The sequence below is a fragment of the Micromonospora sp. A3M-1-15 genome (assembly GCF_024213425.1).
Taxonomy (GTDB): domain Bacteria; phylum Actinomycetota; class Actinomycetes; order Mycobacteriales; family Micromonosporaceae; genus Micromonospora; species Micromonospora chersina.
In genome coordinates, this window is sequence record NZ_JANAVK010000006.1 from 1 (window position 1) to 54,027 (window position 54,027).

The window sequence follows — 54,027 nt, forward strand, 5'->3', positions numbered from 1 at the left end:
TTCGTGGCGGCGATGATCGCCTTGGCGTTGGCGGTCTGCTCGTCGTTCAGGTCGATCTTCGACTGCGCGCCCTGCACACCGTGCGGGATCAGCTTCGCGGTGTCCGGCTTGTCGGCCTGCACCACCGCCGCCTCGGACAGCCCCGTCACCGGCGCCGCCTCGTGGTGGTTCAGCGGACCGGCGGCCAGACCACCGGCGAAAGCCAGACCAGCAATACCCAGCACGCTCTTACGCAGCGTCGTGTTCATGGGAAGCTCCATTCGGGGGTTGGCGCACCACGCCGATGGGGGTCGGGCGTGCGCAAGCACCGTCAGGCGCTCAGGAAGTCTTCGGGGGATCATCGGCGCGGGGCCGGGGAGCCTCTTCGTCGCGCCGGGACCATGTACAACGACCGGCGGCCCACCAACATTCCGGGGCCGGCCACCCGCCTGGCGGGGGCGCCTTCCTCGGTCGTTCACGTGGATACAACGACCCCCACCCGCTGGCCATTCCGCCGCCAGAGTGCGGCCGGCCACCCCTCGAAACGGACATGCCGCCCAGCCGACCCCAGACCGGTGGTCGGATCGGCGGTCCGTGCGAGGTCAGGACGAGGGGAAAAGGTGGGACAGGGGTTACCCTGACACCATGTCGGCCACCAGCACCGCGTACCTCGCCCGGCCCGGGCGACCCGCCGTGGTGGCGCGCACCCTGGGCGAGCTGACCGGCCCCACCCGGGGCATCGTCGAGCTGCCGGTGCGCCTGATGTGGAGCAGCGAGCGCGCCTTCGACCTGGCCGACCCCGACGACCTGCTCTGGATGTACGAGAACGTGCTGCGCGAGACCAGCCGGGTCGAGGACCTCCGCGAGCTGATCGACGGGGGGACGCTGCGCCGGGTGTGGCCGCTGTTGAACCTGCCCCGGGGCGTACGCCTGGCGTGGGAGAGCCGGCACCGGGGCCTGCGCACCGCGTGACCCATCTGCACGACTTCTACCGGGAGGTGGCCCGGGTGGCCCTCACGGCCGCCGGCCCGCACCGGTTCGTGCTCGGCGGCGGGGTGGCCTGGGCGGTGCACGGCCTGGTCACCCGCCCGACCGAGGACGTGGACCTCTTCGCCGACGTGGAGGGCGCCGCCGCCGCGGCGGCGGCCGGGGTGCGGGCCGCCCTGGAACGCGCCGGCTACCGGGTGGTCGACGCCGATCCGGACAGCGAGCTGGGTGAGCTCTTCGACGGCTACGACCGGGACCTACGGGACTTCGTGGTGAGCCGGGACGGCCGGCAGATCCGGCTCAGCCTGGCCCGGCTCGACCGCTACCGCAGCCCGGTCGTGATGGACCTGGGCCCGGTGATGGACGTGCGGGACCTGATCGCCAACAAGACGGCCGCGCTGGTCAACCGCCGGGAGGTCCGCGACTACATCGACGTGTCGGCCGCGCTGGACCGGTACGCGGTGAGCGAGCTGCTGGAGCTGGCCCGGCAGGTGGACCCGGCGCTGGACGCCGACGACGTCCGGGCGGCGGGCCGCTACCTGGACCGGGTGCCGGACCGCCGGTTCGCCCGCTACGGCCTGGACCCCGGTCAGGTCGCCGAGGTCCGCCGCCGGATGGCCGCCTGGCCGCGCTGACCACGGGCGCGGCCTGGCGGGTGGAGTCCTGCTGGGTGCACTGGTCCTCGCTCACCGGGTCCCCCTCGTACCGTGGTCGCGCTCCCCTGCCGCCCTACCCCCGGACCGGGACCGGACACGGCGGTGTTACGCGCCGGTGGCCCGCGGCGCTGGTGGTGTGAGATACCTCGGGGCGATGTGGCGTCTGTGACAGTCGGTGGTTATGGTGCGCAGCGGCGCCCACGAGGCGCGTCCACCCCCATGGAAGGGCACCTCATGACCACCTCCTCCGGCGCCTCGCGCCGCCAGGTGCTGGCCGTCGCGGCCGCCGCCGCGACCGCCCCCCTGATCGCCGGCGCTCCCGCCGAGGCCGCGTCGAAGCCGTCGAAGACCTGGGACCTCACCGTCCTGGGCACCTCGGACACCCACGGCAACGTCTACAACTGGGACTACTACCGCGACGCCGAGTTCGACGACAGCAAGCACAACGACGTCGGCGTCGCGAAGCTGGCCACCCTGGTCAACCAGATCCGCGCGGAGCGCAAGGGCAAGGCGACCCTGGTGCTGGACGCCGGTGACACCATCCAGGGCACCCCGCTGGCCACGTACTACGCCAAGCAGGAGCCGATCACCGAGACCGGCGCGACGCACCCGATGGCCAACGCCATGAACGTGCTGAAGTACGACGCCGTCACGCTGGGCAACCACGAGTTCAACTACGGCCTGCCGCTGCTCGCCACCTGGATCGGCCAGCTCGGTTTCCCGGCCCTGGCCGCGAACGCGATCAACGAGAAGACCGGCAAGCCGGCCTTCCTGCCGTACGTGATCAAGGAGGTCGCGCTCGGCGGGTACGACTCCCCCACCCTGAAGGTCGGCATCCTCGGCCTGACCAACCCGGGCGTGGCCATCTGGGACAAGGGCAACGTCGAGGGCCGGCTGGTCTTCGCCGACATGGTGGCGACCGCCGCCAAGTGGGTGCCGGTGATGCGGGACCGCGGCGCCGACCTGGTCATCATCTCCGCCCACGGCGGCGACAGCGGCACCTCCAGCTACGGGCCGGAGCTGCCGAACGAGAACCCGGTGGCGCTGATCGCCGAGCAAGTACCGGGCATCGACGCCATCCTCTTCGGCCACGCCCACAACGAGGTGGCGCAGAAGTTCGTCACCAACAAGGCCACCGGCGCGCAGGTCCTCACCTCCGAGCCGTCCAAGTGGGGCCAGCGGCTGACCCGGATGGACTTCACCGTCACCAAGGTCAAGGGCCGGTGGCAGGTGGTCGCCAAGTCGGCCACCACGCTGAACACCAACACCGTGGTCGAGGACCCGGCGGTGCTCGCGGCCGTGCGCGGCCAGCACGACACGACCGTCGGGTACGTCAACCAGGTCGTGGCGCAGTCCACCGAGGAGCTGTCGACCGTCGAGTCGCGGTACAAGGACACCCCGATCCTGGACTTCATCAACCACGTCCAGGCCGAGGTGGTCACCCAGGCGCTGGCCGGCACCGCGTACGCGGGCCTGCCGGTGCTGTCGCAGGCGTCGCCGTTCAGCCGGACCGCCGTCTTCCCGGCCGGTGACGTGCGGATCCGCGACGTCGCCGGGCTGTACCTCTTCGACAACACCCTCGAGGCGGTCGTCATGACCGGCGCCGAGGTGAAGGCGTACCTGGAGTACTCGGCGAAGTACTTCAAGACCTGGGCGGCCGGGGACACCATCGACCTGGCGAACATCAACGACCCGAACGTGCCGGACTACAACTACGACGCCATCTCGGGGCTCGAGTACGACATCGACATCGCCAAGCCGGTCGGTCAGCGGATCACCCGCCTGGTCCTGCCGGGCACCGACACCCCGGTCCCCGCCGACGCCCAGTTCGTCATGGCGGTCAACAACTACCGGCGCAGCGGTGGCGGCAATTTCCCGGGCATCGTGAAGACCCAGGTCTACAACCAGCAGCAGGAGATCCGTCAGCTGTTGATCGACTGGGCGCAGGCCAAGGGCGAGATCCGGCCGGGCGACTTCTTCGTCGACAACTGGAAGCTGGTCCGCGACGGCGTGCCGGTCTTCTGATCCGTACCACCGACGGGCCCCGGGTGTTCGCACCCGGGGCCCGTCGGCGTCTCCGGGCCGGTCAGCCGCCGGCGCGCAGGTCCCACTCGTGCTGCCCGCCCGTGGGGTCGGGCCGGTCCCGCCGCGGCTCGGTCTCGCTCTCGGTCGACTCCACCCGCTCCTCGGGTCGCACCCCGGGCGGCAGTTCGCCGAAGCGGACGTGCCGAAGGAAGGCGTACTCCTCGTCGGTGAACGACTCGCGCGGTTCGCTCATGACCCGCATTGTGCGCCCGCCCGGCCACCCGCCGCATCAACCGACCCGGCGCGGGTAAGCCGCCGCGACGACCCGTCCGGCGACGAGGTGGAGGACGACCATGCGCGCGATCCGGATGACCGCCCCGGGGGTGCTGGAGCAGGTGGAGGTGCCCACCCCGACCGCCGGACCGGGCGAGGTGCTGCTGCGCGTCGGCGCGGTCGGCGCCTGCCACTCCGACCTGCACATCCTCGACGCCCCGGCCGGGGTCTTCCCGGTGCCGATGACCCTCGGGCACGAGATCGCCGGCACCGTCGACCAGCTCGGGCCCGGCGTCACCGGCTGGTCCGCCGGCGACCGGGCGGCGGTCTACGGGATCATCGGTTGCGGCCGCTGCCGGGCCTGCCTGCGGGGCGCCGAGAACGCCTGTCGGGTGGTGCCGGTCGGCGGGATCGGGCTCAGCCGCGACGGCGGGCTGGCCGAACACGTCGTGGTGCCGGCGTCCCGGCTGCTGCACGTCGGGGAGATGGACCTGACCCAGGCGGCGCCGCTCACCGACGCCGGGTTGACCCCGTACCACGCCGTCGAGCTGGCCCGGGACCGGCTGCGTCCGGGCACCTCGTGCGTGGTGATCGGGATCGGCGGGCTGGGCCACATGGCCGTGCAGATCCTCGTCGCCACCACCGCGGTACGGATCATCGCGGTGGACACCAGTGTCGCGGCCCTCGACCTGGCCAGCCGGTTGGGCGCGCACGACGTGGTGCAGGCCGGGCCGGACGGCGTGGACCGGATCCGGGCGCTGGTGGGCCCGCCGCCCGACGGCGCGGACGTGGTGCTCGACTTCGTCGGCGCCGACCCCACCGTCACCACGGCCCGGCAGGTGGTCGCCACCGGCGGTCAGGTGCTGCTGGTCGGCCTGGCCGGCGGGACCCTGCCCGTCCGGCCGGTCGCCGACGAGCCACCGACCGTGCCGCTGGAGACCGCCGTCCAGGTGCCGTTCTGGGGCACCCGGGCGGAACTCCAGGAGGTGATCGCCCTGGCCCGGTCCGGGCAGCTCCAGGCCGACGTGCAGACGTTCCCGCTGACCGAGGCGCCGGAGGCGTACGAGTTGCTGCGCCGCGGGGAGATCCACGGCCGCGCCGTCATCGTGCCCTGACTACCGCGGGTCCCCGCCGGACCGGGCGCTGGCGGTCGGCCGTCGCGCCGGCAGCCGGTCCAGCAGCGCCAGGCCGGCCCGCACCGGGCGGCGGGCGAGGGTCCGCTCGAAGCTGGCCAGCCCCTGGCAGAAGCGGACGAACATCCGCCAGCCGGGCGGGGTGGCCAGCAGCGCGTGGAACACCTCGGGCCGCCGCGCGAAGACCTCCAGCAGCCGGTGCCCCGCCCGCATCTCCGGCACCAGCCGCAGGCGGACCTCCCGGTCGTAGGCGTCCAGGTCGCCGCCGGCCACCGCCTCCCCGGCCAGCCGCCCCGACCGCAGGGCGAAGCTGATGCCCTCCCGGCTCCACGGCTCCAGCAGGCCCGCCGCGTCGCCGGCGACCAGCACCCGCCCGCGGCGCAGCGGCGAGTCCTCCGCCCGGCACCGGGTCAGGTGCCCCGAGTCGTGCTCCGGGGTGACCCCGGACAGGCCCAGCCGGGCCACGAAGTCGCGCAGGTAGGCGCGGGTCCGCTCGCCCTCGCCCCGGGCCGCGATGACCCCGACGGTGAGCCGGTCACCCTTCGGGAAGACCCAGGCGTACGAGCCGGGCACCGGGCCCCAGTCGAGGAGCACCCGCCCCCGCCAGCGGTCCTGCTCGGCGGGCGGGACCGGCAGCTCCAGCTCCAGCCCCAGGTCGACCTGCCGCCAGGTCACCCCGACGTGCCGGGCCGTCACACCGGAGGAGCCGTCGGCGCCGATCACCGCGCGGGCACGTACCGTGTCGCCGTCGGCCAGCCGCAGGCGTACCTCGTCGGGGTCCTGCTCGACGGCGCGGACGGCGACGCCCTCGCGGACCACGGCCCCGGCGGCGACCGCGGCGGCACGCAGCCGGTCGTCGAACTCCTCCCGGCGGACCATGGCCACCAGCGGTGCGGAGTGCCGGCGGGTGAAGCCGCGTCGCCCGTCCCGGGTGAACGTGATCCGGTCGACCCGGTCGTGCGCCGGCACCTCGATCCGATCGGCGATTTCGGCCAGCGAGGTGCCGATCAGCCCGCCGCCGCAGGTCTTGTACCGGGGATGGGTGGCCCGCTCGACCACCAGGGTGCGCGCACCGGCCCGGGCCGCCGCGTGCGCGGCGGAGAGGCCGGCCGGACCGCCACCGACGACGACGAGGTCCCAGATGATCACGGGTGCAGCCTAGGGCACCGTGCCCTCGGCCCGCCCGGCACGCGCCGCGGGCGACCCCCCGATCGGGTGGGCATCATCGGACGTCGCCCGGGTAACCGCCGGGCGCAGGCCGCCCGCCGGTCGGGCGGTCCACGCCGAGGAGGGAAGCGATGCGGCAGGTACAGCTGTCTGCGGTCGAGGAACGGGTGTACCAGGCGGTGACCGCGCTGGAGGTGCGGGGACACGTCCCCTACCCGGACCTGATCGCCCAGGAGACCGGCATGACCGAGGAGGAGCTCAGCGAGCCGCTGCACCTGCTCACCGAGCGGGGGCTGCTGCACCGGGAGGACTCCCCGATGTCCGGGCTCGACTTCGGACCACGGTGGTGCGCACGCCAGGTGGCGTGACATCGTCGTTTGCCCCATTGGGGGCCGGGTAGCGATCGGTGATGCGTGATCGACGGTCTTCGGGGGGCACGATGAGCACGGACCGGTCGTCGACGCCGGTGGACACCGCCGGGTCCGAGAACCGGCGCCGCTGGAAGGCGCTCAGCGTCGGCCTGGTCGCGGCGTTCATGACCCTGCTGGACGTCAGCATCGTCAACGTCGCCGTGCCGTCGATCGACCGCGCGATCCACGCCACGCCCAGCGACCTGCAATGGGTGCTGTCCGGGTACGCGCTCACCTTCGGTCTGGTGCTGGTGCCCGCCGGGCGGTTCGGCGACGCGCGCGGCAGGCGTACCGCCTTCGTGGTCGGGGTGGCACTGTTCACCGTGACCAGCGCGCTGGCCGGGCTGGCCCGCTCGCCGGAATGGCTGATCGCCGCCCGGCTCGTCCAGGGCGCCGCCGCCGGCATCGTCAACCCCCAGGTCAGCGGCATGATCCAGCAGTTGTTCCAGGGCGCCGACCGGGGCCGGGCGTTCGGCCTGCTCGGCGCCACCATCGGCATCTCCACCGCGGTCGGCCCGCTGCTCGGCGGGCTGCTCATCGAACTCGGCGGGGAGCAGCACGGCTGGCGGTGGGTCTTCTTCGTGAACATCCCGGTCGGCATCCTCGCCGTGGTGCTCGGCTGGCGGCTCATCCCGGCCCGCCCGGCCGGCCAACCAGACCGGCACCGGCTGGACCCCGTCGGGGTGCTGCTGCTCGGCCTCGGGGTGACCCTGGTGCTGCTGCCGCTGGTGCAGCGCGACCAGTGGCGCGGCGCCGGCAAGTGGGCGCTCATCCCCGTCGGCCTGCTCTTCCTGGCCGGCTTCGCGTTCTGGGAACGGTGGTACGCGCGGCACCGGCCGCCGCTGTTCGACCTGCGGCTGTTCCGGCTGCGCTCGTACACCCTGGGCTCGCTGATCGGCCTGGTCTACTTCGCCGGGTTCACCGCCATCTTCTTCATCTTCACGCTCTACATCCAGGTCGGGCTCGGCTACAGCGCGCTCGCCGCCGGCCTGGCCATCACCCCGTTCGCGCTCGGCTCGGCGGCCGCCTCGGCGCTGGGCGGCCGGGTCGTCACCCGGTACGGCCGGCCGCTGGTCGCCGCCGGCCTGCTGGTCGTGGTGCTCGGCCTGCTCGCCACCGTGTGGGTGCTGCGGGACTCGCCGCACCGCTCGGTGCCGCTGCTGACCGCCGTGCCGTTCCTGCTCGCCGGGCTGGGCAGCGGCCTGGTCATCGCGCCGAACCAGACGCTGACCCTGTCCGAGGTTCCGGTGCCGCAGGCTGGCAGCGGGGCCGGCATGCTGCAGACCGGGCAGCGGATCGGCTCGGCGGCCGGCATCGCCGGGGTCGGTGCGCTGTTCTTCTCCTCGCTGGCCGGCAGCGGGGGTGACTTCTCCGTCGCCTACCGGCACTCGCTCCTGCTGGCGGTGGGGATCATCGCGCTGGCCCTGGTGGCGGCGCTGGTCGACGTCGTGGCCGGACATCGTTCCTCCTGACACCCCGCCGTGGCCCTTCGCTGTGGGTAGAGACGCCGAAGGCCGGCACCCGTTCGGGGTGCCGGCCTTCGTGTCGTGATGTCAGCTGTTCCAGTTGTGGGCGACGATGTCGGCGGCCTGCTGCTCCCACTGCGCGTACGCGTCCGGGTAGGCCGAGACCTGCACGGTCTGGGCGGCCTCGGTCAGCGGCATGTCCTGCCAGCCGTCAACCTGCTTCAGACCCTTCAGGAACGCCAGGGTGGAGTACTCGGGGTCGGTGATCTGCTCCGGCGTGCCCCAACCCGAGGACGGGCGCTGCTGGAACAGACCCAGCGAGTCGTGGTCATTCTTGTCGCCGAGGTGGCCCAGGTTCTCCAGCTTCGACTCCTGCAGCGACGTGGCGATCGAGATCACCGCCGCCCGCTCCGGCAGACCGGCCTTCTTCGTCGCGGCGATGATCGCCTTGGCGTTCGCGGTCTGCTCGTCGTTCAGATCGATCTTCGACTGCGCGCCCTGCACACCGTGCGGGATCAGCTTGTCACCCTGCACGCTCACCGCGACCGGCTTCGTGCTGTGCACCGGCTCAGCAGCGTGGGCGGCGACCGGACCGGCGAAGATGCCACCGGTGAAGGCCAGACCAGCAATACCGAGCACGCTCTTACGCAGCATCGTGTTCATGGGGGAAAGCTCCATTCGGGGGTTGGCGCACCACGCCGATGGGGGTCGGCGGTGCGCAAGCACCGTCAGGCGCTCAACAAAGTCTTGGGGGGATCATCCGGCGTGCGGGGCAAAGCCTCTTCGCAGCGCCGGGACCATGTACAACGACCGGCGGCCCACCAACATTCCGGGCCGGGGACACCCGCGTCGGCGGGCCGTCCTCCTCGGTCGTTCACGGGGATACAACGACCCCCGCCCGCCGGCCATTCCGCCGTCAGAGTGCGGCCGGTCACCCCGGAAACGGACACGCCACGCAGCCGACGCGGGGGCCGGGAACCGGACATACGCCTCAGACTTTTCGGCGGAGTGGCGGGCGGGGTGCGGACGGAAAACGGCCGGCCCCTGGCGGGGCCGGCCGAGTTCGCGGGTGTGTCACCAGAGCTGCTGGACGATGTCCGCGGCCTGCTCCTCCCACTGCGCGTACGCGTACGGGAAGGCGGACACCTGGACCGTCTGCGCCGCGGCGGTCAGCGGCAGCTCGTGCCAGCCGCCGACGTTCTTCAGCGCGTTGAAGAACGCCTTGCTGGCGTAGTCCGGGTTCGTGACCTCCTCGGACGTACCCCAACCGGACGACGGGCGCTGCTGGAACAGGCCCTCCGAGTCGTGGTCGTTGTAGTCGCCGAGGTGGCCGAGGTTGTACAGCTTCGACTCCTGGAGCGAGGTGGCGACGCCGATCACGGCGCCCCGCTCACCCACGCCGGTCTCCTTGGCCGCCTTCACGATGGCCTTGGCGTTGTCGAGCTGGGCGTTGTCGAGCGGGATGCGCGACTGGGCGCCCTCGACACCGCGCGGGATGAGCTGCTCCCGCTTGGGCCGGTCGGCCTTGGTGGGGACCTTGTCACTGCCGGTGGTCTGGGCGGGCTTCACCGTCTCGGTGCCGGGCTTCTTGCCGGTGGCCAGGTCGATGGCGGCCAGAGCGCCGGCGTGCGGGCCACCCGTCAACGGAGCGGCGACGGCGGTGGGGCCGAACGCCAGCCCGCCCAGGCAGGCCACGCCCGCGAGAGTCAGCGCGGTGCGACGGTTCGGGCTGGTGGCGATGGCGGTCCTCGCGGTGGCGGCCTTCGCGACGGCGGTCTGCACGACGGCGGTCTTCGCGATGGCGGGGAGCCATCGAGTGAAGTGCTGCTTCACGATGGTTGCCCTTTCGATCGTTACGACGCGCTCCCGGGTGAGCGCCCCTCGGGGGAACTACTCGCCGGTACGGGTTTGCGTTCCGGCGGTACGGGGGACACAACCAGCTTCGGCCTGTCGGGCATTCCGGATATGCCTGGGTCCAGCAGGAGCTGCGGCCCAGGTCACGCGGTAATCGGGACGGCCGGGACGAGGCGTACGGGCAGGCGGTAAACCGGGCTAGCCGGCCGTCGGGACGCCGAACCGGACCAGGACGTGCCAGAGCTGCTTCAGGTGCTGGAGGGTCACCTCGGTCGGGCCCCGGTCGGCCCAGCGCTGCGGCTCGCGTACCACCGAGGCGGCGGCCCGGCCGATCAGCGCGGCGTGCACCGGCTCCCCCGGTCGCGCGAACTCGGCGTGGACCCGGGCGGCGAGCGGCGGGATGGCCGGCCCCCGGAACTCGCCGTCGACACCGTCGACCGGCAGTTCGAACCCGGTGTGCCAGGACAGCGCGAAACCGTGCCGCCGGGCGAGCCCGGCGAGGATCCGCCCCTCCGCGGTGTCCCGGAACGAGGGGTCGACCACCACCGCCTCCACGTCCCGGGCCAGGTTCACCTCACCGTGCACCTGCGCCTCGATGTAGTCGTCCAGCGCCCGCCCGGCCGCCTCGGACGCGCGCTCGCGCCGGCGCAGCAGCGTCCGCAGGAGGGTGCCGGTGTCCATGCCGGCCACGCCCAGGCTGACCCCGGTCTCGGCGGTGGCCGCCAGCAGCGCCGCGAGCACCGGCTCGAACACCGTCATCGTGCCGAGGTCCTTCGGCTCGGTGTGGCTGTCGCCGAAGCAGAAGGTGGCCCGCGCGAGCGCCGCGGGGCGCAGCCGCAGGTGGCAGGAGCCGAACCGGGGGCAGGCGCCGTCCGGGTGGTCGAGCAGGTTGAGGCCGCCGTACTTCGGGCGCTCCGTGTGCGGCACGCCCGGCCGCTGGTACGCCCCGCCGAACAGCGCCTCCTCCCAGCGGTCCCGGTCGCCGCCGGGGAACGCGGTCAGGCCGCCGCTGGAGATGCCCGTCTCGAACTGGCTGCGGTAGACGCCCTCCTGGTCGAGCGCCTCGGCCACCGTCCGGCCGTCGCGCAGCAGCCGGTCGGGGTGGAAGTTGAGGGTGAGCCGGCCGTGCGCGGCCACCGCGGCCACGATCTCCTCCGCCCGGTACGCGGCACCGGAGCCGGCGAGGTGTCCGTCGATGACGGCGAGCGCCGCCGGCCGGTCCCGGAGGGCGGCGTCGCGGACGTACCGGAGGGCGGCGGCCTGGGCGGGGGTCAACATCACGTCGGGCACGGGCCCGAGTATCGCCGGGGCCGCCGGGGGCGCGCCACGCGGATTTCAGGCGCCGGTGCCGAAGCCGTCCAGGGCCTCCCGCTCCTCCTGGCCGCGCAACTCCTGGAACACGGTGAGGTGCAGGCCCGCCGGGCCGTCGAGGCGGGCGTTGAGCGACTGCCACGGGGTGACCGTCGGCGGGGCGACCTCGGTGGCGCCCGCCGCGACGAGGCGCTCGGTAGCCGCCCGGCTGTCGTCCACCTCGAACGCCACCCGCAGCCGGGGCGCGACCTGGCGGCCGACCTCCACCTCGTCGATCATCCGCTTCTGCGCGGGGTTCGCCAGCTCCAGCGTGGCCCGCCCCGCCTCCAGGATCACCACCCGGGCGCCGTCGCCGCCCGAGTACGCCGCCTGCTCGGGCAGGCCCAGCGCGTCGCGGAAGAAGGCGACCGCGGCGTCGTAGTCCTCGGCCTCGACGACGAGGCGCAGCTGGCGTACGGTCGGCGGCCCGTCGGCCCGGGGATCGTCCATGGATCATGATCCTAGCCGCGTGCGGCGGCGCCGAGACGGGCGAGGAAGTGCGCGTTGCCGCCGGTGGTGGTGAGCTGGCGGAGCAGCTGGTCCAGGGCCGCCTGCCGGTCCAGCGTGGACAGCGCGGAACGCAGTGCCCGCAGGCGGTCCCGCTCGACGTCGGTGAGCAGCAGCTCCTCCCGGCGGGTGCCGGAGGCGCGCACGTCGACGGCGGGAAAGGTACGCCGGTCGGCCAGCGACCGGTCCAGTCTCAGCTCGGCGTTGCCGGTGCTCTTGAACTCCTCGAAGATGAGGCCGTCGGCGGCGGAACCGGTCTCCACCAGGGCCGAGGCGATGACGGTCAGCGAGCCGCCCTCCTCGATCGACCGGGCGGCGGCGAGCAGTTGCTTGGGCGGGGTGAGCGCGGCCACGTCGATGCCGCCGGAGAGGGTGCGGCCGGCCGAGCGGACGGTCAGGTTGTAGGCGCGGCCGAGCCGGGTCAGCGAGTCGAGCAGCACGACCACGTCGTGGCCCAGCTCGACCAGGCGCTTCGCCCGCTCGATCGCCAGCTCCGCCACCGTGGTGTGGTCCTGCGGCGGACGGTCGAACGTGGCCGCGATGACCTCGCCCTTCACCGACCGCTGCATGTCGGTGACCTCTTCCGGCCGCTCGTCCACCAGCACCACCATCAGGTGGCACTCCGGGTTGTTGCGGGTGATCGCGTTCGCGATCGCCTGCAGCACCATCGTCTTACCCGCCTTCGGCGGCGAGACGATCAGCGCCCGCTGGCCCTTGCCGATCGGCATCACCAGGTCGATGACCCGGGTGGTCAGGATGTGCGGCTCGGTCTCCAGCCGCAGCCGCTGGTACGGGTGGACCGGCGTCAGCCGGTGGAAGTCCGGGCGGTGGCGCGCCTGCTCGGGGGTGGTCCCGTTCACGGTGTCGACCCGGATGAGCGGGGCGTGCCGGCCCTTGCGGGGTGCCGTGGCGACCGCGCCGGTGACGAGGTCGCCGCGGCGCAGGCCGTACCGGCGGAGCTGGCCGGCGGTGAGGTGCGCGTCGGCGGTGGAGGGCAGGTAGCCGTCCACCCGCAGCAGCGCGTGGTCGTCGACCGTGTCGACGATGCCGCTCACCGGGAGGGGCGCGGAGGTGTCGTTCATCGGGTGCCTTTCGGTAGGTGCCGGTCCCGGATCGGGACGGACGAGGGAGGGTTGGTTCGGGACCCGAGCGGGTCGTCCCGTGGGATCCGCGACGGGCTGACGGCCCGGACGGTTCGCGCCTCGCAGAGGCAGAGGCGACGGCTCGGCGGCCGACCACCTTGCCGCCTCGCCAGGGCAACGGCGACGGAACACCGTCCGCAAGGGCTCACGGCGCCAGGCGGTCAAGGACCTGAGAGCGGGCGGCGCCGGGCAGCGGACGACCGGGCCACCGCTGCCGCGGTCCGTGCCGAGGCTCGGGCCAGGGCCGGTGGGACGGGTGCTGGCGGCCGGATCGGGGTGGTGCGCCGGGCGGGCTGCCGCTTTCGGGAGAGTGACTCCGGGTGGCGCGGTGCGCCGGCGTCCGGGTCGTTCGCCAGGCTAACCCCGCGACGCTGTCGCGGGCAAGCGGATCGCCGCCGGTTCGGTCGGCACCCGGGCCGGCGCTAGAGTGAGGGACGCGCCGACCGGGAAGGCCAGCACCGTGACTGCTACGACCGTGGTCGACCAGGTTCACCTTGGTGACCACGTCTGTTGGACGCACGGCGACGAAGGCGACGCCCTCGACGCCGTCGGCCGCTTCGCCGCCGCCGGCCTGCGCCTCGGTCACAAGGTCGTCTGCTTCACCGAGACCTCGCCGCCGCAGGCGGTGCGCGCCCGGGTCGACGCCGTGGGCGTGCCGACGGAGGCCGCGGTGGCGGCCGGCCAGCTGCGTATCGTGCCGGCCGTGGAGGTCTACCCGACCGGCGGCCGGCCCACCCCGGAGAGCATGGTCGCCACAGTCGTCGGCGAGGTGGACCGCGCGCGGCACGAGGGCTACCCGGGGATCCGGCTGAGCGGTGACATGACGTGGGTGCTGCGCAGCGGCACCACCCTGGACGACCTGCGCCGGTACGAGACCGCGCTCAACCCGCTCTTCCTGGACGCCCGCGTCGCCGGCCTGTGCCTGTACGACCGGCGGATCTTCCCGGCGGACGGGATGCGCGCCGTCGCGGCCGCCCATCCGGGCACGGCCGGGCCGGGCACCGCGCGGACCTGGGTGCCGCTGCTGCGGGCGTACCGGACGACGGACCCGCCGGGGTTGCGGCTGGTGGGGCAGGTGGACCGGAGCAACCGGGAGGCGTTCACCGCGGTGCTGCACCACGTGACGGCGGACCAGCGGGCGGCGGGACGACCGCCGGTGCTGGACGTCTCCGAGCTGAGCTTCGCGGACGTGGGCGCCGCCACCGCGCTGGTCCGGGCGGACCGGGCCAGCGGCGCGGGCATCCGGCTGGTCGGGTGCCGGCCGGCGCTGCACCGGCTTCTGCACCTGCTCGACGGGGTGCCCACGGAGGAGCCGGCATGAGCGCGCCCGCCGGCCCGACAGCGGCCGAGTTCCGTCACGAGCTGGCCTTCTACACCGACACCGCGAGCCTGCTCGCGGTCACCGTGCCGTTCGTCCGGGCGGGACTCGCCGCGGGCGACCCGGTGCTGGTGGCCACGCCCGGGCCGCAGCTGGCGCTGATCCGCGCGGCGCTCGGCGCAGCCGGCGACGCCGTCGGCTGGGCCGACATGACCGAGGCGGGGCGCAACCCCGGCCGGATCATCCCGTGCGTGCTCCAGGCGTTCGCCGACCGGCATCCCGACCGGCGGGTCCGGATCATCGGCGAGCCGATCTGGGCCGGCCGCACCGCCGAGGAGTACCGGGCCTGCGCCCAGCACGAGGCGGCGATCAACTGGGCCTTCGCCGGCCGGGCGGCGAGCATCCTGTGCCCGTACGACGCGGGGCGGCTCGAGCCCGGGGTGCTCGCCGAGGCCCGCTGCACGCACCCGCTGCTCGTCGACGGCGACGGGTGCCGGCGCATCGCCGGCTACTCCCCCGCGGCGGTCACCGAACGGCACAACAAGCCGCTGCCCAGCCCGGCCGAGCAGGTCGCCGTGCTGCGCTACGACCTGGACACGCTGCCGCGGGTGCGGCGGTTCGTCGCCGAGCAGGCGGGTGCCGCCGGGCTGGCCCCCGACCGGGTGGCCGACCTGCAGATCGCGGTCACCGAGTTGGCCACGAACAGCGTGGCGCACGCCGGCGGCGCCGGCACCGTCGAGGCGTGGTGCACCGACCGGCACCTGGTGTGCGAGGTCCACGACGACGGCTGGCTGGCCGACCCGCTCGCCGGCCGGCTCGCCCCGGCGCACGACGGCATCGGCGGGCGGGGTCTGGTCATCGTGCACGCCCTGTGCGACCTGGTGCTGGTGCACACCACCGCGGCCGGCACCACGGTCCGGCTGCACATGCTGCGGGAGGCCCCATGACGGGAACGGAACCGGCGCTGCGCGCGGTCGGCCGGGTCGAGTCGCCGCTGACCGATACGGCGGCGGCGCCGAAGCAGGGCGACGAGGGGGCGCCGGAGGCGTGGCTGGTCTTCGACGCGGCGTACGCCCCGGCGCTGGTCGGGCTGCGGCCCGGCGCGGACGTGCTGGTGCTGACCTGGTTGGACCGGGCCCGGCGGGACGTGCTCGCCGTGCACCCGCGCGGCGACGTGTCCCGCCCGGAGACCGGCGTGTTCGCCACCCGCTCGCCGCACCGGCCCAACCCCATCGGGTTGCACCGGGTGCGGGTGCTCGACGTGGACGGCGTACGGCTGCGGGTGGCCGACCTGGAGGCGGTCGACGGCACCCCCGTACTCGACGTCAAGCCGGTGCTCGACGGCGAGCGCTGAGCCCGGCGACGCCCGGCCGGGTGGTCGGCTCAGTGCCCGCGCGCGATCCACTCGTCGAGGTGGGGCGCCTCCGCGGCGATTGTGGTGTCGTCGCCGTGTCCGGTGTGGACCACGGTCTGCGGCGGCAGGGTGAGCAGCCGGGTCCGGATCGACTCGATGATCGTGCCGAAGTCGCTGAAGGAGCGGCCGGTGGCGCCGGGACCGCCGGCGAATAGGGTGTCCCCGGTGAAGACCGCGCCCAGGTCGGGGGCGTGCAGGCTGCACGCCCCCGGGCTGTGGCCGGGGGTGTGCAGCACCCGCAGGGTGGTGCCGCCGACCTCGACGGCCTGCCCGTCGGTGAGGTCGCCGTCGGGCGGGGTGTCCGGGTGGACCAAATCCCAGAGCACCCGGTCGGCCGGGTGCAGCAGCACCGGCGCGCCGGTGGCCCGGGCCAGCTCGGGCGCGACCCGGACGTGGTCGTCGTGGGCGTGGGTGGCCAGGATCGCGACCACCCGGCGGCCGCCGATCACGGCGCGGATGGCGTTGACGTCGTGCGGGGCGTCGACGACCACGCACTCGGCGTCGTCGCCGACCACCCAGACGTTGTTGTCGACGTCGAAGGTCTGCCCGTCGAGGGAGAACGTGCCGGACGTGACGGCGTGGTCGACGCGGGCGGTCACGGGAAGACCACCACCGACCGGAGCACGTCGCCGTGGTGCATCCGGGTGAACGCCTCCTCGACCTGGTCGAGCGCGATCTCCTCGGTGACGAAGGCGTCGAGGTCGAGGCGGCCCTGCCGGTACAGCTCGGTGAGCATCGGGAAGTCGCGGCTGGGCAGGCAGTCGCCGTACCAGCTGGACTTGAGGGCGCCGCCCCGGCCGAAGACGTCGAGCAACGGCAGCTCGATCCGCATCTCCGGGGTGGGTACGCCGACCAGCACGACGGTGCCGGCGAGGTCGCGGGCGTAGAAGGCCTGCTTCCAGGTCTCCGGGCGGCCCACCGCGTCGATGACCACGTCGGCGCCGAATCCTCCGGTGGCGGCGCGGATCGCCTCGACCGGGTCCTCGTCGGAGGCGTTGACGGTGTGCGTGGCGCCGAACTTCCGCGCCCAGTCGAGCTTCCGGGAGTCGGTGTCCACGGCGATGATGGTGGTCGCCCCGGCCAGGGCCGCGCCCGCCACCGCCGCGTCGCCGACGCCGCCGCAGCCGATCACGGCCACCGAGTCGCCCCGGGTCACGCCGCCGGTGTTCATGGCCGCGCCGAGGCCGGCCATCACCCCGCAGCCGAGCAGGCCGACGGCGGCGGGCCGGGCGGACGGGTCGACCTTGGTGCACTGGCCGGCGTGCACCAGGGTCTTCTCGGCGAACGCGCCGATGCCCAGGGCGGGGGCCAGCTCGGTGCCGTCGGTAAGCGTCATCCGCTGCGCGGCGTTGTGGGTGTTGAAGCAGTACCAGGGGCGGCCCCGCCGGCAGGCGCGGCACTGCCCGCAGACCGCCCGCCAGTTGAGCACCACGAAGTCGCCGGGGGCCACGTCGGTGACCCCGTCCCCCACCTGCTCCACGATGCCGGCGGCCTCGTGACCGAGCAGGAACGGGTAGTCGTCGTTGATACCGCCCTCGCGGTAGTGCAGGTCGGTGTGGCACACCCCGCAGGACTGGACGCGCACCACCACCTCGCCCGGGCCCGGGTCGGGCACCACGATGGTGGTGACCTCCACGGGCGCGCCCTTGCGCCGCGACACGACTCCCCGGACTTCCTGGCTCACGGTTCCTCCTTCGTTCGCTGTGCGTCGAACCTACCGCCGATCATCGTCGGCGGCCCACCGCCGAGGGGCGGTTATCCGGCGCGCCGTGGGGTACGCGGGGGCCCGGTTCTCCGGCACCGACGGGAGTGATCATGAGGTTGACCCATGCGCCACTACGGATCATCATCGGCGCGTTCTTCCTGAATTCCGGCCTGTCCAAGCGGTCCCTGGAGGGCGAGGCCGCCGCCGGCATGCACGGCATGGCGGTCGGCGCGATTCCCCAGCTGCGGCAGTTCCCGCCGGACCAGTTCGCGAAGCTGCTCTCCCGTTCCGAGATCGCGCTCGGCGCCGCGCTGCTCACGCCGTTCGTGCCGTCGCTGCTGGCCGGCGCCGGGCTGACCGCCTTCGGGGCCGGCCTGGTGCAGCTCTACCTCAAGACGCCCGGGATGCGGGAGGCGAACAGCCTCAAGCCGTCGCAGGCCGGCATCGGCCTGGCCAAGGACAGCTGGCTGGTCGCCGCCGGGTTGACGCTGGTCCTGGACTCGCTGGCCCACAAGCGCCGGTTCACATGACCGGACCGGCCACGGCGGCGGGCACCGGCACGGCCTCCGCGGCGTGGCGGCGGCGGGCGGCGTTGCGGTAGCGCAGCACCTGCACCGCGCCGAGCCCCCAGAGCAGGTACTGCACGGCGAACGCCCAGCGGAACGCGGACAGCGGAGGGGTGCTCCGGCCAGCCGGGGTGGCCAGGTCGAGCACCACGCCGACGGCCAGGATCAGCAGGATCGAGGCGACGAAGCCGCCCACGTTGACGATGCCGGTGGCGCTGCCGATGCGGTGCACCGGGTTGAAGGTGCGCGCGTAGTCGAAGCCGATCACCGAGCCGGGGTCGTTGACCGCGAGGACCACCACGAGGGCCACCAGCAGGCCGTGCGGGGCGCGACCCGGCCAGGCCAGCACCACCGCCCAGACGGCCGCGGTGGCGCCGGTGATGGCGAAGACCACCGCCGAGCGGTGGAAGGGGTGCCGGGCGCACAGGTGCGCGACGACCGGGCCGCAGAGCAGGGTCGCCACGGTCATCAGGGTGAGCAGGGCGGCCGCCGCGGTGGGCGGGAAGCCCTGCCCCTGCACCAGGAACGGGTAACCCCAGAGCAGCGCGAACACCGAGCCGGAGAACTGGGTGACGAAGTGCGTCCAGAGGCCGAGCCGGGTGCCGGGCTGGGCCCAGGCGTCGGCGAGCTGCCGGCGTACGGCGGCCAGGTCGGGGGCGAGCGCGCTGGTGTGCTCGGCGTGCGGGGTGTCCCGGACCGCGACGAGCACCAGCAGCAGCACGGTGGCGCCGAGCGCCGCCGCGATGAGGAACGCGGGCGTCCAGCCGGCGTGGTGCAGCAGCGCCACCAGGGGTACGGCGCCGAGCACCGCGCCGAGCTGCCCGATGGTGCCGGTGAGCTGCACGAGCAGCGGGTTGCGCCGGCCGGGGAACCAGAACGCGACGATCCGCAGCACGCTGATGAAGGTCATGGCGTCGCCGAGGCCGACGAGCACCCGGGCGGCGACGGCGAGCCGGACGTCGGTGGCGACGGCGAAGCAGACCTGCCCGGCCACCATGAGCGCGCCGCCGGCCAGCAGCAGCCGGCGCGAGCCGAACCGGTCGAGCAGCACCCCGACGGGGATCTGCATGGCCGCGTAGACGGCGAGCTGGGCGACGCTGAAGGTGGCCAGCGCGGCGGCGTTGATGTGGAAGCGGTCGGCCGCGTCGACCCCGGTGACGCCGAGCGAGCTGCGGTGGAAGACGGCGGCCACGTACGCGGTGACAGCCACCGCGAAGACCAGGGCGGCGGAGCGGCGCGGGGCGGCCGTGGGGACGGCGCCGCTCACCGAAGCGTCCGCAGCACGGTCGCCGCGTTGTCGATGTGCGCGCCGACCGCGTCGAGCCAGGCCCGCGGGTCGTTCCCGTCGAGGGCGGCGAGCTGGCCGGCGTGCTCGGTGAGGGCCACCTCGGCCCAGCCGGGCGACAGCCGGAAGCTCGCCTCGCCCATCCGCAGCTGCCGGTCGCGCAGCCGGTGGTACAGCTCGGCGAGGATCTCGTTTCCGGCCGCCTCCACCACGGTCGCGTGGAACGCCCGGTCGGCGGCCATCAGCGCGGTGACGTCGCCGGCGGCGTGCGCCCGGCGCATCTCGTCGAGCCAGCGGGCCAGGTCGCCGCGGATGGCGGCCCGGCGCGGCCAGACCTGCTCGGCGGCGTGCAGCTCGACCAGGCGGCGGGCCTCGACGACGTCGGCGATCTCCCGCGCCGAGACCGGCCGGATCAGGGCCCCGCGCTTGGGGTAGAGCTTGACCAGGCCCTCGGCCTCCAGGCGCAGCAGCGCCTCCCGGACCGGCGTCCGGGAGACCCCGGTCGCCTCGGCGATCTCCCCCTCGCTGACCAGCAGCCCGCCCGGGTACACCTGCTCCAGGACGGCCCGCTTGAGGTGCTGGTAGGCCCGCTCGGCGGCGGACGGCGCGGTCGACCGGGCGCCGGGCACGGGGGTGGGATGCGTCATGTATCTATGATGCGCGGAGCCGGCGGGGGTGCCGCCGCCGGCCGCCGCCGACGTGGTCCGGGCCACGTCAGCGGAGCGTGAGAGCGCCGTCGGGAGCGCGGGTGAAGCGGGTGCCGGAGGGCCGGCCGAAGGTGTCGAGGAGATCGGCGAGCCACCCGGCCTCGTCGGGCGTGGCGGGTTGGAGCCGCATCCGGCGCATCCGGACCGGGACCAGGCGCAGCCGCCGCAGCTCGCCGGTGGCCGCGTCGAGCGTGGGCAGGTGCAGCAGCCGCAGCTCCGGCCGGTACGCCTCCTGCCCGCCGATCCCCTCGTAGTCGTCGATCAGGTCCCCGCAGCCGTAGAGGATCAGCCGGTCCCGGTAGCGCTCGGCCGGGCGGGGATGGTGCGAGGAGTGCCCGTGCACGACGTGCACCCCGGCGTCGACAAGCGCGTGCGCGAACTCGACGTGCTCGTCCGGCACCTCGTGGCCCCAGTTGCTCCCCCAGTGCACCGAGACCACCACCAGGTCCGCCGGCCGCGCGGTCCCGGCGACCCGCTCGGCGAGCGCGGCGGCCGTGGCCGCGGACACCTCCGGCAGGTACGCCACCCCGGGCCGCCCGTCCCGCGCGGCCCACTGCGGGAACACCCCGCTGGACACCGCGCCCACGGACCAGACCAGGAGCCGGCCCCCGCCGGCCAGCGGCACGGTGGCCGGCCGCCACGCCTCCTCGGCGTCCCGGCCCGCGCCGGCCGTCCGGATGCCCACGGCGCGCAGCGCGTCCAGGGTGTCGGCCAGCCCGGTCGGGCCGAAGTCCAGCACGTGGTTGTTTCCCAGGGCGCAGACGTCGAGCCGGGCGGCGGTCAGGCAGGGCAGGTTGGCCGGGTGCATCCGGTAGTGGATGCCCTTGCCGGGGGCGTGCTCGCCGCGGGCGGTCACCGCCGTCTCCAGGTTGACGATCCGCACGTCCGGGCGTTCCGCGTCGAGCATCCGCAGGGCGTCGCCCCACGGCCACTCCGGCGGCGCCGGACGCGGCACCGGGCCGGCCACCGCCTCGGCCAGCGCGACGTACCGGCGGGCGTCGGTGACCAGTTCCTCCCGCAGCGCGGGCGATCCGGGGCGGGGCAGGATCTGGTCCACCCCGCGCCCGGTCATCACGTCACCGGCGAGGAAGAGCGTCACCTCGGCCATGCGGGGATGTTCCCGCCGTTCGCCGCGCCACGCGTGGGACCTGGCGGCCGGGGTACCAGGGCGGCCATGACGACCGACGTGACGATCGTGGTGGCCACCCGCAACCGGCGGGAGCAGCTCCTCGCCCTGCTGCCCCGGCACACCGCCCCGGTGATCGTGGTGGACAACGGCTCCGCGGACGGCACGCCGGCCGCCGTGGCCCGGGAGTTCCCCCGGGTGCGGGTGGTGGAGCTGGGTCGCAACGCGGGCGCCGGGGCGGCGCGCAACGTCGGAGTGGGGCTGGCCCGCACGCCGTACGTGGCGTTCGCCGACGACGACTCGTACTGGGCGCCGGACGCGCTCGGCCGGGCGGCCGCGCTGCTGCGCCGGCACCCGCGTACCGCTCTACTCACCGGGGAGGTGCGGGTCGGCGCGGCGGCCCGGCGGGACCCGGTCTCGGCGGCGATGGCCCGGGCGCCGCTGGGCACCGAGCCGGACGCGCCGGGGCCCACCGTGCTCGGGTTCCTGGCCTGCGCCGTGGTGCTGCGCCGCGACGCGTACCGGCAGGTGGGCGGCTTCGCCGAGCGGCTCGGCACGTACGGCGAGGAGGCGCTGCTCGCCATGGACCTGGCCGCGGCGGGCTGGAACCTCGCGTACGTGCCGGAGCTGGTGGCGCACCACCTGCCGGTGCCGGCCGGGCGCGACCCCCGGGCCCGCCGGCGGGTTGAGGCGCGCAACCGGGTGCTCACCGCGGCGCTGCGCCGGCCGGGGCGGGTGCTGCGGGGCGTGGTGGCCGACGCCTGGCGGGACCCGGCCGGGCGGGCCGGGCTGCGCGACGCGGCCCGGCAGGCCGGCTGGGTGCTGCGGCACCGGCGGCGGCTGCCGGGCGACGTGGAGGCCGCGCTGGTGACGCTCTCCCGCGCCACCGCTCCCCTTTCCGCCGGAGTTCCGGAGCCGGTCCCGTCCGCGGCGGCCTGAGCTGGTTATCGTGTGGTGCAGCTGACCGGCCGTCGGCGAGGAGCACCGGGTGAAGAGCAACGCGTCCTTCCGAGCCTGGTACCGCCCCATGCGGGCACGCCGGCGGGACGAGGCACACCGGGCTGCCACCCCGCTGGAGCTCTTCTTCGACCTGTGCTTCGTGGTCGCCGTGGCGCTGGCGTCGGAGGGCCTGCACCACGACGTCGCGGAGGGGCACGTCGGGCACGGCCTGGTCGGCTACCTGAGCGTGTTCTTCGCGATCTGGTGGGCCTGGGTGAACTTCACCTGGTTCGCCTCCGCCTACGACACCGACGACGACGTCTACCGGCTGACCGTGCTGGTGCAGATCGCCGGGGCGCTGATCCTCGCCTCGGGCGTGCCCCGCGCCTTCGGCGAGGCCGACTTCACCACGATCACCTACGGGTACGTCGTGATGCGGCTGGCCGCCACGGTGAACTGGCTGCGGGCGGCCGCCGGCGATCCGGCGCACCGGGCCACCGCGCTGACGTTCGCGATCGGCGTGAGTGTGGTGCAGGCCGGCTGGCTGCTCCGGCTTCTCCTGCCGGACGCCTGGCTGGGGCCCGCGTTCGTGCTGCTGGTCGCCGGCGACCTGCTGGTGCCGGTGCTGGGCGAGCGGCGCCGGCAGACCACCTGGCACCCGCACCACATCGCCGAGCGGTACCAGCTGTTCACCCTCATCGTGCTGGGCGAGGCGGTGCTCTCCACGTCGGTGGCGATCCAGCGCGGGGTGGACGCGGGCAACGGGCAGCTGTGGTCGCTGGCCGCCGCCGGCACGCTGATCGTCTTCGCGATCTGGTGGCTCTACTTCGACCGGCCCGACCCGCTGCCGCCGGCGTCGGTGCGCGGGGCGCTGACCTGGGGCTACGGCCACTACTTCGTCTTCAGCTCCATCGCGGCCGTCGGCGCCGGGCTGGCCGTGGCGGTCGACCACGACCTGCACACCGGCCACGCCTCCGGCCGGGTGGCCGGCTACGCGGTCGCCGTGCCGGTCGCGGTCTACCTGGTCGCCCTCTGGGCGCTGCACCTGCCCGCCAAGCGCGGTCCCGGGCTGGTGCTGTTCCCGGGCGCGGCGGCGCTGGTGCTGGTGACACCGTGGCTGTTCGCGCCGGTCGACCTGATCGCCGGGGTGCTCGTCGTCCTGGTGGCCGTCACGCTGGTCATGCGGCACCGGACCGCGACCAGAATTCCCTGACCAGGGCCTCGAACTCGGCGGCCCGCTCGATCTGCGGCATGTGGCCGGTGTCCCGGAACAGGTGGCCCTGCGCCGTCGGCAGCCGCGACCGCGCGAACGAGAAGTGGGCGGCGGGCAGGATCAGGTCCCGGTCGCCCCAGACGACCAGGGTGGGCAGGTCGAGCGCGGCCACCGCGTCGAGCAGTTCGGCCCGCCACTCGGGGCGCACGCCGCGCCAGGTGCCCAGGCTGCGCACCAGTTCCCGCATCACCCGGGCGGCGTGCGGCTGCCGGGCCGCGGCCAGGGCGGTGGCGATCCGCGCCTCGGTGACGTACGCCGGGTCGTGGAAGATGGCCCGCTCGGTGCGGCGGGCGATCGCCGGGTGGGGGCGCAGCAGCAGCCGGGCGAGGGGCCGCACCGCGAGCAGGCGCAGCGCGGCGGTCACCTCCTTGCCGAAGCCGGCGCTGTTGACCAGCACGAGGCTGGCGGCCCGCTCCGGCGCGTCGGCGGCGAGCCGCATGGCCACCGCCCCGCCCATCGAGTTGCCGACCAGGTGCGCCGGGCCGGTGACCCCGGCGCCGTCCAGGAACCCGGCGACGGCCGCGGCCAGGGCCGGCAGGGTGTGCGGGTCGTCCAGCGGCGCGGAGCCGCCGTGCCCGGGCAGGTCCACGGAGAGCACCCGGTGGTCGCGGGCCAGCCCCGGGTGCACGGCGGCGAAGTCCTCGAGGGTCCGGCCGATGCCGTGCAGCAGCACCACGGGCGTGCCGTGGCCGTCGATCCGGCAGCGCATCCGCCGCCCTGCGACGGTCAGCTCCTCGGCCGGCGGCAGGGCGAGGGTCACGCCGGGCGCCCGGGGTCCGACGGCACGGGCTCCGCGGCGGGTCGCGGGGCCGGCACCCGGGCCGGGCGCGGCCGCATCCCGAGGGCCAGCACCCTCCCGTACCCGGCGGGGGCGACCCGGGCCAGCAGGTCGGGCAGCTTCGCCGACCAGCCGATCAGCACCCGGCCGCGGCGGCGCTCGACCCCGCGCAGGATCACCTCGGCGGCCTTCGCCGGGTCGATGGAGAGCAGCTTCTCGAACTGCTTCCGGCCGGCCTCGTACTCCTCCACCGGGACTCCGCTGCCCACCCGGGCGCTGCTGGCGATCCGGGTGCGGATGCCGCCCGGGTGCACCGAGGTGACCCCGACGTGATCGTCGACCAGCTCGTGCCGCAGCGCCTCGGTGAAGCCGCGCACCGCGAACTTGCTGGCCGAGTAGGCGGCCTGCCCGGCGGGCGCGATCAGCCCGAAGAGGCTGGAGACGTTGACCAGGTGGGCGCCGGGCTCGGCCTTGAGCGCGGGCAGGAGCGCGTGGGTCAGCCTTACCACGGCCCGGAAGTTGATCTCGATGACCCAGAGGAACTCCTCCAGGGTGACCTGGTCGAACCGGCCGCCCAGCGCCACACCGGCGTTGTTGACCAGCAGCCGGATCCGCGGGTGCGCGGCGAGGATCTCGGCGGCCACGCGGTCGGTGGCGCCGGCGTCGGCGAGGTCGACCAGGTGGGTCTCGATGCGCCGGTCGGGATACGCGGCGCGGAGGGCGGCGACCACCGCGTCCAGCCGCTCGGCGTCGCGGTCGAGCAGGACCAGGTCGGCGCCGCGGCGGGCCAGCCCGTGGGCCAGGGCCTCACCGATGCCACTGGCGGCACCGGTCAGCACCGCGGTGCCGCCGGGGAAGACGAAGTCACGCATGGCGCTCCTCGGTGCTCAGGCGACGGGCGCGGGACGGTCGGGGACGGTGGCCGGCGTGCCCGCGCGGGAGAAGCGCACGCCGGAGTCGGTGAGCCGGCCGTGCCGCATCAGCAGCACGTCGCGGGGATAGTTCTGGTGCAGCCGCCAGGGCGCCGCCGGGCCCTGCTTGGGCAGCCGGTCGACGGCCCGCAGCACGTACCCGGACCGCAGGTCGATGATCGGCACCAGGTCGGTGGTGTCCGGGGCGAGCGGGGTGACGATCTGCTGTCCGGTGTCGTCGAGGTGGCGCAGCAGCCGGCAGACGTAGGTGGCGACGAGGTCGGCCTTGAGCGTCCAGGAGGCGTTGGTGTAACCGATGGTCATGGCGAAGTTGGGCACGCCGGAGAGCATCATGCCCTTGTAGGCGACGGTCGAGGCGAGGTCGACCTCGGCGCCGTCCACGGTGAGGGTCATCCCGCCGAGGGCCAGCAGGTTGAGGCCGGTGGCCGTGACCACGACGTCGGCGGGCAGTTCCTCGCCGGAGCTGAGCCGGATGCCCCGCTCGGTGAAGGTGTCGATGGTGTCGGTGACGATCGACGCCGTCCCGGCGCTGAGTGCGGCGAACAGGTCCCCGTCGGGCACCACGCAGAGCCGCTGGTCCCAGGGGTTGTAGCGGGGCGAGAAGTGTCGGTCGAGGTCGTACCCGACCGGGAGCCTGCCCTTGGCGGCCCGGCGGAGGAACCTCTTCACCACCCCCGGGGCGCGCCGGCTGAGCTGGAAGTTGGCCACCCCGAGCGCCACGTTCTTCCAGCGGGTCACGGCGTACGCGGCCTTCGCCGGGAGCCAGCGCCGCGCGGCGTCGGCGAGCGGGTCGCGCGAGGGCAGCGCGATGACGTACGTGGGTGAGCGCTGGAGCATGGTGACGTGGCCGGCCCGCTCGGCCATGGCCGGGACCAGGGTGACCGCCGTGGCGCCGCTGCCGATCACCACCACCCGCTTGCCGGCGTAGTCCAGGTCCTCGGGCCAGTGCTGCGGGTGCACCAGCCGGCCGGCGTACCGCTCGATGCCGGGGAACTCGGGCGTGTAGCCCTCGTCGTAGCGGTAGTAGCCGGAGTTGGTGAACAGGAACCGGCAGGTCAGGACCACGTCCTCGCCGGTGTCGTCGCGGTGGGCGTGCACCGTCCAGCGGGCGGTGGCGCTGTCCCACTCGGCGCGCAGCACCCGGTGGTGGAAGCGGATGTGCTCCTGCACCCCGTATTCACGGGCGGTCTCCCGGACGTAGGACCGGATGGCGTCGCCGTCGGCGATCGCCTTGGGGTTGGTCCACGGCTTGAACGAGTAGCCGAGGGTGAACATGTCGGAGTCGGAGCGGATGCCCGGGTAGCGGAAGAGGTCCCAGGTGCCGCCGACGGCGCCCCGGGCCTCCAGCACCGCGTACGTCTTCCCGGGGCACTGGAGTTGCAGGTGGACGGCGGCGCCGACGCCGGAGAGGCCGGCACCGACGATGAGGACGTCGACGTGGTCGGAGGCCATGGCATCTCCCGTTCGCGCGGCAGTGGACCGGACACTATCCACCGCCGTCGACGGCAGTCAACACCCTGTCGAGTGGAATCGACACGGTGTCGAGCGGGTGTAGCATCGGCCGACATGAGCCCCGCCCGTACGTCGACCGGCGCCGCGCCGACGCGCGGACGGCGCTCCGGCCGCTCCACCGGCGACGACCGGGAGCTGGCCATCCTCGCCACCGCGGAGCGGCTGCTGAGGCAGCGGCCCTTCGGCGACATCTCCATCGACGACCTGGCCCGGGGCGCCGGCATCTCCCGGCCCACCTTCTACTTCTACTTCCCGTCCAAGGACGCCGTGCTGCTCACCCTGCTCGACCGGGTGACCGACGAGGCGAACGCGGCCGCGGGCGACGTGCTGGTCCGGCTCGCCGACGACCCCCGGGCCCGCTGGCGGGAGCTGATCGCCCGGTTCCACGCCACCTTCGGCGGCCACCGGGACGTGGTGCTGGCCTGCGCTCAGGTGCGCGGCACCAACGCCGAGGTGCGCCGGCTCTGGGCCGAGGTCCTCGAACGCTGGGTACGCGCCGTCGAGGCGGCCATCGAGGGCGAACGCGCGCGGGGCGCGGCCCCGGACGGGCTGCCCGCCCGGGACCTCGCCATCGCGCTGAACTCCATGAACGAGCGGGTCTGGTACGCGACCTTCGCCGGGGACGGCCCGGCGGTGGCCGAGCGGGACGTCGTCGACGTGCTGCTCGACGTCTGGCTGACCGCGATCTACCGGACCACCACGCCGCCGGTCAGCCCGTCCGCGTGAAGTCCATGACCCAGTTGGTCTCCCAGGTGCGTTCGCCGTCGGTGGAGAACGCCTGCTCCCAGCGGCAGGAGGTGGGCGTGATGCGCGACCAGATGAACCGGCAGCGGATCGGCCGTCCCTCGTCGGTGTCGTCGGCGTAGAAGGTGCCCACGCCGTCGACGAACCGGCCGACCACCGGCGGCTGTTCGAGCACCCCGCGCCTGCTGTTCATCCAGTAGATCGACCAGAGGCCGCTCTCCGCGTCGCGGATGCGGACCGTCGAGCCGGAGAAGCCGCGGGTCGGGAAGCGGATCTCGTCGAAGCTGCCGGCGCCGTCGAAGAACGAGTGCGCCACCGAGGTGCCGGGGAACTCGTCCCACTCGTCGCTGCCCACGTGCCGCTTGGCCAGCCGCCGGTTGGTCACGTCCCAGGTGCCGACGAAGAAGTCGAAGTCGCCCATCAGAAGCCCACCGTTCCCTCGGCGCGGTTGTCGGCCAGGTAGCCGGCCAGGTCCGGCCGGTCCGGGGCCAGCACGTGCCGGACCCAGGCGGCCCGCTCGTGCTCCAGCACGCCCAGCTCCCAGACGCAGCCCACGCCGGGCCGGTCCAGCGGGACGAAGTGCGCCGGGTCGTCGTCCGGGCAGTCCAGCGCGGGCTGGCCGGCGATGGCGATCCGGCACTCCACCACGTTGTCGAAGAACCAGCTGTACGCCAGCAGGTACGCGCCCGTGTCCGCGCCCCGGTGCAGCACCACCCAGCTCGCCGGCGGGGTGCTGCCGTCCGGGCCGGGCAGCAGCTTCGGCAGGTACGCGTACGCGGCCTCGACCACCTCCGGTTCGAGGCGGCGGTCCGGCTGGTCGATGTGGTAGCGCTTGACGTGCCGGCCGGCGACCTCGACGGCCCCCGGCACGGTCAGTTCCTTGTTCTGGAATGCCATGCCGGGACGGTAGGACCGCTCCCCTGACAGCTAGTGTCAGTGGAATGCGGGCCAGTCGCCTCCTCTCCCTCCTGCTGCTGCTCCAGGCCCACGGCCGGCTCACCGCCGCCGAGCTGGCCCGCCGGCTGGAGGTGTCCGTCCGCACCGTCTACCGGGACGTCGAGTCGCTGCACGCCGCCGGCATCCCGCTCTACGGCGAGGCCGGGCACGCCGGCGGCTACCGGCTCGTCGACGGCTGGCGGACCCGGCTGACCGGGCTCACCGCCGAGGAGGCCGACCGGCTGCTCTTCGCCGGGCTGCCCGGGCCGGCCGCCGAACTGGGCTACCAGTCGGTCGTGGCCACCCTGCAACTCAAACTGCGCGCCGCGCTGCCGCCGCCGCTTGCCGACCGGGCCGACCGGCTCCAGCAACGGTTCCACCTTGACACCCCCGGCTGGTACTCCGACGGCGACCCGTCGCCGTATCTGGCCGCCGCGGCCGAGGCGGTGTGGCGGGAGCACCGGATCAGGGTCCGCTACCGGAGCTGGACCGGGGAGGTGACCCGGGTCCTCGAACCGTACGGGCTGGTGCTCAAGGGCGGCCGCTGGTACGTGGTGGCCGCCCGCCCGGACCGTGCCGAGCCGGCCACCTACCGGGTCAACCAGATCCTCGACCTGACCCCGCTGGACGAGCCGTTCGACCGGCCGGAGTTCGACCTGCCGGCGTGGTGGCGGGCGCACGTGGTCGCCTTCCGGGCCGGGCTGCACCGGGACGAGGCGACCATCCGGCTCTCGCCCCGCGGCCGGGAACGGCTGCGGGAGGTCGCCAGCGACGCGGTGGTCGCCGCGGTGGACGCCAGCGCCGGCCCGCCCGACGCGGCGGGCTGGGTGCGGGCCGTCGTACCCATCGAGTCGCTCACCCACGCGCACGGTGACCTGCTGCGCCTCGGCGCCGAGGTCGAGGTCCTCTCCCCCGCCACCCTGCGCGCCCGCCTGGCGGAGACGGCCACCGCCCTGGCGGCCCTCTACCACCCGCCCACACCTCGTTGATCAAGGAGTTAGCGTCGGGATTGATCTCCCCGGTGACGCAAACCTCTTGATCAACGAGGTGTGGGCGGCGTCAGCGCAGGTCGCGGAGGACGGCGCCGAGGGTGGTCACGGCGCGCTCGATGTCGGTGGGTGGGTTGGCGGCGTAGCCGAGGACCAGGCCGGGCGGTTGCGGACGCTGGCCGTGCCAGGAGAGCGGCTGCACCTTGACGCCGCGCCGCAGCGCCGCCGCGGCCAGCGCCGCGTCGTCGACCTCGCGGGGCAGGGTGACCAGCAGGTGCAGGCCGGCCGCGGCGCCGTGCACGACCGCACCGGGCAGGTGTTCGCGGACCGCCCGGATCATCGCGTCCCGGCGGCGCACGTGCCGGCGGCGCAACAGCCGCAGGTGGCGTTCCAGCGCGCCCGAGTCCATCAGCTCGGCCAGGACCAGTTGCGGCAGCGCCGCGTTGCCGAGGTCGGCCATCCGCTTGGCCGCCACCAGGTCGGCGTGCCACCGGGGCGGCACCAGCACCCAGCCGATCCGCAGCGCCGGGGCGAGCAGCTTGGAGACGCTGCCGGTGTAGCAGACCCCGTCCGGCAGCATCCCGCGCAGCGCCGGCACCGGCGGGCGGTCGTAGCGGTGCTCGGCGTCGTAGTCGTCCTCGATCACCACGCCGCCGCGCCGGGCCCAGCGCAGCAGCCGGCGGCGCCGATCGCCGTCGAGCACCACCCCGGTCGGGAACTGGTGCGCCGGGGTGAGCATCACGGCCGGGGCGCCGCTGGACTCCAGCCGGTCGACGCGCAGGCCGTGAGCGTCGACCGGGATCGGCGGGGTGTCCAGCCGCCAGTTGTTCAGGTGCTGGCGTACGCCGAGCGAGCCGGGGTCCTCCACGGCGACCGTGTGCACGCCGTCGGCGTGCAGCACCTGGGCGAGCAGGCCGAGCGCCTGGGATACCCCGGCCACGACCACCACCTCGGCCGGGTCCACCCGGATGCCGCGGTTGCGGGCCAGCCAGGTGGCGACCGCGAGCCGCAGCGCGGGGGTGCCGGTCGGGTCGCCGTACCCGAAGTCGGCGGGCGCCAGGCGGTGCAGCACCGCGCGTTCCGCGCGCAGCCAGGCCGCGCGGGGAAAGGCCGCCAGATCGGGTACGCCGGGCGTCAGGTCCAGCTCGGCCGGGGCGGTGCGGAGCGCGTCGAAGACCTCGGTGCCCGGCGATCGCGCGGCGAACACCTCCGGCGGGCGGGGCGGCGGCGCCGGCGGGCGGGTGACCACGGCGGCCGGGGTGGCCACCACGACGGTGCCGGCCCGGCCCCGCCCGACCACCTGCCCGTCCTCGGTGAGCCGCTGGTACGCCTCGGTCACCACGCCCCGGGACACGCCCAGCTCGGCGGCGAGCACCCGGCTGGCCGGCAGCCGGGCGCCGACCGGAACCCGGCCGTCGGCGATGGCGGCCCGCAGTCGGGCGGCCAGCCAGTCGGCCCGCCCACCGGGCGGGGCCTCACCGACGTCGAGCTGGAGGAAGTCGGCACCGGACGTTATGGACCTCTCTACCGCCGCTGGTTTGGCCCTGTCCATCGGACCATTATGGTCGCAGGCTGGACCGCGTGAGCATCGCCTTCCTGCTGACCACGCTCGTCGTGGTGATCACCCCGGGCACCGGGGTCGTGTACACCCTCGCCACCGGCCTCTCCGCCGGCCGCCGTGCCGGCCTCGTGGCCACCGCCGGCTGCACCCTCAGCCTCGTCCCGCACCTGGTCGCCGCGGTGACCGGGCTGGCGGCCCTGCTCCGCGCCGGCACCCCGGCGTTCCGGGTGGTGACCTGGCTGGGGGTCGCGTACCTGCTCTGGATGGCCTGGGCGGCGCTGCGCGAGCGCGGACCGCTGCTGCCGGCCGACGAGCACCGCCCACCGCGCCCGGCCGGCCGCCTGTTCCGCGACGGGGTGCTGCTGAACCTGCTCAACCCCAAGGTCACCGTCTTCTTCGTGGCGTTCCTGCCGCAGTTCGTCCCACCCGACGCGCCGGACGCGGCGGCCCGGATGCTGGCCTGCGGCACCGTGTTCATGCTGGCCACCCTCGTGGTCTTCGCCGGGTACGCGCTGCTGGCCGGCGCGCTGCGCCGCCGGGTGCTGGCCCGGCCCCGGCTCACCGCGCTGCTGCGGCACGGCTTCGCCGGCAGCTTCCTCGCCCTGGGCCTCGGCCTGGCCCTCACCGCCCGTTAGGAGCCCACCGTGCGCTTCCGGCACTCCCCGCAGGTCCGGTCGACCTTTCCCGAGCTGACCTGCGGCGTCCTGCACGCCACCGGCATCACCCCCGGCGTCGACGTCACCCCACGACTCGACCGGTACGCCGACACCGCCCGCGCCCGCCTCGCCGGCGGCCCGGAGGGCGGCTTCCCGGAGATCCAGGCGTGGCGGCGGGCCTTCGCCCGGATGGGTTCGCCGCCCACCCGCTACCGGTGCGCCGCCGAGTCGCTGCTGCGCCGGTTCCGCCGGGACGGGGCGCTGCCCCGGCTGCACCCGCTTGTCGACCTGGGCAACGCCCTCTCCCTCGGCTACGCCGTGCCGGTGGCCGTGCTGGACCTCGACCGGATCGACGGGGACCTGACCGTGCGCCCGGCCACCGGCATGGAGACCTACCTGACCCTCGGCGGGGAGGAGGAACACCCCGAGCCCGGTGAGCTGATCTTCGCGGACCAGGCCGGCCACGCCCACTCCCGGCGCTGGACCCACCGGCAGAGCGGCGCGTCGGCGGTGCGCGCGGACACCACCGAGGTGCTGGTGGTGATCGAGGCGATGCACGCCGGCGGCGCGGAGACCGTGCCCCGGATGCTCACCGAGCTGGCCGCCGCGCTGGGCGAGGAGTGGGGGGCGCCGGCCCCGACCGCGGTGCTGACCCCCGAGGCGCCCGGGTTCGCGACGCCCGCCACGCGCAGCGTCTGAGGGTTCCGGCGCCTCGTCGCCCCGCGTGCGGGGTGCTCCAGTGGGCCCGGGAGCACCGCGCACGTCAGGGCAGCTCGGGTGCGTCCAACCAGGTCCAGGTCACGCCGTCGGGCCGTGTGCGGTGACGGTCAGGCGTCGGGGCGGTCCCGCTCGTCGGTCGCCATGAGCTCGTCGAACTCGGCCGCGGTGATCTCGCCGGTCCGCAGCCGGCGGGCGTTCGCGGCGAAGCGGGCGATCGCGGCGCCCCGCGGGTCGGGCGGGGTCAGCAGGCCGGTTTCGGCGGCGAGCGCGGTCGCCGCGTCGGCCACCTGGCGGGGGTCGTCGGTGTCGACGGGCTCGCCGTGCAGCTCGCGCAGCGCGGCGGCGAGCCGCGCGTCCTGCGCGTCGCCGGCGCCCCACCAGCGCCGGGCCAGCTCGACCGTGCGGCCGAGGCTGTCGTCGCCCACCCGCTCGGCCCGCAGCACGGCCCGCATCATGCTCAGGAAGGTCACGGTGACGGCGTCGGAGTCATCGGCGATCATGCGTTGCACCCTAGCGACCGGCTGCGACAAAACCGGCGGGGCCTGCGACCGCCGGGGGCATGATCGGGGCATGGAGCGACGACCGGCCCGGGGGCACCGGAACATCCCGCACACCGCCGACGTCCGCATCGAGGCGTGGGCGCCGGACCGGGAGGGCTGCGTGGCCGAGGCGGTCACCGCCCTCGTGGACACCTTCGTGGACACCACCGGGGCCGCCGCCGGCGGGGAGACGGCCTTCCGGGTGCCGCCGGGCGCCGACGCGGACCTGCTGGTCGGCGTCCTCGACGAGGTCATCTTCCGGATGGAGACGGCGGGTGAGCTGCCGCTGGAGACCGAGGTGCGGGCGGCCGACGACGGCGGCCTGGCGGTGCGCTGGCGGACCACCGGCACCGACGCCGTGGAGCTGGTCGGCGCGGTCCCCAAGGCGGTGTCCCTGCACGAGCTGTGCTTCGCCGCGGAAGCCTCCGGCTGGCGCTGCGCGGTGACGCTCGACGTCTGAGCGGGGCTCAGCCCTTCACCACGCCGAGCGGGACCAGCCGGGCCACCTTCCGGCACAGGCCGGCGCCCTCGGCCGCCGCCACCACGGCCGCCACGTCCTTGTACGCGGCCGGCATCTCCTCGGCCAGCCCGCGCCGGCTGGCGCCCCGCACCGCGATGTCCTGCGCCTCCAGCTCGCGGCGCGGGTCGTGGCCGCGTACCGCCTTGGTGGCCTGCTTGCGGCTCTGCACCCGGCCGGCGCCGTGGCAGGTGGACGCCCAGGCCGGCGAGCCGGGCACGCCGGTGAGCACGTACGAGCCGGTGCCCATGGAGCCGGGGATGAGCACCGGCTGCCCGACCGGGCGCAGGTCGTCGGGCAGGTCGGGGTGCCCTGGCGGGAGGGCCCGGGTGGCGCCCTTGCGGTGCACGCAGAGCGGGCGGGGCGTCCCGTCCACCTCGTGCGTCTCGATCTTGGCGAGGTTGTGCGAGATGTCGTACACCAGGTCGAGGTCGCAGCCGGTGACCCGGGCGAAGACCTGTCGGGCGGCGTGGGCGAGCAGCTGCCGGTTGGCCCGGGCGTAGTTGGCCGCGGCGGCCATCGCCCCCAGGTAGGCCCGGCCCTCGTGGGAGGCGACCGGCGCGCAGGCGAGCTGCCGGTCGGGAACGTGGATGCCGTACCCGGGCATCGCCTTCTCCATGCCGCGGACGTAGTCCGTGCAGATCTGGTGGCCCAGCCCCCGCGAACCGCAGTGGATCATGACGCAGACCTGGCCGGCGCGGAGCCCGAAGACAGCCGCCACGGCCTCGTCGTAGACCTCCTCCACGGCCTGCACCTCGAGGAAGTGGTTGCCGGAACCGAGGCTGCCGACCTGGCGGGCGCCCCGCTCCACCGCACGCTCGCTCACCTGAGCCGGGTTGGCGTCGCCCACCGCGCCGTAGTCCTCGCAGCGGTCCAGGTCCCGTTGGACGCCGAAGCCGCGCTCGACGGCGTACCGGGAGCCGCCGCGGAGCACCGCGTCGAGTTCGGCACCGTCGGTCAGGTGCCACACGGCGCCCTTGCCCATGCCCCGCGGGGTGGACTCGCTGAGGCCGTCCATGACGGCGTCCAGCCGGGGACGCAGCGCCGCCCGGTCCAGGTCGGCGGTGAGCAGCCGGACCCCGCAGGAGATGTCGAAGCCGACCCCGCCGGGTGAGACCACTCCCCCGTCCTCGACGTCGGTGGCGGCGACCCCGCCGATCGGGAAGCCGTAGCCCCAGTGCACGTCCGGCATGGCGTAGGAGGCGCCCACGATGCCGGGCAGGGTGGCCACGTTCGCCACCTGCTCCAGCGACTTGTCCGCCCCGGCGTCGGGCAGCAGCGCGCGGGACGCGAAGACCACCCCCGGCACCCGCATCGGGTCGTGCCGGTCGATGCGGAACCGGTACGGCGACTCCTCGACCAGGTCCATGCCCGCCCGGCTACCCCGGGCCGGAGCGGTTACACCCGGTCTGGTTCGACTCGCCCGATCCGGGTAGTGCGGCAGCATGCCCCAGCGATACGAGGACTACGACAGGATCGCCGTCGTCAGCGGCGCGGACTCCGGCATCGGCAAGGCCTGTGCGGTGGCGCTCGCCGAGGCCGGGTTCGACATCGGCATCACCTGGTACGGCGACCGGGACGGCGCCGAACGCACCGCCGCCGAGGTGCGCGCCACCGGCCGCCGCTGCGAGGTGGCCGAGCTGGACCTGACCCGGCTGCCCGGGGCGGCCGCGGTCGTTGACGAGCTGGCCGACCGGCTCGGCGGGCTCGGCGTGCTCGTCAACAACGCGGGCACCGGCCTGGCCACGCCCTTCGTCGACGTGGCCTGGGAGCAGTGGCGGGAGGTGCTCGCAGTGGACCTGGACGGGCCGTTCCTCTGCTCCCAGCGGGCGGCCCGGCGGATGCGGGCCGCCGGCCGGGGCGGCCGGATCATCAGCATCACCAGCGTGCACGAGCACGCCCCGCGGGTCGGCTCGTCGGCGTACTGCGCGGCGAAGGGCGGGCTGGGGCTGCTCACCAAGGTGATGGCGCAGGAGTTGGCGGCGGACGGGATCACCGTCAACGCGGTCGCCCCCGGTGAGATCGCCACCCCGATGACCGGCCAGGAGGACGTGGACCCGTTCACCCAGGAACGCCCGGGGGTGCCGGTGGGGCGGCCCGGGGACGCCCGGGAGGTGGCGGCGGTCGTTGCCCTGCTCGCCTCGCCCGCCGCCGCCTACGTCACCGGGGCGTCCTGGCCGGTGGACGGGGGGATGTTGATGATGGGCCCGCAGGCGTCGTCGTTGCCTGACGATTCGTGGCGGTCGGTGTGAGGGGCGGGCCGCCTGCGCGCGCCGGCACCGGGTCAACCCGGCACCGCCTCCCTGGTTTCTGACAGTGCTCCCCTCTCGGGATAGTGGCAGGCGCTGAGCTGCGTTCCGCTGTCGCGGGTGACCAGGGCGGGTTCTTCGGTGGCGCAGCGTTCCTGGGCTTTCCAGCAGCGGGTGCGGAAGCGGCAGCCCGACGGCGGGTTGAGCGGGGTGGGCACGTCCCCGGCGAGGCGGATGCGCCCGGCCGGCCCGAGGGCCGTGACGTCGGGGATGGCCGAGAGCAGGGCCCGGGTGTAGGGGTGCTGGGGCCGTTGGTAGATGTCGTCGCGGTCGCCGATCTCGACGATTGTGCCGAGGTACATGACGGCGACGCGGTGGCAGAAGTGCCGCACGACGGCCAGGTCGTGGGCGATGAAGACGAAGGCCAGGTCGAGGTCGCGTTGCAGGTCGCGCAGCAGGTTGATGACCTGGGCCTGGATGGAGACGTCGAGGGCGCTCACGGGTTCGTCGGCGACGATCAGCTTCGGCCGCAGCGCCAGGGCGCGGGCGATGCCGATGCGCTGGCGCTGCCCGCCGGAGAACTCGTGCGGGTAGCGGTTGTAGTGCTCCGGGTTCAACCCGACCAGCTCCAGCAGTTCCTGCACGCGTTTCTTGATCCCGCCGGGCGGGTTGATGCCGTTGACCTGCAACGGCATGGCCACGATCCGGCCGACGGTGTGCCGGGGGTTCAGCGAGGCGTAGGGGTCCTGGAAGATGATCTGCAGGTCCTGCCGCAACGGCCGCAACGCACCCCGCCGGGCGTGGGTGATGTCCCGCCCCGCGAACTCGATGGTGCCGGCGGTCGGCTCCAGCAGCCGCACCAGCATCCGACCCGTCGTGGTCTTCCCACAGCCGGACTCCCCCACCAGGCCCAGCGTCTCGCCGGGCCGCACGTCGAAGTCCACACCGTCGACCGCCCGGACCAGGCCGCCGGCGCGGAAACCGCCGCGCACCGGGAAGTGCTTGGCGAGGCCACGGATCTTGAGCAGCGGTTCGGTCATCGGGCCACCCCCACCTGGGCGATCTCGTCTCGGTAGAGGCGCTGCCGGGCGGCCTCCGGCAGGTGGCAGGCGACCAGGTGCCCGCGCTCGGTGGCCGGAAGCAGGTCGGGCACCTCGGTGCGGGAGCGGTCGCCGTTGCGGCCGGCGTACCGGCAGCGGGGATGAAACGCGCACCCCGACGGCAGATTAATCAACGACGGCGGATTGCCCTTGATCGGCACCAGATCCGCGTCCGCGTCACCGTGCAACGACGGCACACTCGACAACAATCCCCACGTGTACGGATGCTGCGGCCGCCGCAACACCTGCTCCACACTCCCGTGCTCGACCGCCCGACCCCCGTACATCACCAGCACGTCGTCGGCCACCTGCGACACCACACCCAGGTCGTGGGTGATCAGGATGATCGCCGACCGGAACTCCTCCTGCAGATCACTGAGCAGATCCAGGATCTGCGCCTGCACCGTCACGTCCAACGCCGTGGTCGGCTCATCGGCGATCAACAGATCCGGATCGTTCACCAGCGCCATCGCGATCATCGCCCGCTGCCGCATACCCCCGGAGAACTCGTGCGGATACTGATCGAACCGCTTCCCCGGCTGCGGGATCCCCACCCGACCCAGCATGTCCACCGCGCGGGTGCGGGCCTCCCGCTTCCCGGCCCGCGGATGATGCACCCGGTACGCCTCCGCGATCTGCTTGCCCACCGTGTAGTACGGGTGCAACGCCGACAGCGGGTCCTGGAAGATCATCGCCATGTCCCGGCCCCGCAGCCGCCGCACCTCCTCCTCCGGCAGCCCGACCAACTGACGGCCACCCACCGAGATCTCCCCGGTGATGGCCGCCCGCTTGACGTTGTGCAGACCCAGGATCGCCAGCGACGTCACGCTCTTCCCCGACCCCGACTCCCCCACGATGCCCAACGTGCGACCCCGCTCCACCGAGAACGACACCCCGTCGACGGCCTTCACCACGCCGTCCTCGGTGTCGAACCGCACCCGCAGGTCCGTGACCTGAAGATAGGGACCCTCGCCGGAGCGCGGCACCGGAAGCTCCACCATGTCGATACCTCCCGTCAACTCAGCCGGACCCGCGGGTCGATGACCGCGTAGAGCACGTCGACCACGATGTTGGCGACCACGATGAACACCGCCGCCAGCAGCACGGTCGCCATGACCACCGGCAGGTTGAGGAACTGCACCGCCTCCACGGTGGCCTTGCCGAGCCCCTGGAGGCCGAAGATCGTCTCGGTGATGAACGTGCCGCCGAGGCTGGTGCCGATGTCCAGGCCGGCGATCGTGACGATCGGCGTGACCGCGGCGCGTAGCGCGTGCCGGGTGTGCACCTGCCGGGCGGACAGCCCCTTGGCCCGGGCGGTCCGGACGAAGTCCTCCGACAGCGTCTCCAGCATCTGGGCCCGGGCCAGCCGGGCGTAGAGCGCCGAGTTGAGGAAGCCGAGCGTCATCCAGGGCAGCAGCAGCCCCACCGCCCAGCGGGCCGGGTTCTCCGTCAACGGGGTGTAGCTGGGGAACGGCAGCAGCCCGGTGGCGTAGACCAGCAGGTAGAGCAGGATCAGGCCGAAGAAGTAGACCTGCATGGAGGCGCCGGCCAGGGTGACCCCGATGGCGGCCCGGTCGAGGGCCGTGCCTCGGCGCAACGCCGACACCATGCCCAGCGAGACGCCCAGGGTCAGCCACAGCACCGCGCCGCCGAGGACGATGCTGAAGGTCACCGGGGCGCGCTGGACGATGATGCTGGTGACCGGCTGGTTGTTGCGGAACGAGTAACCCAGGCAGGGCGCCGGGCAGTCCTGCCGGAAGTCCCCCTCGCCGTACGTGCGGCCGACGAAGACGCCCTTGACGAATTCCGTGTACTGGCGCGGCAGCGGCTGGTCGATGCCGAGCCGCCGCTCGACCTGGGCGATGTCCGCGGCGGTGCAGTTCTTGCCGCACATCACCTTGGCCGGGCTGCTCGGCACCGCGAAGAAGAGACCGAAGGTGACGAGGCTGATCACGGCGAGGGTCACCGCGGCGACGAGCAGCCGCCGGACGACGAATCGGAGCACGGGAGACCTCCCCCGGTGGACGGGTGGGGGCGGTCCGGCGTGGACCGCCCCCACGGGACGGTCACTGCTTCACGTGGATGCCGTTGAGCGAGATGATGCCGAAGGCGTCGCTGAGGAACGCGTTGCCGACCTTCGAGCCGTGCAGCTCGTAGGTGGCGTCGTAGTAGCAGGGCACGACCGGGGCGTACTCCCGCATGATCTTCTCGTCCAGGGCCATCCAGGCGGCGTCCTGCTGGGCGGCGGGCAGGTTGCGCACCCGGTCGACCTCCGCGCTGACCGACGGCTCGTTGAGGTACGAGACGTTGTTGTTGCCCTCGTCGACGATCTCCCGGCCGTCGTAGACGGGCGGGATGATGGTGGAGCCGGTCGGCCAGTCCGAGCCCCAGCCGCTGAGGTAGAGGTCGTACGGGTTACCCTTGCGGCCGATCTCGTCGTAGTAGCTGGTGCTGTCGATGGGCTTCATGACGATGTCGAAGCCCATGTCGGTGAGGTTCTTCCGGATCGCCTCGGCCTGCTGGGTGCGCAGCTCGGTGTTGGAGTGGGCGAGCACCAGCTTCGGCTTCTTCCCGGCCAGCAGCTCGGTGACCTTCGCCTTGTCCCCGGTGACCGGGGCGTTGAACACGTCGTACTTCTGCCAGCCGGCGGTGGTCGGCGACATGAGCGTGGTGGCCGGACTGCCGGCGGCCTGCCCGCCGATCGCCTTCAGCGCCGCGTCCTTGTCCACGGCGTAGTTGAGCGCGCGGCGGACGGTCAGGTCGGTGACCCGCTGGGTGTTGATGCTGAGCACCCAGGTGTACTGGGTCGGGCCCTTGACCACCCGCTCGACGACCCCGGCGGTGGTGGTCCGGGGCAGCACCGCCGGCGGCACGTCGGTCCAGCTCAACGCGGCCTGGTCGGCCGGGGCGTCGGCGACCAGCCGCTCGGCGATCTGCGCCTGCTCCAAGCCGAAGGTGACCCGGATGGCGTCCGGGTAGGCGTTGCGGATCGGGTCGGTCTTCGGGTCCCAGTTCGGGTTGCGCTCCAGCTCCAGCGCCACGTCCCGCTCGTAGGACTTGACCTTGTACGGGCCGGACGAGAACGGCCGCAGGTCGTAGTTGGCCCGGGTGTCCTTGGCGGCCGGCACCGGGGCGGTGGTGGGCAGCGCGGCCGCGTACGGCAGGTCGCAGTGCGGCTGCGGGAAGGTGAACCGGATGGTCCGGTCGTCGGGCGTCTCGACGCCGTCCGGCGTCGCCTTGCCACCGTCGTACGGACCCTTGTAGGTGGCGTTGTACGCGGCGTCCGGGTAGAGCCACTGCTGGATGTAGTGCGGCCCCTCGTTGAGGTTCGCGGCGAACGAGCGGGCCAGGCCGTACGCGACGTCCTTGCTGGTCACCGGGGAGCCGTCCTCGTACTTCACCCCGTCGCGCAGGGTGAACTCCCAGACCTTGCAGTCGTTGTTGACGTCCTTGCCGGGGTTGGTGGCCAGGTCGCCGACGAGCAGCAGCTTGCCGCTGCCGTCCTCCTTGTAGCCGTTGAGCGCCCGGTAGAGCAGCCCGCCGGTCACCTGCTGCGTGTTGACGTAGTTGCGGGCCGGGTCGAGGTGCTCGAAGTCGGAGTTCTGCATGACGGTGAGCGTGCCGCCGGCCTTGGCGCCGTCGACCGCCTTCGCCGGCCCCTGGTTGTCGGCCGCCTCGTAGGAGATCGAGCCGGTCTGGGTCTTCGCCTTCTCGTCGCTGCCGCCTCCGTCGTCGGTGGTGGGGCTGCAACCGGCGGCGACGAGCGCCGCCGCGGCCAGGACACCGGTCAGTGTCCGGGTTCGTGTACGCACGGGTGTGCTCCCTTCCCGCCCGGCGGCCCCCGCCGGCCGGGCGTGTCGATGGCCGTGGGGGGTTACCGGGTGGACCGGGGATCCAGCGAGTCGCGCAGCGCGTCACCGAAGAGGTTGAACGCCAGGACCAGCAGGAAGATCGTCAACCCGGGGAACAGGGTGTACCAGGGGTCGCTCGCGACGTAGCCGATGCTGTTGTAGATCATGCGGCCGAGGTCGGGCGTGGGTTCGGTGACGCCGATGTTGACGAAGGCCAGCGCCGCCTCGATGGCGATGAACTGCGGCACGTTGAGCGAGACGGTGACCAGGATCGGCGCCCAGATGTTCGGCAGCAGCTGCCGGAACAGCAGGTGCCCGGTGCCGGCGCCGGCGGCCCGGGCGGCCTCGACGAACTCCCGCTCGCGCAGCGAGATCACCTGGCCGCGGACCAGCCGCGCCGTGTAGGTCCAGCTGAACAGGCCGAAGGTGGCGATGATCAGGGCGACCCGGAAGGCGGGCGGCGGCGCCTCCCGTTCGGTGTAGAAGCGATCCTGGAGGATCGGGATCACGGCGAGGGCGAAAATGAGGAACGGAAACGCCAGGGTGAGGTCGATCAACCAGTTCACCGCGGTGTCCAGCCAGCCCCGTGCCCAGCCGGCCAGCACGCCGACCGCAACCCCGATGAACGACGCCACCAGGGCCGAGGCGAAGGCGATGAACAATGACGTGCGCAGGCCGTACACCAACTGGAGCAGGATGTCCCGACCGCTGCCGGGTTCGAGCCCGAGCCAGTGGTCGGCGTTGATGCCGCCGGCGTAGCCGATCGGCATTCCGAAATCGTTGAGCCGGCCGACGAACTTGTCGGTGGGATCGATTCCGGTGAGCCGGCCGAGCAGTGGCGCGCCGAGCGCCACGAGGCCGGCGACGGCCAGCGTGAGGGCGCTGAGCCGGGCCGTCCGGTCCCGTTTGAGACGCAGCCAGGCGAGCTGGTTGGGCGATCGGCCGACGATCTCCCGGCGCTCGGCGCCGGGTGGGGCGGTGGCGCTGACGGCCGGGTCCGGCGCGCCCGGATCGCCGGGTGCGGTCAACGACGGTGGGTGGGACAGGTCGCTCATGAGGAGTCCTCCCGACGGCGACGAGAAACGTCCTGCCACTCGACGGTAAACCGCTTCTGAACCGCACTTCGAATCGTTACGGTAACGGCCGGATCGGTTGTCAGGAATAGGCAACGATACGGTTTACGGAATGCGTCGCCGCAATAACGGCCGACTTCGGTTGTCATCCGTTCGGCCATTCGCGCGACAGTTCCGCAATGGTTCTCGGCAGGGTCCGATCCCGGTTGTCAACCGATCGGACATTTCCCGGCGCCGCTGTCACACCCGCCGTCCGCGCAGGCCGGGGGTGCAACACTTCGTGACGCTTCGCGTTCACACCGTCCACCTAGGGTTCTCGTCGGCCCGGTCGCACGACGTCCGGGCCGACACCCGGCCCCGACCCGGGGCCCCGACGGGAGGACGACCCATGCCCTTCGCCCGACGTACCGCGGCCCTGGCCCTGGCCGCCGCGCTCGGCTGCCTCGCCGCGACTGTCGCACCGGCGGCGGCCGGCGCGGCGCCGCGCCCCGGCCCGGAGACCCCCTCGGCGCTGCTGCTGACCGTCGAGGGCGGCGACGACGACATGCGCGCCACCCTGCTGGTCTGCGGCCCCGCCGGCGGGCTGCACCCCGACCCGGCGACCGCGTGCCGGCTCGTCGCCCGCGTCGACGGCCACCTCGACGCGCTCGACGTGCGGCCCGGCCCGTGCACCCGCGAGTACGCCCCGGTCACCGCCCGGGCGGTGGGCTTCTGGCAGGACCGGCCGGTCGCGTACACCCGGACCTTCGACAACCGGTGCGAGCTGCGCCGCGGCACCGACGCGCTGTTCGACTTCTGAGCCGGACCGGGGCGGCGCCCACCGTGCGCGGGCGCCGCCCCGGTCCGCTCAGTGGGTCATCGAGATCGAGGCCCCGTTTATGTACGCGAGCTGCGCCGCGAAGGCCACCAGCGCGACCGGCACGCCCACCAGCACGGCCGGACCGGTCGACAGGCCGGCCAGCCCGGCCAGCAGGGCGGCGCCGAGGCCGAGCAGCAGCGCGTTGACCGCGCCGACCAGCGCGGCGGCGGTCAGCAGCAGCTGCCACCGGCCGGGCCGGGCGCCCACCGCCGTCCAGGCGGACCGCATCTCGCCCCCGCGCGTCGCCGCGTCGGCGAAGAAGTCCTGGTCGCCGGCGAGCCGCTGGTGGTACCAGGCCCGGATCCGCTGCATCCGTTGCAGGTCCAGGGAGTTCTCCACCATGTTCTGCACCAGCCGGCCGAAGGTGAGCAGGCCGGTGACCACCAGGGTGGGCAGCACCGCGCCCAGGTACGGCCGGAGCAGCGAGCCGCTGCCGGAGACGAAACCCAGGCCGATGAGCGCGGCGGAGAGCAGCGACAGGAAGACCGTGGTCCGGCCCACCGACTCGGCGACCGTGGCGCTGCGGCCGGTCTGGAGCACGAAGTGCTCGGTGGTGAGGGCGGTGAGCAGCGCCTGCTCCCGCGCGTCGTCGTCCATCCCTCCGCCCTCCGGTGCCGGTCACCGCCACCATACGGAGAGCCACCGCGCCGCCGGGCCGGAACCGGGCGGCCCCGTCACACCCCCGCGCCCCGCCGGCCGTTTCCGGTGGCCCGGGGCGGAGAATGGCGGCGGGCGCGGCGGTCGCGGCCGGCGGGAACGGGCGGGAGGCCGGAGGCGTGTCCGAGGCGGAGGACCAGCGGCGCGGGCCCGCGGCTCAGCACGGCGAGGCCCGCCGCGCGGGCGGCGGCGACCGGGAGCTGCGCGCCGACTGCGCGCGCTGCTTCGGGATCTGCTGCGTCGCGCCGGCGTTCGCCGCCTCCGCCGACTTCGCGCTCGACAAGCCCGCCGGGCAGCCCTGCCCGAACCTGCGCGCCGACTCCCGCTGCGGCGTCCACGGGGACCTGCGGCAGCGCGGCTTCCCCGGCTGCACCGTCTTCGACTGCTTCGGCGCCGGCCAGCACCTCGCGCAGGGCACCTTCGGCGGGCGCGACTGGCGGGCCGACCCGGCGACCGCGCGGCGGATGTTCGACACCTTCGCGGTCATGCGACCCCTGCACGAGCTGCTCTGGTATCTGACCGAGGCGCTGGCGCTGACCCCGGCCGGGCCGCTGCGGGACGAGCTGGCCGCCGCCCTCACCGAGACCGGACGGCTCACCGACGGCACCCCGGAGGAGCTGCTCGCCGTCGACGTCGACGCGCAGCGGGACCGCGTCAACCGGCTGCTGTCCCGGGCCGGCGAGCAGGCGCGGGCCGGCCGGGCCGGCGTGGACCGGCGCGGCGCCGTGCTGATCGGCGTGGACCTGCGCCGGGCCGGGCTGGCGGGCGCGAACCTGCGCGGCGCCTGCCTCATCGGCGCGGACCTGCGCGGGGTGGACCTCGGCGCGGCCGACCTGACCGGGGCGGACCTGCGCGGCGCGGACCTGCGCGGGGCCGATCTCGGCGACTGCCTGTTCGTGCACCAGTCCCAGCTCGACGCGGCCCGCGGCGACCACCGGACGGTCCTGCCCGGGGGGCTGCACCGCCCGGCGCACTGGTCCCTGACCGTCACCCCGGTCGGCTCGCCCGGGGCCACGCGGTCGTCCGGCGGGCGGCCGGGAGGCGGGCGCCCGACGGGCGGCCGTTCCGGGGGCCGGCGTCGCCGCTGACGGCGCCCCCGTTCGCCGGACGGGGCGGCCGGGTTTCGCGGCGACCCCGCCGGGTAGGCGGCGTCACCGCGCGACGGACGGGAGGCGATCCGGTGAAGCCCGAGACACGGCCAGTGAAATACGAGACACGGCAGAGCAGGCAGCCGGTCGATTTGGCGCACGCCGAGGACGAGGCCGGCCAGGCCCGGCTGGTCCAGGTCGAGGCGGACACCGACGTGCCGGCGCCGGAGCCGGGTGCGCCGAAACCGGACGAGGTGACCGAGGACGACGGTTCCGGCATGGCCGGCGGCTCCTCGGGCAGCAGTTCCGGCGGCTCGTCGATGCCGACGCACCCGGACGCGGCCCGCTGAGCGTTTGCCTCCGGACGGGACGGGCAGGAGTGCGACATGACGAGTGAAGAGTCCTTCGGCCGCGCCGCCACCGACGAGCCCGACGGCGCGACCGCGTACGAGGCGTCGCTGCGCCCGCCGGGCCAGTCCCTGCACAGCACCGACGACACCGGCGACGACTTCGCCGACCTGCCGGCCGAGGAGCGCCGCTCCGCCCGGGAGGTCAGCCGGGCCGGCTACGACGTGGCGGAGGTCTCCGGCACCGCGGACCCGGCGAACGAGCCGGAGGAGATCGAGGAGGGCCGCCCGGAGCGGTGAGCGGCACCGCGGTCACGGCGTCGCGGGCGCCTCCGGGGAGCCAGCCGCCGCGGAATGCTCCGGCCGGGGCGCGACGCTGATCGCCCCGGCCGGGCAGAGCTCCACGGCGAGCCGCACCCGGTCGAGGGTGTCGGCCGCCGGCTCGGCCCGGCGCAGCAGCACGAGGCCGTCCTCGTCGTCCTGGTCGAAGACCTCCGGCACGGTCACCACGCAGTTGCCCGCGCCGCAGCAGCGGTCCCGGTCCACCCGCACGGCCGCGCTCACCACGTCACCGGCAGCGCGTCGAGGCCGTAGACGACCGAGCTGTCCCGGGTCGGCAGCCGCCCGGTCGTGGTGGCCGGCCGCAGCCGGGGGAACCGGCGGGCCAGCTCCACGAGGGCGATCCGCAGCTCCGCGCGGGCGAGGGGCTGGCCGATGCACTGGTGCACCCCGAAGCCGAACGCGACGTGCTGCTGCGCCGCCCGGTACGGGTCGAACTCGTCCGGCCGGTCGAAGGTCCCCCGGTCCCGGTTGGCCAGGGAGAGCACCGCGATGGCCCCCTCCCCGGCCCGGATCAGCCGCCCGCCGATCTCGACGTCCTCGGTGGCCAGGCGGGGCAGCCCGGTGCGCACGATGGTGAGGTAGCGCAGCAGCTCGTCGACCAGGCCGTCGGCGTGCCCCGGGTCGTCGCGGAGCGCGGCGTACCGGGCGGGGTGGCGGAGCAGCAGCAGGGTGCTCAGCCCGATCATGTTGGCGGTGGTCTCGTGGCCCGCGATGAGCAGCAGCACGGCCATGCCGACCAGCTCGTCGACGGCCAGTTCCCCGGTGTCCACGCGGTCCCGGGCGAGTCGGCTGAGCAGGTCGTCGGCGCGCTCACCGGTGGCCACCTTCGCCTCGACCAACCGGTGCAGGTAGTCGCGCAGCTCCCGGACGTGCCGCTGGACCCGCTCCGGCGGGGCGTCCCGGTCGATGAGCGTCCGGCTGCGCTCCTGGAAGAAGTCGTGGTCGGCGTACGGGACGCCGAGCAGGTGGCAGATGACCATCGACGGCACCGGCAGGGCGACGTGCGCCACGAGGTCGGCGGGCGGGCCGGCGGCGTGCAGCTCGTCCAGCGCCCGGTCGACGGTCTGCCGGATCAGCGGCTCGATCCGCCGCACGTTCCTGATCATGAATTCGGCGGTGAGCATCCGGCGCAGCCGGGCGTGCTCGGCGCCGTCCATCCGGATGAAACCGCCCCGGCGGTCGCCGAACGCGCCGGGCGGGATCCGGCGCAGCAGCGGGAAGCCCGGCCGGGTCAGGTCGGCGCTGAAGCCGGGGTGGCGCAGCATCTGTTTGACGTCGGCGTGCCGGGTGACCAGCCAGGCCGTCGCGTCGGTGGGGAGCCGGACCCGGGTGACCGGGCCGGCGAACCGCCGCCGCTCCCCCACGTCGAGCGGGACGAGCGGGTCGCGGTCGAGGTTGGTCGGGGGCCAGAGCGGCAGGTCGGTGAGGGGCGCAACGGTCACGCGGACACCTCCGGGAGGGCGACTGTCCGTGACGGCATCGATCCGCTACGTTACCCATCGACCGGGGTCGACACAACCCGCTGCGGGTTCAGCGGGCGACCGGCGCCGCCGACCGCGCCTCGGTCATCCCCCGGTTGGCCAGCGCGTCGGCCCGCTCGTTCTCCGGGTGTCCGTTGTGGCCCTTCACCCAGAGCCAGGTCACGTCGTGCCGGGCGCAGGCCGCCTCCAGCCGCTGCCACAGGTCGGCGTTCTTCACCGGCTGCTTCGCCGCGGTCAGCCAGCCGTTGCGCTTCCAGGAGGCGAGCCAGCCGGTGATGCCGTTGCGCACGTACGTGCTGTCGGTGTGCAGCCGCACGGTGACCGGGCGGGTCAGGCTCTCCAGCGCCCGGATCGCGGCGGTCAGCTCCATCCGGTTGTTCGTGGTCGGGGTCGCCTCGCCGCCGCACAGCTCGCGCTCGTGCCCGCCCCAGCGCAGCAGCACGCCCCAGCCCCCGGGGCCGGGGTTGCCGCTGCACGCCCCGTCGGTCCAGATCTCCACGACCCCGCCGGTCGCCGCCTCCGCCATGCCGGCAACCTACCCGCCGCCGGAAAACCGCACGACACCGCCGGGAGTATCTGGCAGCGTCACCGATCATGGACGAACCGTGGGACGGCCTGCGGGCCGAGGTACGCACGGCGATCGACGACCTCGTGACCTCCGGGCGGGAGGCCGGCGTGCAGGTGGCCGCGTACCTGGACGGCGCGCCGATCGTCGAGGAGCAGGCCGGACCGGCCGACACCACCACCGGCCGGCCGCTGACCGCCGACACCCCGGTGCACGCCGTCTCCACCGGCAAGGGGCTCACCGCCACCGTGGTGCACACGCTGGCCGAGCAGGGGCGGCTCGACTACGACCTGCGCGTCGCCGACGTGTGGCCGGAGTTCGCCCGGCACGGCAAGGACGCCATCACCCTGCGGCACGCGCTCACCCACACGGCCGGGCTGCCGGCCCTGCCCGCCGACGTCACCCCGGCGGACTTCGCCGACTGGGAGCGGATGTGCGGGCTGCTCGCCGACGCCGAGCCGCTCTGGGCACCCGGCGAGCGGCTGGCGTACCACGCCTGGACGTGGGGCTGGCTGGTCGGCGAGGTGGTCCGGCGGGTCACCGGGAAACCGGTGTCGCAGGTGCTGGCCGAGGAGGTGGCCGGGCCGCTCGGGGTGGCCCGCGAGCTGTTCCTCGGCGTGCCCGAGGCCGACCTGCCGCGGCTGGCCCGGCTGGAGGACGCCGGCCTGTCCGCCCTCATGACGTACGCCAGCGCGAACCTGCCGAACTTCGACGCGGTTGCGCCGCCGCACGTCCGCCCGGACGCCACGACCGGCAGCCGCCCCGAGCTGCTGCGGGCCGACGTGCCGGCGGTGGGCACGATGTCGGCCCGCGCGGTCGCCCGGATGTACGCGGCGCTGCTCGGCCCCGTCGACGGGGTGCGGCTGATCTCGCCGGACCGCCTCGCCGAGGTGTCGGCGGTGGCGGTGCGGGGCGAGGACTGGGTGTTCGGCGCGGAGGTGACCTTCGGCCTCGGCTACGCCGTCGACGCGGACGGCTCGTTCGGCACCGCGGGCAGCGGCGGCAGCCTGGCGTTCGCGTACCCGGAGCTGGGGTTGACCGTGGCGGCGGTGCGCAACCGGCTCGGCGCCGGCGACGGCGACCCGATGGAGCGGCTGCGGGTGCTGGTCCGCGACCGGGTGGCCGCGGAACTCGGCCGCTGACCGCTGTCGAAACCGGCGGTCGCCGAACGTGTCAGGGGTGGAGGGCCGGCAGCGGGCCGGCCCCGCCCCGAGGGAGCGGCATGCCGAAGATCATCGTCACCGAGAACGTCAGCCTGGACGGCGTCATGCAGGCACCCGGACGCCCCGACGAGGACACCCGGGACGGCTTCACGCGGGGCGGCTGGGCGGTGCCCTACAACGACCCGGTCCTGGGGCGGAAGATGGGCGAGGGCATGGCCTCCACCGGGGCGCTGCTGCTGGGCCGCCGCACCTGGGCCGACTTCGCCGGCTACTGGCCCCGGCAGACCGGCAACCCGTTCACGCCGGTGCTCGACGCGCTGTCCAAGTACGTCGCCTCGACCACGCTGCACGAGCCGCTACCGTGGGTGAACTCGCACCTGCTGAAGGGCGACGTGATCGAGGCGGTGCGGGAACTGAAGGCGCAGCCGGGGCCGGACATCGCGGTCCTGGGCAGCGGTGAGCTGGTCCGGTCGCTGCGCCGGCACGGGCTTGTCGACGCGTACGTGCTGCTGGTCCACCCGGTGGTGCTGGGCGGGGGGCGGCGGCTGTTCGACCCGGGCGACGAGCCGGGCGAGCTGCGGTTGACCGACAGCGTCACCACGACGACCGGTGTGGTGATCGCCCGCTACGAGCCGGCCTGACCGGCGGTCCGCGGCGCGGCCTCCGGCACGGGGGCGGGGGCCGGGCCGCGGCGCACCCGGGCGCGCAGCCGGTCGACGGCGTCGCCGAGCACCGCGCCTGTCATCGGCAGCAGCGGGCTGGACCGCATCACGGCCAGGTCCTCGGCCGGTGCGGTGGCGCCGTCGAGGAAGCGCAGCACCCGCTCCGGCGGGTTGCGGTCGAAGAGCCGCTCGAAGAACTCCACCCCGCCGACGTGCCCGCGGTCCAGGGCGCGCAGCGCCACGGCGTCCATCCACAGGTGACGACGGGGGTACGCGGGCGCCGGCACCGGCGGCCGGCCCGCCGCGAGGGCCCCGGCGACCTGCTCGGCCTGGCGGAGCATCGCGGAGAAGGTGAACCCGGTGGACGGGCGGGTGGCGCCGCCGGCGGTGCCGAGCCGGACCACCCGCGGCGAGGGGCGGGCGACGAACGGGCCGTCGGTCATCGGGATCACGCCGTCCTCCACCTCGCGCACCCGCAGCCGGCCCAGATCCAGGCCGAGCAGGCCGGCGTACCCGCGCAGCGCCGCGTCGTACCCCGCGTCGGTGAGCACGGCCGGACCGAACTCGGTGTACTCGACCAGGGCGTAGCGGTCGTCGACCGGCAGCACGTAGCCGAAGGAGACGCCCCGGGCGGGCTGCGGGGTGCGGAAGTCCATGAGCACGGCCCGGCCCGGGTCGAAGGTGGGCCGGTCGGCCGCCAGCCACCAGCCGCGGAAGTGCTGCAACCAGCGGGTCCGCCCCGGCCGGGCCGGCGGGCGGGGCCGGGAGTCGAGCACCCAGCCGGCCCGGACCAGCGGCCGCCCCTCCGGGTCGTGCACGGTCACCCGGTCGCCGTCGTCGGCCAGCGCGCCGGCCGGAGCGCCGATCCGCACCGCGCCCAGCCGCCGTTCGGCCGCGGCAGCCCGGTCGTAGACCGGGCCGGAGCGGAGCATCGCGTACCGCAGCGGGGTGAGCGGCAGGACGCGGCGGCCGGCGGTCGTGACCACGTCGACCTGCGACCAGCTCGCGCTCAGCAGCGGGTCGAGGTCGCCGCCGGGGGCGCCCCAGAACGCCCAGGTGCGGTCCTGGCCGCGCTTGTGCACCGGGTCGACCACGGCGACCCGCAGGCCGGTCAGGTCGTGCCGGTCCAGGGCGGCCAGGACCAGGGAGGCGGCCCCGCCGCCGCCCACCAGCGCGAGGTCGACCTCGACCGGGGTTGGGTGCACCCGCCCACGCTGCCACACCCCGGAAACGGCCGCCGCCCGGGACCCGCCGTCCCGACCTGGGCGGGCCGCGTAGATTCGCAGGTGGATCACGACGACGGGGGACGGACATGGGGCGGGCGCCGCTGCGGGTGGGGTTGCTGGGGTACGGGATCGCCGGGCGGGTGTTCCACGCCCCGCTGGTCGCCGCCACCCCCGGCCTCCGGCTGGACGCGGTGGTCACCCGGGACCCGGAGCGCCGCGCGCAGGTGAACGCCGAACACCCGGACGCCCGGGTGCTCGACGACGCCGACCAGCTCTGGCAGGCCGCCGACACCCTCGACCTGGTCGTGGTGGCCACGCCCAACCGGCAGCACGTGCCCATGGCACGGGCCGCGGTGGCGGCCGGGCTGCCGGTCGTGGTGGACAAGCCGCTCGCGCCGACCGCCGCCGAGGGACGGGCGCTGGTCGCCGAGGCGGCCGCCGCCGGGGTGCCGCTCACCGTGTTCCAGAACCGCCGCTGGGACGGTGACTTCCTGACCGTGCAGCGGCTGGTCGAGGCCGGCGAGCTGGGCCGGGTGGCCCGCTTCGAGTCCCGGTTCGAGCGGTGGCGGCCGGCGATCAAGCCGGGCTGGCGGGAGAGCGCCGCGCCCGGCGAGGCCGGCGGCGCGCTGTTCGACCTCGGCGCCCACCTGGTCGACCAGGCGGTACGGCTGTTCGGGCCGGTGCAGCGGGTCTACGCCGAGGTGGATCGGCGCCGGCCCGACGCTGAGGTCGACGACGACGCGTTCGTGGCGCTCACCCACACCGGCGGGGTCCGCTCCCACCTGTGGATGAGCGCGGTCACCGCGCAGCTCGGCCCGCGCTTCCGGGTGCTCGGCGACCGGGCCGCCTACACGACCTACGGGCTGGACCCGCAGGAGGCGGCGCTGCGCGACGGCGGCCGGCCGGGCACGCCGGGCTGGGGTGAAATCGACGCCGACCGGTACGGGCGGCTCGGCGCCGACGGCGAGCTGCGGGCGGTCCCCACCGAGGCGGGCCGCTACCAGGACTTCTACGCCCAGCTGGCGGCCGCGCTGCGGGACGGCGCGCCGCTGCCCGTGGACCCGGCGGACTCGGTCGGCGTGGTCGAACTGATCGAATTGGCGCACCAGGCGGCGGCGCAGGGCGTCACCCTGCCGGTGCCGCCGCTGCCCTGACCTCAGTGCGGGAACGCCCGGGGTACCCGGGTGCGCACCTCGGCGCGGAACGCCTCGATCCGCGAGGCGACCTGCCGCACGCCGACGGTGTGTTCCAGCCGGTCGAGGTAGAGAGAGCGGCGGGCCAGCCCGGCCAGGTCGAAGCTGAAGTAGACCGCCATCAGCGGGTTGACGAACAGCGTGCTTCCCCGGGTGCGCCGGGTGACGTGCACGTCCCCGTCGGCGCCCCGGGTGGCGGCGGCGATCTGCCCGTGCACGATGCTCGGCCGCAACGGCGTGGCCGCCTGCCCGTACGCCACCGCCTCCCGGTACAGCTCGGCCTCCTGGCTGGCGCCCGGGATGGACAGCGCGCCCAGGTACGCGCCGTCCCGGTCGAGCGCCGCGATGTTCTCCAGCACCTGAGTGTGGTTGACCCCGTGATACGCGTCGATGCCGAATCCCAGGCAGACCACAAGCCGCACCGGAACGTCCAGCCCGGCGACGGCGGCGAGGCTGGTCATGTCCTCGACGGGGGTGCCGAGGCCCGCCTCGTCGCCGCGCATGAGGATGTCCGTGCCACCGTCGACCAGCACCACCGCGTCGATGCCGAGCGTGTCGACCAGGTGTCGGTAGGCGTCCCGCAGGGGCTGCACGCCGACGCTCGGGAAGGCGTACACGGTCGAGGGCTGGTCGCGGGTGGCGAGCCAACGGGCCAGGGCCCGTTCCGGGAAGTAGTCGTCCGGGCCGGCGGTGTCGGGGGTTACGGCGGCGACGTACGGCCCGGCCCACGCCTCGAGGTCGAGCAGTTCGAGCTGGGTGAAGGAGAGGTTGGCCAGGTGGACGGTGTGCCCGGCGTCGCGCAGCGCCACGGCCAGCGGGAGGCCCGCGTACACGTCGAAGCCGCCGCCCGCCCCGGCGACCAGCACGGTCCGGGCCGGCTCCAACGCGGCGAACAGCGGCGGCACAGCGAGGGACGGCATCCGCTTCCTTTCAGCCGACCGACGCCGGGGTCTCCCGGCCGTCCGGGGTCGGGTCGGCGTACGCGGCGGCCACGGTGGCCCGGTCGAACACCCGCCAGGTCGCGGCGATCACCGCCACGGCCACCACGAACCCCACCCAGTAGGGCGCGGTGATCCCGTACCGGTCGGCGAGCAGGCCGCCCAGCAGCGCGCCGACGCAGTTGCCGCCCGCCGCGATGAACAAGTTGGTGCTGCCCACCCGGCCCATCAGCGCGGGCGGGGTGAGCCGCTGGCGCAGCGAGTTCGCCACCATGTTCCACAGCGCGCCGTGCACCCCGAAGGCGAACAGCGCCAGCCCGACCACCACGGCGCTGCGCGAGGCGGCCAGGGCCAGGTGCAGGCCGGCCTCGACGAGCAGGCCGACCCGGACGGTCCAGGTCGCGGTGATGGTGGCGACCAGCCGGTCACCGACCGCCGAGCCGAGCAGCCCGCCCACGGCCATGCAGGTGAACAGCGCGCCGTAGCCGACCGAACCGAGGCCCAGCCGGTCGGTGGCGAGCAGCACGAGCACCGCGAGGGCGGCGGTCAGGGTGACGTTGAGCAGCCCGATGAGCAGGGTCATGGTGCGCAGCAGCCGCTGGGACAGCAGCCACCGGAACCCCTCGGCGACCTCCGCGCGCACCGAGCGGCGCCCGCCCGCCCCCGGCGAGCCCCGGTACGACCCGGCGAGCAGGCCGACGAGGACGGCGCTGAGCGCGTACGTGCCGGCGTTGACGGCGAACGGGATGGCCGCGGCCACCACGAAGAGGAAGCCGCCGAGCGGGCCGGCGACCATGTTCTGCATGATCTGGGTGCCGCCGCCGAGCCAGCCGTTGGCCCGTTCCAGCCGGGACCGGGGCACCACCGCGGGCACGACCGCCTGCGCGGCGGTGCGGAACACCACCTCGCCGGTGTTGACCACGAACAGCACCGCGTAGAGCAGTGGCACCCCGGCCCGGTCGGTGACCATCGCGGCGGCCAGCACGGCCAGCACGGCCACCCGCAGCCAGTCGATGACCACCATGAGCCGGCGCCGGTCGACCCGGTCCACCAGCACCCCGCCGGGCAGCGCGAACAGCAGCCAGGGCAGCCAGGCCACCGCGGCGCCGGCCGAGACGGTCAGCGGGTCGTCGGTCTGCGAGGCGACGTAGAGCGGGGCGGCCACCGTGGCCATGCCGCTGCCCAGCGCCGACAGGGTGCTGGCGGTCCAGAGCCGGGCGAAACGCCCGTCGAGCCGATCCCCCGTGGTCCCCGTCACGGCGAGCGAACCTACCAGGGATCGGACGCCGCGCCGACCGGGTTACGGCACCGGAAGGACCAGCTCACCGTTGCTCGGCGGGGGGCCAGCCGGGGCGAGGCCCGCCGCGAGCCGCTCCCAGGCTCCGACGCCGCCGTGCAGCGGCCAGGCCCGGTTTCGGCCCAGGTCGCGTGCCGCCTGGCGCAACGCGGCGGCGAACTGCTGCGACGCGGCGGCCAGCCGCGCGGGCGCGACATCGCTGCGGCCCGCGAGGGCGTCCATCCGCTCGGAGTACGCGCGCAGCTCCCGTCGTTCCCCGGCGGCGACCGGCGCGGGGTCGACGGGAGGTGCCAGAACCAGCACCGGCGGTCGGGTCCCCTCGGCCAGCGCGGCGACGATCCGGTCGTGGCCGTCGAGGACCAGCAGCGCCTGGAGGCCGCTGACCCACCAGAGCAGCACGGGCGGCAGCGTCCCCTCGCGGACCTGCCGGCGCCACGCCCGCACCCGGGAGCTGTCCGACGGGGCGAGGCGCCGCAGCGGAAGGATGTCCCGCTGGTCCTCGGCGGGGTGGCCGTAGCCGAACCAGGTGATGTGGCCACGGTCCGGATCGACCACCGGTAGCCGCTGCCAGTGACCCGGGACCGCCCAGTGCGGCATGCCGGGGGTGAGGTTCCAGCGTCCCCGGTGCAACGGCCCGTCCTCGGCCTCGGCGAGCCAGCTGACGAACCGGTGGGCCCATCGGGCTGGTCGGTCCCCGTCGCCGCCGGTGTCCCCGACCCGGCGGGCTTGGGCGGCACTGATCGGTGGGAGCGGCGAGCGGTAGCCCTCGG

57 protein-coding genes and 2 pseudogenes (1 of these 59 only partly in view) are annotated in these 54,027 nt (G+C 74.4%); 25 read left to right on the forward strand and 34 right to left on the reverse strand.

Annotated features, from left to right (window positions below):
* Positions 1-248 (reverse strand): annotated as a pseudogene (locus NLX85_RS26280) (hypothetical protein); the annotation flags it as partial.
* A 376-nt stretch (positions 249-624) separates the two neighbouring features.
* Between NLX85_RS26280 and NLX85_RS26285 the strand changes: the two are divergent.
* The 3 genes from NLX85_RS26285 to NLX85_RS26295 all read left to right on the forward strand — a co-directional run bounded on the left by NLX85_RS26285 (position 625) and on the right by NLX85_RS26295 (position 3,647).
* A complete protein-coding gene (locus tag NLX85_RS26285) occupies positions 625-951 on the forward strand; it encodes a hypothetical protein (RefSeq protein ID WP_091258112.1) in 327 nt (108 codons plus the stop codon).
* The gene (locus tag NLX85_RS26290; RefSeq protein WP_254339480.1) at positions 948-1,601 is read left to right on the forward strand and encodes a nucleotidyl transferase AbiEii/AbiGii toxin family protein; all 654 of its coding nucleotides are present in this window, start codon (positions 948-950) and stop codon (positions 1,599-1,601) included. Before NLX85_RS26285 ends, NLX85_RS26290 begins: the two co-directional genes overlap by 4 nt.
* Positions 1,602-1,856: 255 nt before the next feature.
* Positions 1,857-3,647 carry a bifunctional UDP-sugar hydrolase/5'-nucleotidase gene (locus NLX85_RS26295; protein WP_254339481.1) on the forward strand — a complete coding sequence of 597 codons (1,791 nt, stop codon included), beginning with the start codon at positions 1,857-1,859 and terminating at the stop codon, positions 3,645-3,647.
* Between the two features lie 61 nt (positions 3,648-3,708).
* Here the strand turns inward: NLX85_RS26295 and NLX85_RS26300 are convergent, their stop codons facing one another.
* Positions 3,709-3,900, reverse strand: coding sequence for a hypothetical protein (locus tag NLX85_RS26300; RefSeq protein ID WP_212835723.1), 192 nt, complete (start codon positions 3,898-3,900; stop codon positions 3,709-3,711).
* A 100-nt stretch (positions 3,901-4,000) separates the two neighbouring features.
* On the opposite strand from NLX85_RS26300, the gene NLX85_RS26305 reads away from it, so the two are divergent.
* On the forward strand, positions 4,001-5,035 hold the full coding sequence (locus NLX85_RS26305) for an NAD(P)-dependent alcohol dehydrogenase (protein ID WP_254339482.1): 1,035 nt from the start codon (positions 4,001-4,003) through the stop codon (positions 5,033-5,035).
* Here NLX85_RS26305 and NLX85_RS26310 read toward each other — a convergent pair whose 3' ends face one another.
* Complete coding sequence (locus NLX85_RS26310; RefSeq protein ID WP_254339488.1) at positions 5,036-6,202, reverse strand: geranylgeranyl reductase family protein; 1,167 nt, start codon at positions 6,200-6,202, stop codon at positions 5,036-5,038.
* A 149-nt stretch (positions 6,203-6,351) separates the two neighbouring features.
* Here NLX85_RS26310 and NLX85_RS26315 point away from each other — a divergent pair, with 149 nt between their 5' ends.
* Positions 6,352-6,588, forward strand: a complete 237-nt coding sequence (locus tag NLX85_RS26315) for a hypothetical protein (RefSeq protein ID WP_254339490.1) — start codon at positions 6,352-6,354, stop codon at positions 6,586-6,588.
* A gap of 71 nt (positions 6,589-6,659) precedes the next feature.
* Positions 6,660-8,102, forward strand: a complete 1,443-nt coding sequence (locus NLX85_RS26320) for an MFS transporter (RefSeq protein WP_254339493.1) — start codon at positions 6,660-6,662, stop codon at positions 8,100-8,102.
* A gap of 81 nt (positions 8,103-8,183) precedes the next feature.
* Here NLX85_RS26320 and NLX85_RS26325 read toward each other — a convergent pair whose 3' ends face one another.
* The 5 genes and pseudogenes from NLX85_RS26325 to rho all read right to left on the reverse strand — a co-directional run.
* A complete protein-coding gene (locus NLX85_RS26325) occupies positions 8,184-8,759 on the reverse strand; it encodes a hypothetical protein (protein ID WP_254339495.1) in 576 nt (191 codons plus the stop codon).
* A gap of 411 nt (positions 8,760-9,170) precedes the next feature.
* Positions 9,171-9,929, reverse strand: a complete 759-nt coding sequence (locus NLX85_RS26330; protein WP_254339497.1) for a hypothetical protein — start codon at positions 9,927-9,929, stop codon at positions 9,171-9,173.
* Positions 9,930-10,148: 219 nt separating this feature from the next.
* On the reverse strand, positions 10,149-11,228 hold the full coding sequence (locus NLX85_RS26335; RefSeq protein WP_254340292.1) for a DUF3626 domain-containing protein: 1,080 nt from the start codon (positions 11,226-11,228) through the stop codon (positions 10,149-10,151).
* A gap of 57 nt (positions 11,229-11,285) precedes the next feature.
* Positions 11,286-11,750, reverse strand: a complete 465-nt coding sequence (locus NLX85_RS26340) for a VOC family protein (protein ID WP_254339499.1) — start codon at positions 11,748-11,750, stop codon at positions 11,286-11,288.
* Between the two features lie 11 nt (positions 11,751-11,761).
* Positions 11,762-12,868 (reverse strand): annotated as a pseudogene (gene rho, locus NLX85_RS26345) (transcription termination factor Rho); the annotation flags it as partial.
* A gap of 541 nt (positions 12,869-13,409) precedes the next feature.
* Here rho and NLX85_RS33555 point away from each other — a divergent pair.
* The 3 genes from NLX85_RS33555 to tsaA are packed head-to-tail and all read left to right on the forward strand — an operon-like array spanning position 13,410 to position 15,621.
* The gene (locus tag NLX85_RS33555; RefSeq protein WP_254339501.1) at positions 13,410-14,270 is read left to right on the forward strand and encodes an MEDS domain-containing protein; all 861 of its coding nucleotides are present in this window, start codon (positions 13,410-13,412) and stop codon (positions 14,268-14,270) included.
* The gene (locus NLX85_RS26355) at positions 14,267-15,214 is read left to right on the forward strand and encodes a sensor histidine kinase (protein ID WP_254339503.1); all 948 of its coding nucleotides are present in this window, start codon (positions 14,267-14,269) and stop codon (positions 15,212-15,214) included. The genes NLX85_RS33555 and NLX85_RS26355 overlap by 4 nt, the downstream gene beginning before the upstream one ends.
* Positions 15,211-15,621 carry a tRNA (N6-threonylcarbamoyladenosine(37)-N6)-methyltransferase TrmO gene (gene tsaA, locus NLX85_RS26360; RefSeq protein WP_254339505.1) on the forward strand — a complete coding sequence of 137 codons (411 nt, stop codon included), beginning with the start codon at positions 15,211-15,213 and terminating at the stop codon, positions 15,619-15,621. The genes NLX85_RS26355 and tsaA overlap by 4 nt, the downstream gene beginning before the upstream one ends.
* A 29-nt stretch (positions 15,622-15,650) precedes the next feature.
* Here the strand turns inward: tsaA and NLX85_RS26365 are convergent, their stop codons facing one another.
* Together NLX85_RS26365 and NLX85_RS26370 are read right to left on the reverse strand one after the other, a co-directional pair.
* Positions 15,651-16,280 (reverse strand): MBL fold metallo-hydrolase, encoded by a 630-nt coding sequence (locus NLX85_RS26365; RefSeq protein ID WP_254339507.1) that lies wholly within the window; start codon positions 16,278-16,280, stop codon positions 15,651-15,653.
* Positions 16,277-17,365 carry an S-(hydroxymethyl)mycothiol dehydrogenase gene (locus NLX85_RS26370; protein ID WP_254339509.1) on the reverse strand — a complete coding sequence of 363 codons (1,089 nt, stop codon included), beginning with the start codon at positions 17,363-17,365 and terminating at the stop codon, positions 16,277-16,279. Before NLX85_RS26370 ends, NLX85_RS26365 begins: the two co-directional genes overlap by 4 nt.
* Positions 17,366-17,496: 131 nt before the next feature.
* Between NLX85_RS26370 and NLX85_RS26375 the strand changes: the two genes are divergently transcribed.
* The gene (locus tag NLX85_RS26375; RefSeq protein WP_254339511.1) at positions 17,497-17,916 is read left to right on the forward strand and encodes a hypothetical protein; all 420 of its coding nucleotides are present in this window, start codon (positions 17,497-17,499) and stop codon (positions 17,914-17,916) included.
* On the opposite strand, the gene NLX85_RS26380 is transcribed toward NLX85_RS26375, so the two are convergent.
* From NLX85_RS26380 to NLX85_RS26390, 3 genes are all read right to left on the reverse strand, one after another.
* Positions 17,909-19,219, reverse strand: coding sequence for a nitrate/nitrite transporter (locus tag NLX85_RS26380; RefSeq protein WP_254339513.1), 1,311 nt, complete (start codon positions 19,217-19,219; stop codon positions 17,909-17,911). The two genes, NLX85_RS26375 and NLX85_RS26380, sit on opposite strands and share 8 nt — an antisense overlap.
* On the reverse strand, positions 19,216-19,884 hold the full coding sequence (locus tag NLX85_RS26385) for a GntR family transcriptional regulator (protein WP_254339515.1): 669 nt from the start codon (positions 19,882-19,884) through the stop codon (positions 19,216-19,218). The genes NLX85_RS26380 and NLX85_RS26385 overlap by 4 nt, the downstream gene beginning before the upstream one ends.
* Before the next feature lie 67 nt (positions 19,885-19,951).
* On the reverse strand, positions 19,952-21,052 hold the full coding sequence (locus tag NLX85_RS26390; RefSeq protein ID WP_254339516.1) for a CapA family protein: 1,101 nt from the start codon (positions 21,050-21,052) through the stop codon (positions 19,952-19,954).
* A gap of 66 nt (positions 21,053-21,118) precedes the next feature.
* Between NLX85_RS26390 and NLX85_RS26395 the strand changes: the two genes are divergently transcribed.
* Complete coding sequence (locus NLX85_RS26395) at positions 21,119-22,009, forward strand: glycosyltransferase family 2 protein (RefSeq protein ID WP_254339518.1); 891 nt, start codon at positions 21,119-21,121, stop codon at positions 22,007-22,009.
* Between the two features lie 49 nt (positions 22,010-22,058).
* Positions 22,059-23,222 (forward strand): low temperature requirement protein A, encoded by a 1,164-nt coding sequence (locus NLX85_RS26400; protein WP_254339519.1) that lies wholly within the window; start codon positions 22,059-22,061, stop codon positions 23,220-23,222.
* Here NLX85_RS26400 and NLX85_RS26405 read toward each other — a convergent pair.
* The 3 genes from NLX85_RS26405 to NLX85_RS26415 are packed head-to-tail and all read right to left on the reverse strand — an operon-like array spanning position 23,188 to position 26,444.
* Positions 23,188-24,042, reverse strand: a complete 855-nt coding sequence (locus NLX85_RS26405; RefSeq protein WP_254339520.1) for an alpha/beta fold hydrolase — start codon at positions 24,040-24,042, stop codon at positions 23,188-23,190. The genes NLX85_RS26400 and NLX85_RS26405 overlap by 35 nt on opposite strands.
* On the reverse strand, positions 24,039-24,932 hold the full coding sequence (locus NLX85_RS26410) for an SDR family oxidoreductase (protein WP_254339521.1): 894 nt from the start codon (positions 24,930-24,932) through the stop codon (positions 24,039-24,041). Before NLX85_RS26410 ends, NLX85_RS26405 begins: the two co-directional genes overlap by 4 nt.
* 15 nt (positions 24,933-24,947) lie before the next feature.
* The gene (locus NLX85_RS26415; RefSeq protein WP_254339522.1) at positions 24,948-26,444 is read right to left on the reverse strand and encodes an NAD(P)/FAD-dependent oxidoreductase; all 1,497 of its coding nucleotides are present in this window, start codon (positions 26,442-26,444) and stop codon (positions 24,948-24,950) included.
* 114 nt (positions 26,445-26,558) lie between these two features.
* On the opposite strand from NLX85_RS26415, the gene NLX85_RS26420 reads away from it, so the two are divergent.
* Positions 26,559-27,230 (forward strand): TetR/AcrR family transcriptional regulator, encoded by a 672-nt coding sequence (locus NLX85_RS26420; RefSeq protein ID WP_254339523.1) that lies wholly within the window; start codon positions 26,559-26,561, stop codon positions 27,228-27,230.
* Here the strand turns inward: NLX85_RS26420 and NLX85_RS26425 are convergent.
* Both NLX85_RS26425 and NLX85_RS26430 read right to left on the reverse strand, forming a co-directional pair.
* Positions 27,214-27,669 (reverse strand): hypothetical protein, encoded by a 456-nt coding sequence (locus NLX85_RS26425; RefSeq protein WP_254339524.1) that lies wholly within the window; start codon positions 27,667-27,669, stop codon positions 27,214-27,216. The genes NLX85_RS26420 and NLX85_RS26425 overlap by 17 nt on opposite strands.
* Positions 27,669-28,145: a hypothetical protein gene (locus NLX85_RS26430; RefSeq protein WP_254339526.1), complete on the reverse strand. Its 477-nt coding sequence runs from the start codon at positions 28,143-28,145 to the stop codon at positions 27,669-27,671. The genes NLX85_RS26425 and NLX85_RS26430 overlap by 1 nt, the downstream gene beginning before the upstream one ends.
* A gap of 44 nt (positions 28,146-28,189) precedes the next feature.
* Here NLX85_RS26430 and NLX85_RS26435 point away from each other — a divergent pair, with 44 nt between their 5' ends.
* Complete coding sequence (locus NLX85_RS26435) at positions 28,190-29,173, forward strand: YafY family protein (protein ID WP_254339528.1); 984 nt, start codon at positions 28,190-28,192, stop codon at positions 29,171-29,173.
* Positions 29,174-29,243: 70 nt separating this feature from the next.
* Here the strand turns inward: NLX85_RS26435 and NLX85_RS26440 are convergent, their stop codons facing one another.
* Positions 29,244-30,725, reverse strand: a complete 1,482-nt coding sequence (locus NLX85_RS26440) for a PLP-dependent aminotransferase family protein (protein ID WP_254339530.1) — start codon at positions 30,723-30,725, stop codon at positions 29,244-29,246.
* Between the two features lie 29 nt (positions 30,726-30,754).
* Between NLX85_RS26440 and NLX85_RS26445 the strand changes: the two genes are divergently transcribed.
* Both NLX85_RS26445 and NLX85_RS26450 read left to right on the forward strand, forming a co-directional pair.
* Positions 30,755-31,369, forward strand: a complete 615-nt coding sequence (locus tag NLX85_RS26445; protein ID WP_254339531.1) for a LysE family transporter — start codon at positions 30,755-30,757, stop codon at positions 31,367-31,369.
* A 9-nt stretch (positions 31,370-31,378) separates the two neighbouring features.
* Entirely contained in the window at positions 31,379-32,089 is a 711-nt protein-coding gene (locus NLX85_RS26450; protein WP_254339533.1) for a B3/4 domain-containing protein, read from the forward strand.
* A gap of 128 nt (positions 32,090-32,217) precedes the next feature.
* On the opposite strand, the gene NLX85_RS26455 is transcribed toward NLX85_RS26450, so the two are convergent.
* A complete protein-coding gene (locus tag NLX85_RS26455) occupies positions 32,218-32,610 on the reverse strand; it encodes a hypothetical protein (RefSeq protein WP_254339536.1) in 393 nt (130 codons plus the stop codon).
* A 70-nt stretch (positions 32,611-32,680) separates the two neighbouring features.
* Here NLX85_RS26455 and NLX85_RS26460 point away from each other — a divergent pair, with 70 nt between their 5' ends.
* Positions 32,681-33,109, forward strand: coding sequence for an archease (locus NLX85_RS26460; RefSeq protein WP_254339538.1), 429 nt, complete (start codon positions 32,681-32,683; stop codon positions 33,107-33,109).
* Between the two features lie 7 nt (positions 33,110-33,116).
* On the opposite strand, the gene NLX85_RS26465 is transcribed toward NLX85_RS26460, so the two are convergent.
* A complete protein-coding gene (locus NLX85_RS26465) occupies positions 33,117-34,535 on the reverse strand; it encodes an RtcB family protein (RefSeq protein WP_254339540.1) in 1,419 nt (472 codons plus the stop codon).
* Positions 34,536-34,611: 76 nt separating this feature from the next.
* Here NLX85_RS26465 and NLX85_RS26470 point away from each other — a divergent pair, with 76 nt between their 5' ends.
* Positions 34,612-35,418 (forward strand): SDR family oxidoreductase, encoded by an 807-nt coding sequence (locus NLX85_RS26470; RefSeq protein WP_254339542.1) that lies wholly within the window; start codon positions 34,612-34,614, stop codon positions 35,416-35,418.
* 32 nt (positions 35,419-35,450) lie between these two features.
* Here the strand turns inward: NLX85_RS26470 and NLX85_RS26475 are convergent, their stop codons facing one another.
* The 5 genes from NLX85_RS26475 to NLX85_RS26495 form a co-directional block, all read right to left on the reverse strand.
* Positions 35,451-36,455: an ABC transporter ATP-binding protein gene (locus NLX85_RS26475; RefSeq protein ID WP_254339544.1), complete on the reverse strand. Its 1,005-nt coding sequence runs from the start codon at positions 36,453-36,455 to the stop codon at positions 35,451-35,453.
* A complete protein-coding gene (locus NLX85_RS26480; RefSeq protein WP_254339546.1) occupies positions 36,452-37,516 on the reverse strand; it encodes an ABC transporter ATP-binding protein in 1,065 nt (354 codons plus the stop codon). Before NLX85_RS26480 ends, NLX85_RS26475 begins: the two co-directional genes overlap by 4 nt.
* Before the next feature lie 14 nt (positions 37,517-37,530).
* Positions 37,531-38,520, reverse strand: a complete 990-nt coding sequence (locus tag NLX85_RS26485) for an ABC transporter permease (RefSeq protein ID WP_254339548.1) — start codon at positions 38,518-38,520, stop codon at positions 37,531-37,533.
* Between the two features lie 61 nt (positions 38,521-38,581).
* A complete protein-coding gene (locus tag NLX85_RS26490; RefSeq protein ID WP_254339551.1) occupies positions 38,582-40,327 on the reverse strand; it encodes an ABC transporter substrate-binding protein in 1,746 nt (581 codons plus the stop codon).
* Between the two features lie 62 nt (positions 40,328-40,389).
* A complete protein-coding gene (locus tag NLX85_RS26495; RefSeq protein ID WP_254339553.1) occupies positions 40,390-41,421 on the reverse strand; it encodes an ABC transporter permease in 1,032 nt (343 codons plus the stop codon).
* A gap of 406 nt (positions 41,422-41,827) precedes the next feature.
* Here NLX85_RS26495 and NLX85_RS26500 point away from each other — a divergent pair, with 406 nt between their 5' ends.
* Complete coding sequence (locus tag NLX85_RS26500) at positions 41,828-42,238, forward strand: SSI family serine proteinase inhibitor (protein WP_254339555.1); 411 nt, start codon at positions 41,828-41,830, stop codon at positions 42,236-42,238.
* A 48-nt stretch (positions 42,239-42,286) separates the two neighbouring features.
* On the opposite strand, the gene NLX85_RS26505 is transcribed toward NLX85_RS26500, so the two are convergent.
* A complete protein-coding gene (locus NLX85_RS26505) occupies positions 42,287-42,895 on the reverse strand; it encodes a hypothetical protein (RefSeq protein WP_254339557.1) in 609 nt (202 codons plus the stop codon).
* Between the two features lie 125 nt (positions 42,896-43,020).
* On the opposite strand from NLX85_RS26505, the gene NLX85_RS26510 reads away from it, so the two are divergent.
* The 3 genes from NLX85_RS26510 (at position 43,021) to NLX85_RS26520 (ending at position 44,690) form a co-directional block, all read left to right on the forward strand.
* Positions 43,021-44,043, forward strand: coding sequence for a pentapeptide repeat-containing protein (locus NLX85_RS26510; RefSeq protein ID WP_256567588.1), 1,023 nt, complete (start codon positions 43,021-43,023; stop codon positions 44,041-44,043).
* A gap of 113 nt (positions 44,044-44,156) precedes the next feature.
* Positions 44,157-44,393 (forward strand): preprotein translocase YidC, encoded by a 237-nt coding sequence (locus NLX85_RS26515; RefSeq protein ID WP_254339566.1) that lies wholly within the window; start codon positions 44,157-44,159, stop codon positions 44,391-44,393.
* Between the two features lie 36 nt (positions 44,394-44,429).
* The gene (locus tag NLX85_RS26520) at positions 44,430-44,690 is read left to right on the forward strand and encodes a hypothetical protein (RefSeq protein ID WP_254339567.1); all 261 of its coding nucleotides are present in this window, start codon (positions 44,430-44,432) and stop codon (positions 44,688-44,690) included.
* 12 nt (positions 44,691-44,702) lie between these two features.
* Here the strand turns inward: NLX85_RS26520 and NLX85_RS26525 are convergent, their stop codons facing one another.
* From NLX85_RS26525 to rnhA, 3 genes are all read right to left on the reverse strand, one after another.
* A complete protein-coding gene (locus tag NLX85_RS26525) occupies positions 44,703-44,954 on the reverse strand; it encodes a ferredoxin (RefSeq protein ID WP_374628455.1) in 252 nt (83 codons plus the stop codon).
* On the reverse strand, positions 44,951-46,174 hold the full coding sequence (locus NLX85_RS26530) for a cytochrome P450 (RefSeq protein ID WP_254339568.1): 1,224 nt from the start codon (positions 46,172-46,174) through the stop codon (positions 44,951-44,953). The genes NLX85_RS26525 and NLX85_RS26530 overlap by 4 nt, the downstream gene beginning before the upstream one ends.
* Positions 46,175-46,262: 88 nt before the next feature.
* Positions 46,263-46,739 carry a ribonuclease HI gene (rnhA, locus tag NLX85_RS26535; protein WP_254339569.1) on the reverse strand — a complete coding sequence of 159 codons (477 nt, stop codon included), beginning with the start codon at positions 46,737-46,739 and terminating at the stop codon, positions 46,263-46,265.
* 68 nt (positions 46,740-46,807) lie between these two features.
* On the opposite strand from rnhA, the gene NLX85_RS26540 reads away from it, so the two are divergent.
* Both NLX85_RS26540 and NLX85_RS26545 read left to right on the forward strand, forming a co-directional pair.
* Complete coding sequence (locus NLX85_RS26540; protein WP_254339570.1) at positions 46,808-47,920, forward strand: serine hydrolase; 1,113 nt, start codon at positions 46,808-46,810, stop codon at positions 47,918-47,920.
* 80 nt (positions 47,921-48,000) lie between these two features.
* A complete protein-coding gene (locus tag NLX85_RS26545) occupies positions 48,001-48,582 on the forward strand; it encodes a dihydrofolate reductase family protein (RefSeq protein WP_254339572.1) in 582 nt (193 codons plus the stop codon).
* Here the strand turns inward: NLX85_RS26545 and NLX85_RS26550 are convergent.
* On the reverse strand, positions 48,567-49,826 hold the full coding sequence (locus NLX85_RS26550) for a lycopene cyclase family protein (RefSeq protein WP_254340296.1): 1,260 nt from the start codon (positions 49,824-49,826) through the stop codon (positions 48,567-48,569). The genes NLX85_RS26545 and NLX85_RS26550 overlap by 16 nt on opposite strands.
* Positions 49,827-49,915: 89 nt before the next feature.
* Between NLX85_RS26550 and NLX85_RS26555 the strand changes: the two genes are divergently transcribed.
* Positions 49,916-50,983, forward strand: a complete 1,068-nt coding sequence (locus NLX85_RS26555) for a Gfo/Idh/MocA family oxidoreductase (RefSeq protein WP_254339573.1) — start codon at positions 49,916-49,918, stop codon at positions 50,981-50,983.
* 2 nt (positions 50,984-50,985) lie between these two features.
* Here NLX85_RS26555 and NLX85_RS26560 read toward each other — a convergent pair whose 3' ends face one another.
* The 3 genes in view from NLX85_RS26560 to NLX85_RS26570 are tightly spaced (at most 42 nt apart) and all read right to left on the reverse strand, a layout consistent with a single transcriptional unit that may run on beyond the window.
* The gene (locus NLX85_RS26560) at positions 50,986-51,942 is read right to left on the reverse strand and encodes a DUF1152 domain-containing protein (protein ID WP_254339575.1); all 957 of its coding nucleotides are present in this window, start codon (positions 51,940-51,942) and stop codon (positions 50,986-50,988) included.
* Positions 51,943-51,952: 10 nt separating this feature from the next.
* The gene (locus NLX85_RS26565; RefSeq protein WP_254339577.1) at positions 51,953-53,218 is read right to left on the reverse strand and encodes an MFS transporter; all 1,266 of its coding nucleotides are present in this window, start codon (positions 53,216-53,218) and stop codon (positions 51,953-51,955) included.
* A gap of 42 nt (positions 53,219-53,260) precedes the next feature.
* On the reverse strand, positions 53,261-54,027 hold the 3' portion of the coding sequence (locus NLX85_RS26570) for a hypothetical protein (RefSeq protein ID WP_254339579.1). 133 nt of this gene lie beyond the right edge of the window; 767 of the gene's 900 nt are visible here — the last part of the coding sequence; its start codon lies off the right edge, out of view — the gene reads right to left on this strand; it ends in the stop codon at positions 53,261-53,263.

What these genes read in the sequence shown, in the direction of transcription:
- NLX85_RS26285 (WP_091258112.1), top strand. Translation starts at nt 625, where the DNA reads ATGTCGGCCACCAGCACCGCGTACCTCGCCCGGCCCGGGCGACCCGCC.
- NLX85_RS26295 (WP_254339481.1), top strand. Translation starts at nt 1,857, where the DNA reads ATGACCACCTCCTCCGGCGCCTCGCGCCGCCAGGTGCTGGCCGTCGCG.
- NLX85_RS26300 (WP_212835723.1), bottom strand. Translation starts at nt 3,900, where the DNA reads ATGAGCGAACCGCGCGAGTCGTTCACCGACGAGGAGTACGCCTTCCTT.
- NLX85_RS26305 (WP_254339482.1), top strand. Translation starts at nt 4,001, where the DNA reads ATGCGCGCGATCCGGATGACCGCCCCGGGGGTGCTGGAGCAGGTGGAG.
- NLX85_RS26315 (WP_254339490.1), top strand. Translation starts at nt 6,352, where the DNA reads ATGCGGCAGGTACAGCTGTCTGCGGTCGAGGAACGGGTGTACCAGGCG.
- NLX85_RS26320 (WP_254339493.1), top strand. Translation starts at nt 6,660, where the DNA reads ATGAGCACGGACCGGTCGTCGACGCCGGTGGACACCGCCGGGTCCGAG.
- NLX85_RS26325 (WP_254339495.1), bottom strand. Translation starts at nt 8,759, where the DNA reads ATGAACACGATGCTGCGTAAGAGCGTGCTCGGTATTGCTGGTCTGGCC.
- NLX85_RS26335 (WP_254340292.1), bottom strand. Translation starts at nt 11,228, where the DNA reads ATGTTGACCCCCGCCCAGGCCGCCGCCCTCCGGTACGTCCGCGACGCC.
- NLX85_RS26340 (WP_254339499.1), bottom strand. Translation starts at nt 11,750, where the DNA reads ATGGACGATCCCCGGGCCGACGGGCCGCCGACCGTACGCCAGCTGCGC.
- NLX85_RS26355 (WP_254339503.1), top strand. Translation starts at nt 14,267, where the DNA reads ATGAGCGCGCCCGCCGGCCCGACAGCGGCCGAGTTCCGTCACGAGCTG.
- tsaA (WP_254339505.1), top strand. Translation starts at nt 15,211, where the DNA reads ATGACGGGAACGGAACCGGCGCTGCGCGCGGTCGGCCGGGTCGAGTCG.
- NLX85_RS26375 (WP_254339511.1), top strand. Translation starts at nt 17,497, where the DNA reads ATGAGGTTGACCCATGCGCCACTACGGATCATCATCGGCGCGTTCTTC.
- NLX85_RS26385 (WP_254339515.1), bottom strand. Translation starts at nt 19,884, where the DNA reads ATGACGCATCCCACCCCCGTGCCCGGCGCCCGGTCGACCGCGCCGTCC.
- NLX85_RS26390 (WP_254339516.1), bottom strand. Translation starts at nt 21,052, where the DNA reads ATGGCCGAGGTGACGCTCTTCCTCGCCGGTGACGTGATGACCGGGCGC.
- NLX85_RS26395 (WP_254339518.1), top strand. Translation starts at nt 21,119, where the DNA reads ATGACGACCGACGTGACGATCGTGGTGGCCACCCGCAACCGGCGGGAG.
- NLX85_RS26410 (WP_254339521.1), bottom strand. Translation starts at nt 24,932, where the DNA reads ATGCGTGACTTCGTCTTCCCCGGCGGCACCGCGGTGCTGACCGGTGCC.
- NLX85_RS26415 (WP_254339522.1), bottom strand. Translation starts at nt 26,444, where the DNA reads ATGGCCTCCGACCACGTCGACGTCCTCATCGTCGGTGCCGGCCTCTCC.
- NLX85_RS26420 (WP_254339523.1), top strand. Translation starts at nt 26,559, where the DNA reads ATGAGCCCCGCCCGTACGTCGACCGGCGCCGCGCCGACGCGCGGACGG.
- NLX85_RS26425 (WP_254339524.1), bottom strand. Translation starts at nt 27,669, where the DNA reads ATGGGCGACTTCGACTTCTTCGTCGGCACCTGGGACGTGACCAACCGG.
- NLX85_RS26430 (WP_254339526.1), bottom strand. Translation starts at nt 28,145, where the DNA reads ATGGCATTCCAGAACAAGGAACTGACCGTGCCGGGGGCCGTCGAGGTC.
- NLX85_RS26435 (WP_254339528.1), top strand. Translation starts at nt 28,190, where the DNA reads ATGCGGGCCAGTCGCCTCCTCTCCCTCCTGCTGCTGCTCCAGGCCCAC.
- NLX85_RS26440 (WP_254339530.1), bottom strand. Translation starts at nt 30,725, where the DNA reads ATGGACAGGGCCAAACCAGCGGCGGTAGAGAGGTCCATAACGTCCGGT.
- NLX85_RS26455 (WP_254339536.1), bottom strand. Translation starts at nt 32,610, where the DNA reads ATGATCGCCGATGACTCCGACGCCGTCACCGTGACCTTCCTGAGCATG.
- NLX85_RS26460 (WP_254339538.1), top strand. Translation starts at nt 32,681, where the DNA reads ATGGAGCGACGACCGGCCCGGGGGCACCGGAACATCCCGCACACCGCC.
- NLX85_RS26465 (WP_254339540.1), bottom strand. Translation starts at nt 34,535, where the DNA reads ATGGACCTGGTCGAGGAGTCGCCGTACCGGTTCCGCATCGACCGGCAC.
- NLX85_RS26470 (WP_254339542.1), top strand. Translation starts at nt 34,612, where the DNA reads ATGCCCCAGCGATACGAGGACTACGACAGGATCGCCGTCGTCAGCGGC.
- NLX85_RS26475 (WP_254339544.1), bottom strand. Translation starts at nt 36,455, where the DNA reads ATGACCGAACCGCTGCTCAAGATCCGTGGCCTCGCCAAGCACTTCCCG.
- NLX85_RS26480 (WP_254339546.1), bottom strand. Translation starts at nt 37,516, where the DNA reads ATGGTGGAGCTTCCGGTGCCGCGCTCCGGCGAGGGTCCCTATCTTCAG.
- NLX85_RS26495 (WP_254339553.1), bottom strand. Translation starts at nt 41,421, where the DNA reads ATGAGCGACCTGTCCCACCCACCGTCGTTGACCGCACCCGGCGATCCG.
- NLX85_RS26500 (WP_254339555.1), top strand. Translation starts at nt 41,828, where the DNA reads ATGCCCTTCGCCCGACGTACCGCGGCCCTGGCCCTGGCCGCCGCGCTC.
- NLX85_RS26505 (WP_254339557.1), bottom strand. Translation starts at nt 42,895, where the DNA reads ATGGACGACGACGCGCGGGAGCAGGCGCTGCTCACCGCCCTCACCACC.
- NLX85_RS26510 (WP_256567588.1), top strand. Translation starts at nt 43,021, where the DNA reads ATGGCGGCGGGCGCGGCGGTCGCGGCCGGCGGGAACGGGCGGGAGGCC.
- NLX85_RS26520 (WP_254339567.1), top strand. Translation starts at nt 44,430, where the DNA reads ATGACGAGTGAAGAGTCCTTCGGCCGCGCCGCCACCGACGAGCCCGAC.
- rnhA (WP_254339569.1), bottom strand. Translation starts at nt 46,739, where the DNA reads ATGGCGGAGGCGGCGACCGGCGGGGTCGTGGAGATCTGGACCGACGGG.
- NLX85_RS26540 (WP_254339570.1), top strand. Translation starts at nt 46,808, where the DNA reads ATGGACGAACCGTGGGACGGCCTGCGGGCCGAGGTACGCACGGCGATC.
- NLX85_RS26545 (WP_254339572.1), top strand. Translation starts at nt 48,001, where the DNA reads ATGCCGAAGATCATCGTCACCGAGAACGTCAGCCTGGACGGCGTCATG.
- NLX85_RS26555 (WP_254339573.1), top strand. Translation starts at nt 49,916, where the DNA reads ATGGGGCGGGCGCCGCTGCGGGTGGGGTTGCTGGGGTACGGGATCGCC.
- NLX85_RS26560 (WP_254339575.1), bottom strand. Translation starts at nt 51,942, where the DNA reads ATGCCGTCCCTCGCTGTGCCGCCGCTGTTCGCCGCGTTGGAGCCGGCC.